Below are 57,671 nucleotides of genomic sequence, written 5' to 3' on the forward strand. Positions count from 1 at the left end.
TTAAGTTTGCTTGCCAAACACGTCATCTGCCATTTTTTTTTCCTTTGTTTTTCGATAACGACACCGCGAGCTCCGACATTTCCGCTCGACTAGTCGTCGGCAGAGTCTGATGTGTCTAAGAGACAGTCTCTTATTAGCACATCTTCCGCTTTAACCCACTAATGTCGAGTAATCGGGTAGCGATTTCTTCTACTGAAAGAGACGATGTATTTAAGTAGGGTATTGCTTCCCGCCTAAACATTCCTTCGACTTTATGCAGTTCCTTTTCACACTGCTCTAAGCTCGCATAATCGCTGTTGGCATAGCGTTCATTTCGTATGGCGACTAGGCGTTCAATATCAATGGTTAGCCCGTAGGTTTTAAAGCGATAAGGCTCTATGGCAGCAGGCAGTTTAAGGCTTGTCATATCTTCGGCGATGAAGGGATAGTTCACCGCTCTTATGCCAAATTGCATCGCAAGATACAGGCTTGTTGGGGTTTTTCCGCAGCGTGATACACCCAATAAAATCACATCGGCTTGGTCAAGATTATTCAGTGAAATCCCATCATCATGCGCGAGGGTGTATTCAATAGCTGCAATGCGATCTTGATAGCTAGCGGCATCCTTGTTAATACTATGTGAACGTTGTAACTGAGGCTCTGGTTCAAGCTGCAAATCGTGCTTTAAAGGCTCAACTAGCACATTCAAGACGTCGTAGAAATGAGCGTTACTTTGTTCAATAATAACCTTCACGTCAGGTATTACGATTGAATAGAAGACTAATGGCTTGATGCCTGTCTTTTCATAGGCTTGATTTACAAGTATTTTTACCTGTTCTGCACGTTCATTTGTTTCAATGAAAGGGTGCGTTGTTTGGTGTGTTTCTATTGGAAATTGCCCTAAAACGGCATGTCCAAGTGTCTCAGAAGTGATCGCTGTACCGTCAGAAACGTAAAACACATCACGAAAATTGGATTTGCGCTGCATAAAAAGTTGAATCCTTCAAATAATTCTGTAACGTTCACTGTATAAATACTTATAACAATAACTTTACAGGGTATAGACATCAGCCCGACCATTGTGACGCAGTATTTTTTTAACTGCCAATGCAATCGTTTCCGTTGAGATCTTGCCCACATTTAAGCTAAATCCAAAAGCAAGGAGATTCGTCGTGCAACAGAATGTAGTTTGGTACGATGCTTTATCAATGAATGACGTTGATAAAGTGGGTGGAAAAAATGCTTCGCTGGGTGAGATGGTAGCCAATCTTGCAAATGCAGGTGTGAAAGTTCCAAATGGATATGCGACAACCTCGCATGCTTTTAATCAATTTCTGGAAGCTGGCGGATTAAACAAGCGTATTTATCAACTATTAGACGAACTTGATGTTGATGATGTAAATGCGTTAAAAGTTGCGGGTGAAACCATTCGCAACTGGGTATTGGAAGCTGAATTACCCGCTGACTTAGAGCAGGATATTCGAGTATGTTATGCAGAACTCGGTAACGGTGACGACATGTTGTCTGTTGCTGTTCGTTCATCAGCAACCGCTGAAGATTTACCTGATGCTTCGTTTGCTGGCCAGCAAGAAACATTTCTAAATGTGCGAGGAATTGATGCCGTTATTGAAGCAACAAAGCATGTATTCGCTTCGTTGTTTAATGACCGTGCTATTTCATACCGTGTTCACCAAGGGTTTGATCATGAAGGTGTTGCATTGTCTGCTGGTATTCAGCGTATGGTGCGTTCAGACAAAGCTTCTTCGGGGGTAATGTTTACCCTTGATACCGAGTCTGGCTTTGATCAGGTGGTGTTTATTACATCATCATGGGGCTTAGGTGAAATGGTTGTGCAGGGAGCTGTTAATCCAGATGAATTCTACGTTCATAAGCCAACACTTGAAGCAGGTAATCATGCCGTTGTGCGTCGTACCATTGGTTCTAAACAAATCAAAATGGTTTACGCCGAGGGTAAAGAGCTAGGTACACAAGTTGATGTGATTGATACCACCGAAGAAGAACGTCAGCAATTTTCGTTAACCGATGATGAAATTGCGTCGTTAGCAAAACAAGCATTGATTATCGAAAAGCATTACGGTCGCCCGATGGATATCGAATGGGCCAAAGATGGTATTACTGGTGAATTACTGATTGTTCAGGCACGCCCTGAAACAGTACGTTCTCGCGATGACCAACAAGTGATGGAACGCTTCCATCTTAATGCTCAAGCATCGGCAATCATTGAAGGCCGTGCTATCGGCCAACGTATTGGTGTTGGTGCTGTTCGTGTTGTTGCTGATTTAAGTGAGATGGATCAGGTTCAACCGGGTGATGTACTAGTTGCAGACATGACAGACCCAGATTGGGAGCCTGTGATGAAAAAAGCATCTGCTATTGTCACTAATCGAGGTGGACGTACATGTCACGCGGCAATCATTGCACGTGAGTTAGGGATACCTGCGGTTGTGGGCTGTGGTAATGCAACCTCAATTTTAAGCACCGGTCAGCATGTCACTGTATCTTGTGCGCAAGGTGAGACGGGCTTTGTGTATGAAGGTGAACTTGATTTTGAAATTCGTCGTTCATCAGTGACTGATCTCCCAGATCTTCCTCTTAAAGTCATGATGAATGTGGGCAACCCAGATCGTGCATTCGATTTTGCATGTATTCCGAATGAAGGGGTGGGGTTAGCTCGACTAGAGTTCATTATTAACAAGATGATTGGCATTCACCCGAAAGCCTTACTTAACTACGATGAACAATCTGACGAGCTTAAAGCTGAAATCGATAAGCGTATTGTGGGTTATGAAAACCCTGTTGAGTTCTACATCGAGAAATTAACAGAAGGGATTTCAACGCTTGCTGCTGCATTTTGGCCAAAACGCGTTATTGTGCGTATGTCCGATTTTAAGTCGAATGAATACCGCAATTTAGTGGGTGGTATTAACTATGAGCCGACAGAAGAAAACCCAATGTTAGGGTTCCGTGGTGCTTCTCGTTATATTTCACCACAGTTCCAAGATTGTTTTGCACTTGAATGTGAAGCAATGAAGCGCGTTCGTGAAAAGATGGGCTTAAAAAATGTTGAAATCATGATCCCATTTGTACGTACGGTAAGTGAAGCGGCATCGGTTATCGATTTGCTGGCTAAATTTGACCTGCGTCGTGGCGAAAACGGTCTGAAAGTCATTATGATGTGTGAATTGCCGTCAAATGCAATTCTAGCGGATGATTTCTTGAAGTATTTTGATGGCTTCTCGATTGGCTCAAACGATATGACTCAGTTAACGCTTGGTCTTGACCGAGATTCTGGTGAAATTGCGCATATGTTTGATGAGCGTAATCCTGCAGTAAAAGCGATGTTATCTATGGCAATTAAAGCCGCCAATAAAGCCGGTAAATATGTTGGCATTTGTGGTCAAGGACCATCAGATCACGATGATCTCGCAGATTGGTTGATGGAGCAGGGCATTGACTCCGTTTCATTAAACCCAGATACGGTACTTGAAACATGGGTACATTTGGGTAAAAAGTAAGTTGAACTAGAATGCCTATTTAAAGCCTGCATTAGCAGGCTTTTTTTATGCCAGTTTGGGATGATGCCAATCTAGAATAGTATTATTACCCATTTTTCGCTGACAATTTTGCGCGGATAAACTCTGAATGGTCGAGGTAAATTAACTCAGCAACTTGACGGATCACGGCTTCTTCCATGGGTTCGATAATGCCATCGGCATAGGCAACTTGCCACATTGCTTCAATAAGCTGAAAGCGCTCTTCTGGCATAAGCTCACGCAGTTTTGTTGTAAATTCATACAAAGAGACTGATTTTTCACTTTTTACCATTGCTTCGGCGAGTAAATCTATAGCTCTTGCTTCATCTATATCAAGTAGCTTTATGAGTAACTGTACTTTAGCGGCCTCTTCTCTAGGATCAATTTGGTGATCAGCATTTGCAACTTCACACAATAAAGAGGCCATCGCTAAATTCATTGTCGGGGTATCAATAGCACCGCCATCGCTGCCTTCATGCATGACTTGGCGAAATAAAGTGCGTAATTGTTTGAACATAATGTGCCTCTTACTCTACGTATTGATTTGACGCTTTATTATTAATTATGGTTTGTTTAGCAATAAATCAAGGTTTCAATAGAAATGAATCCACTAGAATCGTCTTGCTCATAAAAGTTATGACAACACTCATCGCACACTGTTCCATTAAAATACAATTCTATTAATAATGTTTATACTCAATTCACCTTAGCGTGCTCGTTTCAACGAGTATTTATTGGGTTCTAGGCAAGGCGCTTATTTTACTAATACCGAAAGCGTTGCCTAAATTCTCTGGGGGTAAGAGAGCTCCATTTTTTAAAACGAGTACTGAAATTGGCAGGGTTTTGATACCCACTTGATTCACTAATATGTTGTATCGGCCATTCGGTAGCACTTAATAGACGAGCAGCATATTCCATCCGTAATCGTGTTAAATGCGCAATAGGACTATGGCAATAATATTGCTGGCACAAGCGGTGAAAGTGAGGCTCAGAACAAGGGTGCAATGCTGCTAGTTCAGCCACGCTCCACTGGCGATGAAGTTGTTCTTTAGCGCGATCAAACACTTTTTCTAATCGTTGTAGCGAGATAGGCATAGATGTTGGCAAACGATTTGTTACTAATAAGCGTATTTGTTCAACTAGATTATCTCCTAGCTGATTACCAACAGGATAGGGTAAGGACATAGATTGATGTAAGCAGTCGATAGTTTTACGTAACATATCTGCACATTGCGTTTTACTGTATGTAACTTCGTTGGGCATTGTTTTCTCCCACTCGCCATTATCACTTAGCATTACCCATGCAATATCCCATGTGTTTTCACTTTCTGTGTTTAACGTTTCGTTATCAGCATCTTTTTCTTTTTGGGTTATTCCAAATCCATTCGCAGAACCAGGTGGAACATGAATAACGCTACCGCTTTCCAGTGTCCATTTTCGCACGGGTGTTTCTAGCCAACCTTCACCGCAACAAGTAAATAGCAACATATGCATATTGGGGTTACGACGGTATACCGTAAAACTCTGGCGTGCGTAGTTTACGCCGCATTGCACGATTTGGTGTTTCTCTAAAGCCATAAGCTGACCTTGATCGATCGTTGTCGTACGGCATTGATCCGATATTTCATAGTACTCAGGCCAACTCATGCTTTCTCCTTTTTGTTTTTATCTTGTTTTGATATTCATTAATAATCGTATAAAAATATCATTTGATAGTTTGGCAAAGGTTGTTGAGAAGGTAGCATAAGTCGTTATTTACCTTTAGGCGTATGATCCACCTCACATAAGCAAACATTACAAGGGGGCAAAATGCAAAATTGGAAAGCGGCAGCAGATAAAGAATTTTGGCAAAAGACATGGCGATTGGCGATACCGGTTTCGATGCAGTCGATGCTTTTTGCCATCTTGGGTTTGGTCGATGTCATGATGGTTTCAACTCTGGGTGAATCACAGGTTGCAGCTGTTGGTGTCGGTAATCGAATATTCTTCTTTAATTTACTGATAATTGTAGGTGTGAGCGGCGCTGTAGGCGTATTAGCTGCGCAATACTTTGGTGCTGGTAGAATGGACGGTGTTCGTCGTACATTATTGCAATCTTGGGCTTGTGCTATTGTTTTAACAATACCTTTTGCAATTTTGTTTCGTTTGGCGCCTGAAAGTATCGTTAGTGTTATTACGAATGATCCAACGTTTGTTGAGCATGCCACAACGTATTTGTTTGTGTGTGGTTGGAGCATCATCTTTACCGCCATTGTTGTGCCTTTAGAATCTGCATTACGTTCGATAGGTGTCGCTAAAATGCCTACTGTCGTTGGGCTGATTGCGGTACTCATTAATGCCGCGCTAAACGCACTATTGATATTCGGTTTATACGGGTTTCCTGAGATGGGTGTTGCAGGTGCTGCATTAGGTACAACAATATCACGTGGCATCCAAACGGTTATTTTATTGGCTGTCACATATTGGAAATATAATGAGATTTTGCCAAAAGTATCAGATGCTGAAGCTGCAGTAACGGTAAAGGCGCGTAAAAAGTATCTTTCTGTTGCACTGCCGATGGTGATCCATGATGGTGGTTGGGCAATGGGATTACTGGTTTATAACTACATTATCGGGCAGCTTGGCGTGACTGAACTGGCAATCATCAGTTTATTATCACCGATAGAAGGGGTGCTAATATCAGGGTTTATTGGTTTTGCTGTAGCGGCATCAACCATACTTGGCCATGAGCTAGGGGCTGAAAATTACCAACGTGCGTGGCATCAATCATGGTGGTTCATTGGTTTAAGTGCGACGTTAGCGATGATTGTTGGCGCGACAGTATTAATGTTTCATGACAGCATTGGTGATTTATTCGCAAAAGCGGGTACGGCTAATTTGGATATGGCCGTGAATGTCACGTTAGTGCTAGCACTTGGTTTATGCTTAAAGGTGTTCAACATGGTCGGTATTGGTGGCGTGTTACGCAGTGGCGGCGATATTCGCTACAGCATTTTTATTGATTTGTTTGCACAATGGGCTATTGGTATTCCTCTTGCGATTATCACAGGTATTGTACTGGGATGGCCGCTGCATTGGGTGATGCTGGCTATTTTGACGGAAGAGGTGGTTAAAGTGTTCTTGACCACGCACCGTATTAAAGGACGTCGGTGGTTAACGAATTTGATCAATGACAATGACGACGCACCGATTAATGAAAAAGAGTGCCTTACGGCCTAGTTAACTTTGCCGTAAAAAATCAATGTGAAACATTAAAAGCAGAATTTAGTTCCACAGTGTGCATATGGAGCACTGTGGCATTGAATTTTGCTTTTTTCTGTTTGTATTTTGATACATATTTTGATGTTAATCACAGTTCAGAATCAGTTCGAAATATGTGGTAGAATCACGCCCGTTTTTATAAATATACCCAAGCTACCTCAAGATGCAGGATTCAGAGTGATCTCAGCGTATTTAATTCAAGGAAAATGTGTGTAGGAATGGCATTCCCTTTCAAGCACATTTGACACAGTAGTAGATGCGCTGAATCACTCCCGAAGGGCGAGTTTTGTTGGGCTCTATGCGGTGTTACTTATTTTCAACGTAGAATGACTAGGTCTATAAATAAGTGCCTTGCCTAGAGTCCAACAAATTCTCGCTGAAACGAGCATCATGAGGTAACTTGGGTATATACCCAAACGCCTTCAACGCTAGCGTAAATCAGCGGTTTGAGGTGGTTTGGATATACTTTATTATTTTAAATAGAAAGTTAGGAATTCCTTTGAGTCTGTCTAATACTCCTCAATCAGACGTTTTGAATAATGAAAAAACGCTGAAAGCCGCCATTAAAGATTGCATGATTCGCGATCGTTTTCGTTTGCACAAACGTGTGCAAGGTGCGGCAAGAATTAAGAATGAAAAAGCAAAACACGTTGTATTTGATGAAATTGCGCTAGATATTGCGAAATCAATGCAAACGGTTGAGCTGCGTAGAACGAATCGTCCTACGATCAAATACCCAGAATTACTGCCTGTTAGCCAAAGAAAAGATGACATTGCAGAAGCAATAAAACACAACCAAGTCGTGATTGTTGCGGGTGAAACAGGGTCGGGTAAAACCACGCAGTTACCAAAAATCTGTATGGAATTAGGCCGTGGTACCCACGGTATGATTGGTCATACTCAGCCTCGTCGTCTTGCTGCGCGTACTGTTGCAACGCGTATTGCTGAAGAGATGGAGTGCGAATTAGGTTCGTACGTTGGTTATAAAGTTCGATTTAATGACCAAGTCTCTGATCGCAGCCAAGTCAAATTGATGACAGACGGTATTTTACTGGCTGAAATTCAAAACGATCGTTTTTTAAGCCAATACGACACCATAATTATCGATGAAGCGCACGAGCGTAGTCTTAACATTGATTTCATTATGGGTTATTTGCGCGAGCTATTGCCCAAGCGCCCCGATCTAAAAGTTGTGATTACATCGGCAACAATTGATCCTGAGCGCTTCTCTAAGCACTTCAATAATGCGCCAATCATTGAAGTGTCTGGTCGTACTTATCCTGTCGAAACCCGTTACCGCCCTGTGTCTGAAGACGGTGATGATGGCGATCGTGATCAGCTACAAGCTATTTTCGATGCAGTCGATGAGCTATGCGATGAAGGCCCAGGTGATATCCTGATCTTCATGAACGGTGAACGTGAAATTCGTGATACGGCAGATGCCCTAGAAAAGCGTAATTTGCGTAATACCGAAATATTGCCTCTGTACGCGCGTTTATCTGCTAATGAACAGAATCGTGTATTCCAATCACACGGTGGTCGCCGCGTTGTTTTGTCTACTAACGTAGCGGAAACATCGTTAACAGTACCTGGCATTAAATATGTTATCGACCCTGGTACTGCACGTATTAGCCGATACAGCTACCGCACTAAAGTACAGCGTTTACCGATTGAAGCGATTTCACAAGCAAGTGCTAATCAGCGTAAAGGCCGATGTGGTCGTGTTCAAGAAGGTATCTGTGTTCGCTTGTATTCAGAAGACGATTTCTTATCTCGTCCTGAATTTACCGATCCTGAAATTCTACGTACCAACTTAGCGTCAGTTATTTTGCAAATGACGGCAATTGGCTTGGGTGATATTCACGCCTTCCCGTTTGTAGAAGCGCCAGATAACCGCAACATTCAAGATGGTTTACGTCTACTTGAAGAGTTAGGTGCTATTAATCTTAAAGCGACTGATCCCCGTAAGCGTCTATCGCCAATGGGTCGTCAGCTAGCAAGGTTACCGCTTGATCCTCGCCTTGCGCGTATGGTGTTAGAAGCCCCTAAACTGGGTTCATTGCGCGAAGTGATGGTTATTGCATGTGCATTGTCGATTCAAGACCCACGAGAAAGGCCGTCAGAGAAAAAACAAGCTTCTGACGAAAAGCATAATCGTTTTGCGGATAAAGATTCTGATTTCATCGCATTTGTTAATTTATGGAATTACGTTCAAGAGCAGCAAAAAGAGCTGTCTGGTAATCAATTCCGAAAACAATGTAAGAAAGACTATCTGAACTATTTGCGCATTCGTGAATGGCAAGATATTTACTACCAAGTGAGTCAGGTAGTAAAAGAGCTCGATTTGAAAATCAATAGCCAAGAAGCAAGTTACGACAGCATTCACCAGTCATTATTGGCCGGTATGCTTTCTCATATTGGTATTAAAGATCAGGAAAAGAACGAATATCAAGGTGCACGTAATGCGCGCTTTAATATCTTTCCTGGGTCTGGCATTTTTAAGAAACAGCCTAAGTGGGTGATGGTTGCCGAACTGGTTGAAACATCCAAGCTGTGGGGGCGTATTGCCGCTAAAATTCAGCCTGAGTGGGTTGAACCCTTAGCACAGCATTTGTTGAAGCGTAGCTATAGCGAACCGCATTGGGAAAAGAAACAAGCCGCTGTTTTTGCCTTTGAAAAAATCATGATGTACGGCATTCCGATTGTTGCTAAGCGTAAAGTGAATTACGGCAATATTGATGCGCAAGTATCGCGTGAAATTTTCATTCGCTCGGCGTTAGTTGAAGGTGATTGGGAAACAAAGCATAAGTTTTATCACCAAAACCGTCGACTATTACGCGAAGTGGAAGAGCTAGAACATAAGTCTCGTCGTCGTGATATTTTGATCGATGATGACGAATTATTTGAATTCTACGATCAACGTGTTGAGCACACTGTGGTATCGGGGCGCTTCTTCGATAGCTGGTGGAAGAAAGCATCAAAAGAAGACAGTAACCTGCTTAACTTTGAACGTGAAATGTTGTTCAGAGGCGATGCGAGCCATATTACTGATTTGGACTACCCGAACTTTTGGCATCAAGGTAACCTAAAGCTGAAATTAAGCTACCAGTTTGAACCGGGTGAAGATTGTGACGGTGTAACGGTGCATGTGCCGCTACCAATATTGAACCAAGTAGAACCCGATAACTTTGATTGGCAGATACCGGGTCTTCGTCATGAATTGGTTGTGTCTTTGATTAAATCACTGCCAAAGCCGATTCGTCGTAACTTTGTTCCAGCACCTAATTATGCAGATGCTTTTCTTTCACGTGCAGAAGCGATGTCAATGCCATTGTTGGATGCGTTAGAGAAGGAATTAAAGCGTATAACTGGCGTAACAATCTTGCGTGAAGACTGGAAAGCCGAGCAAGTTCCAGATCATTTGAAGATTACGTACCGTGTGGTTGACCACAAGAACCGCAAGCTGAAAGAAAGCAAAGATCTGTACAGTTTAAAAGATGGCCTGAAAGAGCAAGTTCAAGAAACATTGTCGCAAGTTGCTGATGATGATATTGAACAAGAAGGCTTAAAAACATGGAGCTTTGGCGCATTACCTGAATGCTATCAGCAAAAACGGGGTGGCTTTGAGGTTAAAGCGTTCCCTGCATTGGTGGATAACAAAGATTCTGTGGGTATCAAGTTATTTGAAACAGAAGAAGAACAGCGAATGGCAATGACTCAAGGTCAGCGTCGTTTGGTTCTGTTAAATGTGCCTTCACCTATTAAATACCTGCACTCGAACTTGCCAAATAAATCGAAACTGGGTTTATATTTCAACCCATACGGTCGGGTGATGGATCTTATCGACGACTGTATTGCCTGCGGTGTTGATAAGCTTATTCAGCAGAAGGGCGGGTTGATTTGGGAACCAGAGCAATTTGCACAAACTAAAGAATACGTTCGTGCAGAACTCGGCGATACAGTTGTTGATGTTGCTCAGCAAGTAGAAGCTATTTTGACAACGGCGTTTAGCATTAACAAGCGCTTAAAAGGTCGTGTTGACTTATCAATGGCATTTGCACTGTCTGATATTAAGGCACAGATTGAAGGCTTGATCTTTAAAGGCTTTGCAACAGAATGTGGATGGCAGAGATTACCCGATATTCTACGATACATGAAAGCGATTGAACGTCGAATGGAAAAGCTTCCTATCGACCCTAATAAAGATCGTGTTCAAATCTTGAAAATTGATTCAGTAATGAGCGATTACAAAGAGTTACTGAATAAAATTCCGAAAGGGCAAGCCGTACCAGAAAAAGTGAAAGAGATCCGTTGGATGGTCGAAGAACTTCGCGTGAGTTTCTTTGCTCAACAACTGGGTACGCCTTACCCTGTTTCAGATAAGCGTGTACGCAATGCGATTAACGACTGTTAATCAATAATGATGAGCCTTTCCGCATTTAGGACGGAAAGGTTTCCTTATTCAGGAACCCTATATTCTTGAATGATTATATAAAAAAATGAAAACCTGCTGTCTGTGTTTTTTGTAAAATTGGTCGAGTTAAGCGTTGTTCAATGCCATCATAATAATGATCTGGGTCAACAAAAGCCGATTTTGTAGCTATGAAAACGGGATGCAGGTAGAATTGCCCTGAAAAATTATAATCTAACAATTTAAGTGAGCTTTGTCGTAATGAGTAGAAAAATTGAATTATTGGCACCGGGTGGTGATGTAGAAGCAATTAAAGCCGCGATTGTTGCTGGTGCTAATGCCGTCTACTGTGGCTTAGATATGTTTAATGCCCGTAACCGAGCGTCCAATCTTTCATTTGATGAATTAAGTGGCGTTTTACGACTTGCTCATCAATACGGTTGCGAGGTTTTTCTAACTCTTAACGTTGTTATCTTAGAGCACGAAATTCCAAGTTTAGTAAAGCTGCTGAATAAGCTGGTTAATAGCGGTATTGATGGCATCATTGTTCAAGATCTAGGTATATTTAACCTAGTGAAGAAACACTTTCCTAGTCTTGATGTTCACGCTTCAACGCAGTTAACTACTCATAACGAAGGTCAAATTTTATTCTTAAGTAAAGTTGGCGCAACACGCGCTAACTTATCGCGCGAATTGAACCTTGGCGAAGTAAAATCGTTAACCGCACTAGCACATGAACACGATATATTAACCGAAGTCTTTGTACACGGTTCATTGTGTATTGCCTTCTCTGGCCAATGTTACTCAAGCTCTGTGAGCGTAGGTAACTCGGGTAACCGTGGTCGTTGTAGCCAAGCATGTCGTGATGAATACGAAATTACAGCTGCTGGTAATAAATTCCCTCTTAACCTAAAAGATAACTCAGCGTATTTTGATTTACCTGAATTGGTTGATGCTGGTGTCGATTCGTTAAAGGTTGAAGGCCGTATAAAGGGTGCACATTACGTGTACACCGTTGTTGATACGTGGCGCAAGCATATCAATAATTTTGTAGAAACAGGCTTAATTCTAGAAGATGACTCAAATCTTCATAAGGTCTTTAACCGTGATTTCACTAACTCATTCTTAAAAGGTAATCTGACAAAAGACATGTTTATCGATAACCCACGTGATAACAGCGTGAATTATGCTATCGATAAAAACAACGCTATTTCTGTTGTTCAGATTGAAGATGTTAAGAAAGATTTATACGAATCTAAAAATGCCATTGGTGCAACGTTAGAAGATAAGATCAAGTTCCTTGATATTTCAAAACCGACATTAACAATCGACTTTACTGCCAAGCTAAACGAACCGTTAACGATTAGTGTTGCAACGGGCAATAAGACGTTTGTGGTTAAATCTGATTCATCATTGCGCGTAGCAGATCAGATTTCAATGTCTTCAGAAACTATCGAAAAGCGTTTTAGAAGCTTTAATAATGCCGATTTCAACCTAGAGCGTTTAGGTTTTGAAAATTTTGATGAAAACTTAACGATTCCATTTAAAGAGCTTACTGCACTAAAAAATGAAGTCGCGTTTTTATTGAATGATTCTGTCGAAGTGATTAAGCATGTAGAGGTTGCTGCTTTACCACAACATCCAAAAGTAGAAGAAAAACCAACATTGTCGATTTTGATCGCTAATGAGAAAGATCTTCACCTTTGTGATGAAACCGATGCTGATATTTACTTCAAACTACCAGAAAGCTTTAAAAAGAACTGTAAGAAATACATCAATATCTTCTTAAATAATCCACGTTTGATTCCTTGGTTCCCTGCGGTATTAATTGGTAAAGATTACTTAGAAGCGGTGAAAGTGCTAGAAGAAGTGAAGCCAAAGCGTATTGTGAGTAACAATACCGGTATCGCTTATAAAGCGTTTGAACTGAATATTGATTGGGTCGCGGGTCCATTCTTAAACACCACTAACTCTCATGCTCTCGTTACCATGAAAGAGGAACTTAACTGTTCTGGTGCATTCATTTCGAATGAAATTAACCGTGGCCAGATCCGACACATTAAGCGCCCTGAAAACTTTAAGTTATTCTATAGTATTTATCATCCGATTTTGATGATGACGAGCCGTCAGTGTTTCTTCCAACAGACTGTAGGTTGTAACAAACCAGCAATTGAAGATGGCTGTATGCTTCGATGTGAAAAAGCGACCACGATTACGAATGTTAAGGGGATCTCTTTTGCGGTTGATAAGCAAAAAGGTGGCTACCCAAGCATTTATAACGACGAGCAATTTTTAAATATCGATGTAGTAAGTGATCTTTCAGGCTTATTCGACGAATTCTTTATTGATTTAACAAACATCGGTTCAGGCTCTAAAGAAGAATTGGATAAATCGCAGTTAGTTAAGCATTTTGAAAATATTCTGAACGGTGTTGAAGAATCAAAAGTTGAACTAGCCAACATGGTAACAGTATCGACTAATGCTCAGTATGCACAGGGTTTATAATCTAGCGTGACCTGACTGTGAAGTAACGATACAGGCAAGTTCAATACAGTAATAGGGTGGTTGAGTGAATTCTCAGCCATCCTTTTTTATACGCGCCATACCGTCCTTCATCAGCAACTATTAAACAGATTTTGCAATCAGCACCTAAAATAAGGAATAGGTTTTCAATAACCATGCTACTACCAAGTGTAATGCGTGCATGTATTTACCTACTGACAGAGGAGAAGGATCATGCAACATCGATTGTTAGGTGTAATTTTAGCTGTATTAATTAGTTTAGTGTGTACGGGAAGTTTACTAGCCGCAGGTGACATGACAAAGCAAGAGCCTATTGAACTGAAAGTTTCATTAGGTAATGACAAGAATGCCATGCGTTTTTTCCCTGATAAACTTGAATTTGAAACCGGTAAACTCTACAAACTCATTTTGCATAATGAAGGGAAAGAGAAGCACTACTTTAGTTCCGAAGGCTTGGCTCAGGCTGTATTTACACGTAAAACGCAAGTAGTGAGTGCTGACGGTAAAGTAATTGCAGAGATAAAAGGAACCGTACGAGAGATTGAAGTTTATCCCGGTGGTACTGCTGAATGGTGGTTTGTACCTGTAAAAGCGACAGACATTAAAGACCTTAAATGTACTATTAAAGGGCATACCGAGGCGGGAATGACAGGATCAATCTCGATCAAATAGACAATCAGTATTGATGAAAGAAAGGTAAAATTATGATTAAGGTCTTTATTAAACATAAAGTAGAGAATGCATCGATATGGAGAACTGCCTTTGATGATTTTTTAATACAAAGACAATCTGCAGGCGAATTATCATATAGTGTTGGACATGCCCCAAACGAGCTGAACACTATATGTTTAATATTTGAATGGGATACTGTTTATAATGCTAGTACGTTTTTAAAATCTCAGGAATTAAAAAAGGCAATGCAGGCAGCAACGGTAATAGAAGAACCGGAAATATTTATTTTTGAGGTAACTTCAGAAGGAAAAACGAATACGTAATACATATTTAAAATATTCAAAAGGGTATTTAAGGTTAAGAATTTACGTATTATTGATTATTAATGGTAGATTTTAACAAGGAAAAACCCGAACCGAAGTCCGGGCTAAAGTCCACTCAGACTTTTATTATGCTAGCACTTCTATTTGACCTTTAATGATCTCAGAGTGTGTGCCAAATACTGCTTGATAGTTATCACCTTTTTCGAATACGCCAGCCGCACCGAGTGCTTTTAAGCGTGGAATATCAACTTTTGAACTATCGAATACTGTTACACGTAAGCGTGTAATACAAGCTTCTAAGTCTTTGATGTTCTCTTTACCGCCGAATGCTGCTGCAATGTCTTGTGCTAAGCCATCTTTAGATGTATTAACAGCAACACTCATTTCTTCTTTGTCTTCACGTCCTGGTGTTTTCAAATCTAACGCTTTGATCAGAGTAACAAAAACTAAGAAGTAAATAATAGCGTAGACAACACCGATAACAGGTAGTAACCAACCATTTGTTGATTGACCGAAAAGTAGCGTGAAGTCGAATAAACCGTGGCTGAAAGTTGTACCGTGCTTAATACCAAGCAGAATCATTACAACAAATGCAGAACCCGCTAGTAGTGCGTGTGCAACATAAAGAACAGGTGCAACAAACAAGAAAGCAAATTCAATTGGTTCAGTAATACCTGTTAGGAATGATGTTAGTGCTGCAGAGCCAAGGATTGACGCTACCATTACTTTATTTTCTTTTTTAGCTGTTACATACATTGCAAGACAAGCGGCTGGTAAGCCAAACATTTTAAACATGTAACCGCCCGCTAGGTTACCAGCAGTAGGGTCTCCAGCAAGGTAACGAGGAATTTCACCTTTAACTACTTCACCTGCAGCCGTTGTAAATTCACCTACTTCGTAGAAGAAAGGAGCGTTCCAAATATGGTGTAAACCGAAAGGAATTAAAGAACGTTCAACGATACCATAGATACCAAATGCTACTTCTGGTGATTGGTAAGCAGCCCATTCAGAGAATGCTGCGATACCTGCGCCAATTGGTTGCCATATTAATGCTAAAGCTCCTGCAACAACACATGCAGCTAAAGACGTCACAATGGGAACAAAGCGTTTACCACCGAAGAAACCAAGATAGGTAGGTAGTTTAATATCATGGTATTTATTAAAGAGTTGCGCAGCAACTAAGCCCATAATAACACCGCCAAATACGCCCGTATCAGTGCCTTCAGCGACAACACCCAATACGCGTGTCATGGTTAAATAACCTAATGCTGCTGCAAGTGCCGCCACACCATCATTTTTAGTAAACCCAAGTGCAACACCAATGGCAAATAACAATGCCATGTTAGCAAATACACCTAGACCTGCTTCTGTCATTATTTGTGCGACAATATCAGGTAAGAATTTTGCAACTTCAGAGTTACCGCCAATTCCAAGTAAGATACCCGCTGCTGGCATACAGGCTACTGGCAGCATGAGGCTGCGCCCCATTTTTTGCATTGTACTGAATATGTTCATTTTAACTCCATCCATTATGAACGTAATAATATATCTAGAAAACTAGATGTTAATTTTTTTTGCTTATTAAATATTAATTAGTTTTATTTCTCACGAAAAATAGCGTGAGTAATAATAGGTGCATTAATTGCAATAACCTTTGTTAATGTATTCTATTTATTGATTTTCATGGTTTGTCTTTTATTAAGCCTATTGGTTTTGAATGTTATTTATTTATTGTTATTTATTGTTTGCCTTCAATGGAGTCTATATTACGGAGGTTTTATATTAATTTACGAGTTGAACATCACATTGGAAGTAAGGAAGCGTAACGAAAGGTAACATCCATTGGTGTCAGTGTAACTGTTGTGTAACGTGCATACCGTTTATTACTTTCAGCGTTAGGTTTTGATAAGTTTATTATGAATAATCGTTACTTAGCCTTACATTCTATTTTGAACGTCATATAGCTTTAGTCATATCAAAAAGGTATTAGCCACCCCGACCTTTGCTTAAAAGGCAAAAGCCATTTGTTTGGAAGTATATAGGCAGTGTTAATGGCAATAATTATTATGTCGTCTAGCAAATAATAACAATGAAAGAGAGATAATCATGTATTCAAGTCAAATTAAAACCGCAACTGTGGCGGCATGCTTTTCTGTAACGGCACAAGAAATCATTGCACAGTTAATTGAGTCTGGTACTCAGGTGGTAGGTTATGGGCGAGTTGGGGATGAACAGCGTGCGAAGGGTTTAGAAAACAAATATAACGGTAAGCTCACTGTACTTCTTGGTGATTTAACTGATGAGGGAACGTGTCGTACATTCGTAGCTAAGTCACTTGATATTTTAGGAGGCTCAATTGATGCTCATTATCATTGCGCGGGTGTTTTTTTATGGAGCACATGGGAAGATGCAGAACCCAAAGATATTGAGCGGTTGTTCAGTGTGAACTTCACAACTGCTTGGATGCTAGGGCGTGAAATATTCTCTGCTATGAAGCGAAATGAAACGGGATCTATTATGTATGTCTCAGCTCGAGATACTATTCGTAACGTGTCTTATGGTTTTGGTCCTTATATGGCATCTAAACGTGCCCTTAATGGATTAGTGGAAAGTCAGGCAGCGGAAGGTGTTCAATATGGCATAAAGGTAAATGCTGTACTGCCTACGATCATTGATACTGAAGTAAATCGTAAAGGGATGCCTGATATCGACCATAATGAGTGGGTAAACCCATCTCAGTTCGCCAGCTTGATGATTGAATTGACTCAGCCAACAAAAACAAACCTGACAGGGGCGTTAATACCAGTACAAGGAAAAATGCTTTAGATATAAGCATAACTCTAATAATGGATAAGGTGTTCTTTGGTGATTGTAGAATTAAAACCAAAGAACACTTTAAAATGGCTGATTGAGCATAACCCACATTGCTGAGCCTTCTTCGCCAAAAGCCATTTCAAAACGGACAGGCACATTAGCGGCTAATGCACGTAAACTGAAGCCAACATCGTATTTCATATCACTGAGTAACGAATCAAGTTCGTACTGTTCAGCGACACGTCCCACTTCTATATAAAAAACTGTTTGAAACCAATCAATAGGAAATGGACTCCATTTGTTATCGCGTAAAGGGTTAAAATCTGGAATTACACGGTATTCGACGGTGCCATATAACGCTGCTTTATCATTAAACCGGTTACTATCGTAAGCACGCATTTTATTCCAACCTCCTAAACGAGCCCCTTCCCACATGGGAGTTTGATGTTTATCTAATACACCACCGCCTTCCTGTAAACTTTCTGATTGATCCCATGAAGGAGAGTAAGCACTCCAAACATTGAATGCGATTACATTTTGCCTTGTCCATGAAAAGTCATTAAGTTCTATATAATGCGCATAATCAAGTTCAATGGCATTCCAACTTTGCGTTGAATTCCCAATCCCTAAATCAACAGAAAATTGAGCATTAAAATGATAGCCTCTGGCTGGGTTCGCGGGGTAATCAGTATTATCATGCTCAAGGTAGAACCGAATACCATTCGTATTTATTACGGGTTCTTCCGCAAATTTATCAGCTGTCCATTTCGAGTAAAATAGCTCTGTCCCTAAAATTGTTTGCCCTGTTGAAAAAGGAGTACCACCACCGACATTATCTCTATTAACGGCAATACCGCGATCCAATTGGATAATTGGTAGGGCATTATCAGTACTTTCTCCCAAGGGAAGAACATAACGAAAATCAGCTTCAAACCAATTACTATATCCCTGAGTTTGTAAAGGGGAGGTGTTTTTAGGATCGTTTGATTCAAGATCGCGAATGGAATCATTACTGCCATCAAGATATAAACGCTGATTAGGGTAATAGGCGTAAGCACCAAGCATAGTGATGAATACGCGGTCTGTAAGTGGTGGTTTATAGCCACTTAGCGCAAACATTGCACCAGCAGTACGTTCTTCTTTATTATCACCGTCAACTTCACTTGTAACATCAAGCTCTTCCCCTACGAATACCGTTGCAACCATTGTCATTTGTGGCTGAATATACCCGTCAAATATCCCCACAGCTCCAGTTGTTAGACCCATACTGTCAGAACTGAATATATAGGGTAATACCACCCAGGAACTTTGCTTTTGATTGTGATTATGGGTTTTTTCTGTAATGTACTCGCTTGCGTTGGATTGCGATGTTGCAATGGTACTGAATACAAAAAACGTTAAAGAAATTTTTTTTAAGTTATATAAAGCGAAAGTATTTTCCATGATATCCATATCTATGCGGCGACTTAACGTTATTGAATAAGTATAGTACTGATAAAACAAAGATTAAGGCTGATGATAAAATGAAACAATCAATTATTCATATTGCGCTAGTAGTTAAAGATTACGATGAAGCAATAGATTTTTATGTTAATAAATTACAGTTTGAGCTGATCGAAGATACTTACCAGCCAGAACAAGATAAACGTTGGGTTGTTGTTTCTCCCCCTGGCTCTAATGGAGTGGCGTTACTATTAGCACGAGCATCAAAACCAGAACAGCATGACTTCATTGGCAATCAAGCGGGTGGGCGTGTTTTTTTATTCTTAAATACTGATGACTTTTGGCGAGATTATAACCGGATGGTCTCTGAAGGTATTACATTTGTGAGACCTCCCCAAGAGCAAGATTATGGAACCGTTGCTGTATTTGAAGATTTATATGGTAATCGCTGGGATCTGCTTCAAATGAATGATGAGCACACTATGTCTAGCAGGATGTAATACTTGTATATCTAACGCATGAATCTTAAATCAAGGATGGTGTCCAATGAAAGAAATTACACAGATTCTCGATTTTATCGTCGAGATCGAAAAGTTAAAGTCAGTTATTCGCAATACTCGCCCTGTAGGTTTAGATCGCTATGAAAATTCTGCCGAGCACAGTTGGCATGTGTGCCTTTCTGCTTTAATGCTCAAAGATTATGCTAATGAGCCCGTTGATATTAACCGCGTAATCAAGATGCTGCTTATCCATGATTTGGGTGAGATTGATGCTGGAGATACGATAATATATGCCAGTGAAACAGCTGAAAATAAGCAGAATGAAGAAGCTGGATTAAAGCGTATTTTTGATTTGTTACCTGATGGGATAGGTGAAGGATATTTGTCGCTCTGGCATGAGTTTGAAGCCGGTGAAACGGCGGAATCTAAATACGCTAAGGCTATTGATCGTGTTCCGCCGCTACTACATAACCTTCATGGTAATGGGCATAGTTGGGAAAAGCATAATATTCCCAAAGAGAAAGTTTTTTCATTAAATGGACGTAGAATTTCAGACGGAAGCCAACAACTTTGGGAGACCCTTGAAGTAAAACTACAGCAAGCTGTTATTGATGGTTTGTTAAAGTAAAGTCTATCGCTGGGTTGTTCATTTCTCTATGTGGATAAATGACAACGGTAATTGGCAAATGACATATCATCAGGCAACACCAATACGGATTCATTTTTAAAGAATAAACGATGATTTTGATGAAAGTTTCTTATGATTTTCAATCATAAAATTGTTTGAAATATTGACGTTGTAAGTGCGCGAACGTTCTGTCGCCATGTTTCTAATTGTTATGCGAAAAGATGGTGAATTAATCAGCGCTTATTACTTTCAGTACTTGCCTAAAATCTAGTTCATGCTATTTTCCACAATACGATTTATTTTTTGGAATATTGATCATGCCAAAGGCTAGTGAAATAAAGAAGTTTGCAGCTATCGAACATAACGGAAAAGTGTTTTTAGTTAAAGATATTAAGAAGCTAACACCGAGTGGTCGTGCTGGTGCAAGTCTTTATCGTATGCGCTTATACGATGTGGCAACTGGTTCGAAAACAGATGAAAGCTTCAAAGCTGATGAAATGATTAATCTGGCTGATTTCCGCCGTCATTCTGTTATGTTTTCATACATCGATGGTGATGAGTATGTCTTCATGGACAGCGAAGATTACACACCGTACAACTTTAATAAAGAAAGTATTGCTGAAGAGTTGCTTTTCATTACCGAAGAGACACAAGGCCTGCAAGTTCTAACTGTTGATGATTTGCCAGTAGCTATCGAGTTACCAGCAACGGTTGATATGGTTATTAGCGAGACAGATCCTTCAATTAAAGGTGCATCTGCAAGTGCTCGTACTAAGCCTGCAATTATGTCTACAGGTTTGTCTGTACAAGTGCCTGAGTACATTGCATCTGGCGAAAAGATTAAGATCAATACCGCAGAACAGAAGTTCATGAGCCGTGCTGATTCAAAGTAATCGAAGCTAAACTAATTTGAAAGTAGAGTGGCTATTCCGCATTTTACTTATTAATCAAAAGCACCGTATTGACGGTGCTTTTTTATAGCAATTTTTATATCCAAGTTACCTCAATATGCTCGTTTCAGCGAGAATTTGTTGGGCTCTTGGCTGGGTATATCAAGATGCAGAGTTGTTGTTACGAAACACCGATTTCGTTTTGTAACTGCGCAAGAAAACCCTTCATATATACCGTTCTTATCAGCGCTTCTTTTTGGGCCGCTTTCGTATTCATGGTGTCTTTGAGCTTAAAAAGCTTGTTATAAAAGTGGTCGACAGAAAAGTGTTTATCATCATACTGACGGTGGCCACAGAATGGGTCATCATTCGAATATAAGCTTGCGCCAAATGTAGTACCGACCTGTATGCATCGCGCAATGCCAATAGCCCCTAAAGCATCAATTCGGTCTGCATCTTGTACAACTGCAGCCTCAATAGTTTTGGTATCGATGTTGGCACTATAACTATGCGCCTCTATAGCATGCTCGATGTCAGCGTAAAAACGCTTAGGGTAGTTGATCGATTTTAAGTAAGTAACGGCTTGTTTTGCTGCAAATTTAGAGCCTAAATGCCTATCAGGGTGATTTTTGGGTAAGGATACACAATCGTGCAACCAAGCGGCAGGAATCACGATATCTAACGATGCTCCTTCTTGAATGGCAAACGCTTTTGCTGAGGCAACAACCCGCTCTATGTGGTTGATGTCATGTGCAGGATCCGTTGCCATTATACTTAATATTATATCTTTTAATTGTCGTTCTACTTGCAGCATAAATCAGTATACCTTTCTGATCATTTCGTTAGAAATATACCATTATTGTGATAAAGAATTTAAACAAGTCACTGAGTCTTGTCTAGACTAACATTAAGTGACAAGGAAGAGTTATGAAGTCGTGGTTAAACAAATGGATAGAAAGCGAATCAAGGAATAAAAACTATGATGAAAGCAAGGCTAATTTTTATCGCTGTATTGTCATTATCGGCCATAGGTTGCACAAGTGCTGATTATGATAATTATAAATTCTTTCCTGAGGAATATGTTAGTAATGTTAAATATGACAGTATTTATCATTATGGCTATAACCAAGGTTGTGAGAGTGCGTTAAAAGCAAAGAATGTAGAAGATACCGACTATCAAAAGGATGAAACATTTGATGGGGGACTAACTCGATTTAATGATGGTTGGGATGCAGGTAATGCGGCATGTAAAAATGGATTGAGGAATGTTATGTACACATTGAAAAATTCAAGCCCTGAAAGTTAATAGACTTACAAATAAATTGTTTTTTAATTATAACTTACCGACAACGGTTAAATATTTTAACGTCATCGAAAAGGTGGCGTTTTTTATGTTGATTATAAATTTTAATGCTATGTAACTATAACCATAGGTGACTAAATGAAAGAAATTTTATTATCATGGAAACTTATAGGTGTTGCGAGATAAAGTATATTTTAATCGCAGGTTTTAATTTGAAAACGTATGAAAAAATAGGCTCTAAAAAGAGCCTATTAAACGAGTTTATCAATACAGTTAATGTCGAAATTACCTAGCCAGATTATTTCTTGATCGTTTTCTTCTGATATCAAAACACCGTATTGTTATCATATTACGCTGCTTTTGACTCTGTCATAGCAGTAATTTGATACTCTTGAAAGTTGATAGGTACAGCCATATGTACTTCAGATAGAAGCAAAAAAGCACTACCGTTCATTTCTACAACAACTTGTAGATAACGTTCAATAGCATTTTTTAATATCTGAGTCGCTTTATTGCTCCTTTGAGCATCCAAAGGAGAATAGCTGTTATTACTTGCATAAATAAAAATGTTGAAAGGAGCTTTACTTTTTTCAAGTTGCTCGACAAAATTAGCGATGTTTTTCATAAAAATCCTTTTTATAAACCAATATAATAATATTGATAACTCTTATTATGGGAATATTAATTAAATTTTCAATTAGAATTGATCTACTTTGTGCGTTAATTGAGAGGTTGGAAGGTTTTTCAACTAATTTTTGCAGTACGAAATACGAAATCGAGGTGAAGTTGTAGGTCGTGGTATATTTACCACTGCTTTAATGTGAGCTTGATTATTATTTGTTAGAACAGATAAAGGCTTGCTATTAAACAGGTTTTATATGATGGTGAGTGAAGTGCATGATTTTTCGCTAATTTTTTCTAATAATATGAGATTTCTTTTTATCGCACACCTATGTATGCAACCATTAGCTTATTGGGGTGATGTTTAATTGTTATTTTAAAATAATTAAACTTATAAGAGTAAGTGTAACTATTTATTACTGAATAGATTAAGATTTGTTTTTAACTGAAAAATAAAAAGCCAACATTTGTCAGCTTTTCGTTTCGTTTCCAGTAATACTTACATAAATGTTTATAAAGATACGTTGAATGTTCTGTACGGTTTTATGGATAGCCCCTTTCCTTCTTATCTGAGTCTTTATGTATTGTCCAATGCTCATTGGAATCGTAGTTTTCATCACAGATATCAATCGAAAAGCCCATGTCGACTATCTCTTTCAATGTTAAGTTATCTGCTAACTTGGCGATTTCTCCAACTCTATTACGTAGTTCCATATCAATCCATCCTCTTTGAACAAGCTACAGCATCACCTTAACTATAGTGTGAGTTTGTGTAATTTTCTTCCTGATTGATGGCTATAAGTAGATGAATATAGCAATATGTTGAAAAAGCCTCTCGATTACATAGTGATTTGTTTGATTAGGTTGGGAGTTTTGGTCATTAATGCTGAGTATTCTTATGATTAATTTATTGTCCATAAAATCAATAACCTTGATTCCTATAAGCTCTTTAAACGGTTAAAATAGTTTTCTATGTTATCGGCTATGTAATGATGGGATCGACTTATGATTAAAAGCGCAACCAACCAGTCTCAAGGGATGTTGCTTTTTCAACTGACACTTAACCAATCTTTTGCGATTGGGACTTTGAAAGTTAAAGAAATTGTTCCTTATACTCCGCTAACCGTTATTCCGCATTCTCATTCTACCGTTTTGGGTGCTGCCACTTTGCGTGGTCAAACATTCCCTGTCATCGACATGGCTAAAGCTGTTGGCTATAGAGCGTTGGTTAATGAGGAAATAAAAGATTGTTATATTATCATTACCGATTGCCAACGAAAGCTCGTCGGTTTTATGGTACGTGGTATCAATAAAATTACAGAATGTAATTGGCATGAAATTGATGCTCCACCTGTATCGTTAGGCAATAATGTGTTTGTTACTGGTGTAACAACCGTTGAAGATAATCTTGTTCAACTTCTAGATGTTGAATTGTTGATGTCAAAGATTTTTCCTGAAGACCCAAGTAGTCTTAATCCTGTATTAACAGATATTGAACGTGAAATATTACGTCCACTTAAGATTTTATTAGTCGATGATTCATCTGTTGCTCGACGTCAGTTATCACAAGCATTAGACAGTATTAGTGTTCCTTACTTTATATCAACGAACGGGCAAGATGCGTTAAATATGATGAAAAATGCAGCGGATAATAATGATCCGTTTCAGATTCTAGTCAGCGATATTGAGATGCCAGGCCTTGATGGTTATGAACTTGCTTTTGACGTAAAGAATACGGAAAAACTGAAAAGTGTTTACATTATTTTGCATACTTCCTTATCTAGTGAGATTAGCGTTTCCCAAGCTCATCAAGTTGGTGCTGATGAAGCACTCACTAAATTTGAAGCTAACGAGCTTATCCATGCAATGTTGCGTGGTGCTGAACGCCATATTGTTGTCGCTTAATATAGAAATTAGCAGTAAGAGAGGGGGGGTGGGTCACTTTTGTTATTATTAAACTTTTACATTTTCGTGTAACTTTTTGATAATTAGATGTAACTTGTGTTTCATAGCGTGTATTTGAGGTTAAAAGAAGGCCTGTACAAAAAATAAGCTGTACAAAAAGCGAGCAGGTGGTATTATCTCGCTCAGTTCTTCAGAGAGTTATTACATGCAGCATCAAGTACAAGTTAAACTTACAGCTACAAAAACGTTATCGTTATGTACCTATATGTTTCCTTTTATTTAGCGTAACAGTGTATAATTCAACAGATTATCACGTCGCATCTGCGACATTTATATATTAAATAAGGGACACATATGTCTAACACAACTGGTATCGTCAAGTGGTTTAACGAAGAGAAAGGTTTCGGTTTCATCACTCAAGACAACGGCGGCGCTGACGTATTCGTACATTTCCGTGCAATCGCTTCAGAAGGCTTTAAAACGCTTGCTGAAGGTCAAAAAGTTTCTTTTGAAGTAGAGCAAGGCCAAAAAGGTCTTCAAGCTGCAAACGTTGTAGCTTTATAATTCTTTAATAAAAAAGAAATTGATGAAAGGTCGCCTAGGCGGCCTTTTTTGTGTCTGTAATAAATGTTGATATAAAAAAAGGAGCTTATTAGCTCCTTTTTAATGGGTGTTTTTTAGATAGAAATTATAATTGGGCGAATCATCGTTCCCAGTATGCTTCTTCAAGGCAATCTTCACGCTCAGGCAATCCACGCGATAGGCGAGGGGCGTGTTGAGTTAGTACTTCATAACTTACACGGTTAGAGTACTGACAGATCTGTGAAAAAGAAGAGTATGCTAAGAATTGAGCGGTGTGCTTACTTGAATTTGGCACATTAGCTTTGTGGTAGCAATTTGCAGACATATCGTGCAGTAGTGCAGATAAAGCAGCATCACCAGCACCATTGGTATTTTTTATTTCAACAGGCCCCCCAAGATATGGGGCTATGTGTGAATAAACACGGATAGGGTTTTTACAGCTTTCTTTGATCATTGGTCGGCTAAATTCATGCTTATTGAATTCAGCAATACGGCCAGGTAACAATGGAAGCGTTGACTCGCGCTTTAATTCATCGTCACAGTAACCTGCCATGTATAAGCCAACTGGTCCCGCAGTACAAAGAACCATATCAACCCAATCGAGTGCTTTATCTGCAGCGATTAAAGGGTCTTTTTCACCCGTTAATGCTTCAGCTTCTTCTTCGTTCATCGCAACGCAGGTGACGTGTTCTTTTAAGAACTCAATCCACCATTCTTCTTTACCTTCGATGACGTATTTAGTGCCCAATGTAAGCACAACAGGTACATCGTGCTTTTTCGCGTACTCAATTGCCTTAAGTGCAGCGCTTTTCATTGGGTCAGTTGGCTTACCACGAACCAAATATGAAGACAGCACAAGGGCTGATGCTTTTTCAAATGCGCACTCAGGTATGCTTTCTGGGCGAAGCTGATTCATTTGACCTTCGTTTATTGCGAAAGTACGTTCACCATCTTCACTTATCAGCGTATAACAACGACCTATAGGGCCATCGACAGGCTGTAAATAGTCTAAATCCATTCGACTAGATGTATTACATAAGTAACGGTAAGCGTACGAACCAATTTTAAGATCTTGGCTCATAACACCTAAAAGAATTGATTTATCATCAGCTAGCACAGAATAGTTGTGCAGTGTGTTACCAATGGTATCACCTGGGTATTCGTGGCTGATCAATTTCCGTTCTTTCAGTTCAAGGTAAAGCAATTCAGCTTTATCTTCATCAAGAACTAAAGAGTGACCTTTACTCAAAGCATGTCTTGCTAAGAAGTCATCATCAACGCGTGCTTCAATATCAACAATGGTTTGACCAACACCAACAGGGTGTGTACGTGCTAGTGGATTATCTTGTTGGATTTGAGCTACTAATGGATCACGGGCATTAACTGGGAAATAATGCTTGGATTTACGCTGACCAGGAAATTTCATGTGTAAAGGCTACGGGATTCATGGGATTTTGTTTAATGTTAACATAAAAGCGAGACATCTCTCTCATTTCATTGCAAAGTGATGATAAATTATGGCTTTATGCTTCTTTTTTAAACGTAAACAACCTACTTTCTGTTAATCGATATTAATGGATGAAATATTGACTGCTAAAAAACGATTATTACGAATAGTAAGTTTGGGCATACAGGGGGGAAGTAGCAAAAAGCCGTAACAAGTACGACTTCTTAAGGGCTGCGAAACCAATGAAAATGTATTGATATTCTATGATGAATTATTTGTCTAGCAGCTTATAATCTTGTTTAGTCGCTGAACCACCAACAGGACGATTGACTGAAATAGCGCGTCCTTTTTTCATTCCCTTTTCGTAATCGTCTGTAATTCCCTTCATTGCTTCTTGTAGCTGTTGTTTGAATGTTTCGCGATCTAGGTTTTCAAACTGCTTGTCGATGTAGTTTGACATACGCTGTTCATGATCATCGTCAGTATTTAAAACCGGTAACTTTTCAAGTGCACCTTCCAGCCACCCGGCTAAAAAAGATGCCACACGTCGAGCAACTTCTGCAGTACTTGTTCCTGTGCCCGCAAAGCTATTTCGGAATTGGCCTGTTTGTTGATTCATTTCGCGGTAAACAATATCAAACGCAAAAGCTGCAAAAATAGCTCGTTCAGCAACACCAATAAACTCTGCCTTCTTTAAACCTTTATGGTTGGTAAGTACACATTCAACACCGAAACGACGATTAATGCCTCGGATGATTTTAAGAATCTGAGTACTTACATCTGCAGGTAATAAGGTTTCAGATTTGGTTTTGCCCATTTTGATGAATTCGATATCATCTTGATCTAAGCCGTATTTCAGCATTAGACGGTGTGCCATTCGAATAGCTTGCGCTGCTTCGTTGATGTTCGCAGAGTTACCCAGCTCTAGGCATTTAGCTATTTTTTTCAGCGCCTTTCGCTTCTGTTCAGACATTCAATCACACTCTTATTCAAAACGGGCACATATTTTAACTTTTTCCGCGGTACATTTGCAAAAAATGAATGTCTTTTTTTTAAAATAATACGAGATATCTGAATAAGATCGCTCGGTGTTGTATGGAAAACAAACAGTAAATCAGTGAGGTAAAACAAACTTGGTCATTCATGTTGATTTAACCGAGGGGGGATCAGCATAATAGGCTAACGTTACGCACTTACTATTTGAATCTAAGCTGTTCGTATTGATTCTTAAATGCAGGATAATAAGCCACTATGATCGATGACTATCAGTCTATTGATGTTCCTTTTGAATTCCGTCATACCTGCTGGTTTTGCGGCGAACCGTATTATAAATTACATGCATTTATGGCATCGCCTAATTACGATAACCAAACATCACCCATCATGATTCCAGCTTGCAAAGAGTGTTTTACTTTTAGTAAATCTATAAAAGTGAGTAGCTTGGATTTACTGCGCGACAAAGTAAAAGATAAGCTTCATAAGCATTATGAAAAACACCTCCAAATTGGTGTTAATTGGACCAAACAAGAGCTTGAAGATTCAGGGATGGAAGGTCGAGCTTTTGAAGGCTTCCGTGATAAAGCTTGGATAATGTTTGAAATTGCAAAAGAGCGAGTCAATTACTCTGGTTGGGATCTTAGCGTTGATGGTATTCCTGTCGTAGGCTTAACAACAGCGTTTCAGTTTGAGTTTAATGGAATAGTATATACCAGCCTTGTTCAAGCCGTAGAGCAGTTATCTAAGGCTTATAATATCCCTCAACCATACCTTGAAGATGTTGTTGAGCTAGTGGGGCGTACTAAACTGGCTTATGCGATTCGTTTTTGTAAAACAACCTATGGCTATTCAGCCGCTGAACGTGAAACGAGTTTATTGAGTTTAAAAGCGCTACTTGCTGAACAACAAGTGCTTGATGAGCAAATGAACCTGCAACAAAAAACAGACAATGCATTACTGAATGTTCAACTTTCATCGATCAAGGAATTGATGTTGTACCGAACCATGATTTCACCACATGCTATTCTGTGGGCTTTACAGCGTGGTATTACGACATTAGTGGGGCTTTCTCAGCAAGAAGATGCCTTCTTTGAATTCTTTATGAAAGACTCTGAATTAACGGCGTTTACGTATTTTAATGGGCTGCAAATCTATTACGAAAAGCGTGAGACAGACCCTGCATGGGCAGAAAATGACGATCCAAATAGGTTGCTATTTGACCGTATTGAAAAGATGAATTGATAAAAAAGCCAGCTAGTTTTGATATGCTTTCTACTAGAAAGAACATTTCTAACTGGCTTTTTCAAAGAACATACCTTACTCAAGTATCGTGACTAAAATAGCTCTACATGCATTAGGCCGTGTTATTGATTATGCGTAGACCAGACCATCGTTTTACCATTTTCGTCAAATGCTAAGACTTCATACGGGTCTTTTTGATCGTCATATTCCATGCCTGGCGAACCCATCGGCATTCCAGCGACGGCGAGCCCAATCATACGTGCTGGCTTCTTATCTAAGAATCGTTTAACTTCATCGGCTGGTACATGACCTTCGAAAGTGTAGCCTTCGATTTCTGCAGTATGGCATGATGCGTATTCAGGGCGTAGACCCAGTTCAATTTTGATTGGTGTCAGATCTTCTTTGTATACAACATCAAGATCGAAGCCATTATTTTCCATATGTTTTACCCACTCTTTACAACAGCCACAGTAAGGTGATTGATAATTTGTCCCTTTAATGACTTGTGCAAAAGATGAAGTGCTAAGGGTAAGTAAAACAAGGGCTGATAGGTGTGAAAATTTCATGGTTAATCCTAATTTATCTAATTGATATCAAATGTAATATTGTTTGAGTTTTTGATGGAATTAAATAAATACAGGTGGGCGTAAGATGGGTTCATTACGTGAAAAAAGCTGACCTTGCGGTTCAATGAAATGATCAATGTGCGTACTTTCAGGGGTGAATAAAAAGCTAGGTAATATTGCGATGGGGCTAACTTGAGAGTGACAATCTGCATCACTACAGCATTGTGTAATGGTTGACGCTGCTTTATCCATACCTGAAGAATGTGAATCACACATGTCAGTTGAGGGTATAGATGATGAGCCCGCCGAAGACGTCATTTTATGCATTTGCATTGTAGGACAACACAGCATTGCTTCCATACAATTAGATGGCTGAACGACGTTTTTTGAGTATAGAGGACCTGCATTCGCTGTAGTTGAAAGAACAGTGAATAGCATGGTCATTAATACAAATTTTGAGACAAGCTTTCTAAGCATACTCATTTCTTCATTCGCCGTAATTACAAAGCGCTAAATTAAGGTGAAGGTTCACACTGATAGCGAAATGATTATATCTTGCTTATATTCTCAAACAATCCCTTTCCTTGATTATTCTGAAAGTATTATCGATTTTGATATAGTTTGCTGTCGTACTCTAAAGATTTTAAGCCAATGTTAATACTCAAACAGTTTAATTGCAGAATACAGAGTGATTTCAACGTGTTTATTTCAAGGGAAAGACGAATAGAAATGCTATTTCCTTTCAAGTTATTGATACTTCACATGTTGTAATTTAATACAGAAAAAAGCTGTTACATATTCATTCTTTATACAGAATAAGCCTTACTTTTCCCTGACATTAATGGCTGAATTGTACGTTTAAATATCAGTATAAATAAAAAAATGCGCTAGGAATTTGAGTATGCAATACACCGAACAAGACCGTAATATTTTACATGATACATGGATGAGCTATAAAGCAAAAATGCGTGTAACTCAAATTGAAATGGCAAAACGGTTAGGGGTAAGCCAGCTTGTATTTTCTGATATTTTGAGAGGTAAGTTACCTTTAGAGCATCAGTTCGTGACTCAGTTTTGTGATTTTATTGGTGTTGATCCCGCAATAACACTGCCATCTTTACGTAATAAAGTCGGGGCTTCTATGCCTAATTCAGTCACTGTGAAGAACACGTATATACTTGATGGTGATATAAAAAAGGTGTATTACACTGGAAACCAGCTTGTTGTTGAATATGAACACAGCGTAAGTGAAACTGCAGCATAAAATTTTCAGCGACATTATTTTGTAAGTGATACTTTTTGTTGAACAATTTAGAGCAATCTATGAAAGAGCCCCCAAGTAATTTTATTCGTATTAACGAACAAGACTGCTTGAGGGCTCTTTTAGTATTTGCTGTTTATAGGGTCAGCGGAACTTTATTTAGAGTCGGTACTATTCCATTCTGGTACAAGACAATATAAAAGCCCAGCACAGACAATTGAGGTTAACAAATCTAAAGGCCAATGCATGCCAATCCAAAGGCGACTTGTTCCCACACCTGTTGCCCATAGGGTGATTAGCAACGCAGGAATAATTTGTTTTCTTCTAAAGAGAAAACCACCCCAAAAGACAACACAAATTGCGGCAAAAATCGTGTGTCCAGAAGGCATTGAATAGTTCGTTTCACCTTGCCAATGACGAATGCGCCAGTCACTCACATTTTCTTTTGCCTGCTCAACAACTTGATCTTTTCCTGCATTATCTAATTGATAAAATTGCTCTACAGAATCAACTAAGCCAAGTTGTTGAAGTTCATAAGCATAAGGGCGGGGTACTTCAGTTATGTGCTTTAAGCCGGTTTTCGCCGCAAAGCTCAGCACAAGTAAAATACCAAATTGTATCCATAATTGAAGCATCTGTTTTTTAGGCAGCTTCATGAATAGGGGAATGGTACACAATAATGCTGTCGTTATTAAGAAATACGGACTACCGGCTGAATCCGTTAGTAAGGTATTAAGTAGCCCAATGCTGTTGTTAACATCACCCGTAAGTGGTGGATTTTGAAAAAGAACAATAACCGTGGTCATTAATACAGCAAACACAAGAAGTGCGCTTAGCCCCGAGATTTTTTTTGCGATAAAAGAAGATGCTAGCATTTGATTATATTTTTCGTTAAACAGACATGAATGGTATCAGAGGGTAGACCTCACAAAGTAAAAAAAGTGTCATATTTTGTAATTTAAAGTGAATATAAAAAACGATAGGCCTAAAAAATCATATGTTTACACTTGTTTTATATGAAATGACGATTTGTGGTAATCTCGATTTGTTACCACGCCGTTGTGGTTTAAAAAGAAAGAGATGAAAAATCATGAAAATAGCGGTTATAGGCTTAGGTGATATTGCGGTTAAAGCATATTTACCAGTACTAACGCAACGAGATGGCATTGAGTTAGTTTTTTGTACCCGTAATGAACAGCGATTAAAAGAGTTAGTAAATACGCATCGAATTACTAAATATTGTACAGATTATAAGATGTTGATTTCACATCAATCGACTGATGGCAAACGTGGTATTGATGCTGTCATGATTCATAGTGCAACATCATCGCATTATGAAATTGCTCAGTTCTTTTTATCTCATGGTATCCCTGTATTTGTCGACAAACCTTTGTCTGATTCTTATCAAGAATGTGAAGCGCTATATGAAATGGCAGAGCAACAGAAACAGCCACTATTTATGGGTTTCAATAGACGTTACATACCGCTTTATAATGCCTATCTTGATGGTGTACAACGGAATGATTCGAAACAACCTTCCTCGTTGTTACCTAAGCCGTCATTAATGTCTTTACGCTGGGAAAAAAATCGTCATAACTTACCCGGAGATATCCGTACATTTGTTTTTGATGATTTTATTCACCCACTAGACAGCATTAATGTAGCAACGAATGTGACAGAAGACGACTTACATTTAGTGACTCAATTTGATGCGAATCAGTTGGCACGTTTAGATGTTCAATGGCAAAAAAATCATACTATTTTCCATGCTTCAATGAATCGTACCTTTGGTGTGACGAAAGAGAAAATCAGTGCTAATTATCGTAATACCTCATACGAATTCGATTCATTTGTTTCTGGTACAAAGTGGGAAGGCGGTAATGAGCAGCGTATTTACCTACCTGATTGGACGCCAATGTTAACGTCGAAAGGCTTTACGGGCATGATCGAGCATTGGATCTCCGTCATTGAGCAAGGTAAACAAGATAGCTCTTTAGTTGATAGAAACTTAAGTACCCATTATTTGTGCGGTCATATTTGCCAGAAGATTGAAACGATGAAGCAGTAATTGTTCGAAAGAATTATTAATGGTTTGGCGGTTGATTGTTATAAGCGTCATTTAGAGATAAATGGCGTTGTCTTATGCATGTTCGTAAGTACCTCTTTAATTCTGAACATAAGCTTTCTATCAACCTTATTTTTATTTCTCATTTGGTGATGTTAATCGCATTTATGAGGTTAAATATTTTTGTTTATATTGCTAATGCACTAGAAGGAATGCTGAACATTTATAACTTTATCATTTACTTGGTTGATTATTAATCAATAGGATCTTGGTAAGTATTATATTAACATCTTCACCTTTTCGTGATTTTCTTAAATTACAGCTAGTTATCATTTTTTCTTCTTAAATTTCAGTCAATGATTAGTAAATTTTAAATAAGTTCAATGATGTGTTTTCATTCTGTTTAGAGTTATTTGAGTTTTTGAACAGTGTTCTTTATCCTGCCATAAACATTCACAGTTTATATGTTTACTTCAAAGAATATTAAAAATTAAATATAAAACTTGGTTTATATAAGACAGGATTCTTTACATGCTTGATTCTTTTAAAAGACGTTCAGGGATTTTTTACCCTATTTTTACAACGTTCATTATTTGCCTTTTCATTCTAACATTTTCTCGGGTCGGATTAAGCCTGTGGCAGCATGATCGCGTTAGTGATGCTACTGGCTGGTCTACTATTCTGCTCAGTGGTTTACGAATTGATATTTCGAGCCTCTGCTATTTACTGATATTGCCTGCATTGTTGACATGTATAATATTAACAAAGGGAACTGTAGGACGAATATGGTTGATTATTTTACGGCTATGGATTGTGGCGAGTTTATGGTTTGTTGTATATATGGAGCTCGCGACGCCATCGTTTATCATGGAATATGATGTTCGTCCTAATCGTTTGTTTGTGGAATACCTTGTTTATCCCAAAGAAGTTTTTGGTATGCTTTGGAGTGGTTATAAACTAGAGTTATTTATTGGCTTTGTTGTATCACTTCTTACTGTTGTCGGTGGTTGGAAACTGAGTAAACATCTTGTATCCAATCTCAGCTACCCTCGTTGGTACTGGCGTCCTGTTCTCGCTGTTTTCATTGTTGCTATTGGTGTGATAGGTGCGCGTTCTACATTTGGTCATAGGCCTTTAAACCCTGCAATGGTTGCTTTCTCCAGTGATCCATTAATGAATGATCTTACACTTAACTCTTCGTACTCCTTGTTATTTGCGGTTAAACAAATGAGCTCAGAAGATGATGCGTTTAAGTATTATGGAAGTATGGACTCTAAGAAAATTATTGGGCTGGTCCGTCAATCGACAGGTATACCTAACGATAAGTTCTTATCTGATTCAATGCCGACATTAACAACTCGTGAAGCAACCTATAAAGATAAGCCTAAAAACTTAGTTATCTTGTTACAAGAAAGCTTAGGCGCACGTTATGTGGGTGGGTTAGGGGGATTACCTCTTACACCCAATATCGATGCATTGATGCAAGAAGGGTGGAACTTTACGCGAATGTACGCAACGGGTACACGTTCTGTTAGAGGGATAGAAGCGGTAACAACGGGGTTTTCACCCACTCCTGCTCGTTCAGTTGTTAAACTAGGTAAAAGCCAGACTAATTTCTTCACTATTGCAGGTTTGCTGAAACAGAAAGGTTATCAGACCCAGTTTATCTATGGTGGTGAAAGTCACTTTGATAATATGAAGACCTTCTTTTTAGGTAATGGCTTTGTTGATATGCAAGATTTTCCGACATTTAATAACCCTAACTTTGTTGGTTCTTGGGGGGCATCAGATGAAGACTTATATACGAAAGCACATCAGCAATTCACTGAATTAGAAAAAAAGAAGAAACCATTTTTTAGTTTAGTATTTACATCATCAAATCATAGCCCTTTTGATTATCCCGATGGACGTATAACACCTTATAATTCCCCGAAACAAACCCGTGAGAATGCTGCGAAGTATTCGGATTATGCATTGGGTGAATTTATAAATAATGCGAAAGCATCAGATTACTGGAATGATACTATTTTTGTTGTTGTTGCCGATCATGATTCGCGGGCATATGGTAATCAACTTGTACCCATTGATCATTTCAGGATCCCTGCGGTCATTTTTGGTGGTGGTGTAGAACATAAGAAAGATAACCGTTTAACCAGTCAGATTGATTTACCGCCTACATTGTTGTCGATGATAGGTATAGACAATACAAGCCCGATGATTGGGCATGATATGACGAAGAATATTGACGAATCAAAACTTCGAGCAATGATGCAGTTTTATAAAAACTACGCTTGGATGGACAATAATAATAATGTTGTTATTTTTCAGCCAGAAAAAGAAGCTGCTGGCTTTCGTTATGATGAAAAAACAACGCAATTATTAAATAAAGAATTACCTGAGAATATGATTGAAATGGCAAGGGCGAATGCATTGTGGGGAAGCTTGGCTTATAAAAATGATTACTATCAATCCCAAACAACTCAGTAATCATTTGAAATAATGAGTTATGTTGTTAAAAACGCTTTCATTTATTTGAAGGCGTTTTTATGTGCAATAGACTGCGCAAAGCGTGACGCTTGCAGCATTGTTGCAGAATAACTCGGTACAAATCACGTTAAACGTCAATAATTCAGTATTATAGAGCACTTCTCATTTTGGTTGTTGGTAAGGCGTAGGGTTAAAGGGATGGGTAATTGTCGGTATAGTGTGTATTCGCATGATGGTGAAAGTATCTCGCTCATTGATAGCTATGATATTTGGGCTGATGTTGTATTAAATATCGCTGGGATTAATTTACACTCTGTAAAAGACCACATCTATATTGTTGATCATCATGCGCTTGAAGGTGATGATGATGTGTTTGTTGTTAAGCCTTCGCAAGGCATAAAAAGTACTGGACATCGACGCCAATGCTATCTTGATGATTTATTTTTAACACCTATTAATTCGTTAGAAATTGGGGAATTAACTGAGCTATTGCCTATTCCAGAAGCGAAACTTATTTTAGTGCCCTTAGCTGACTCGAAGCCTGTTTTAGATGAGTTGTTGCATAAAGATGGGAATGAGCAGATAAATGCACAATTGAGCGATATGGTGGCTATTCGTTATTCACCAATAACTCGCTTTTTAGACCCCAATAATGATGTTTGCTTGCAATTGTATATAGGAAGTAGCGTTGTTGCTATCGCAAGCTTTAGCCGTTACGTTGAAGATCACCGTTTCCCTTTTTCAAAGCATGAAATTAGCTATGAACTCGCCTTGCATACTGTATTTGTTAAACCAGAGTATCGAAATATTGGTTTAGCAACATCATTGAGTAAAGCAATTATTGCTATCGTAAAGCATGATATGAAAAGAATTCAAAAAGTGCTGAGTGTTGGTAACTTGAGGCTAAGCCCATGGTTTTCTGCCATTGCTTTAAGTGCTGGTGGAGAAGCGATTTGCGATCAAATAAGTGAAGCGTTTGTCGAGGCTAACGAAGATGTATTCGATGAGTTAGAGGAAAAAGGGCTCAAAGTTACTTACCAAGAGCCGATTATTTGTGTTGAAAGCCTCGTTTAGTCGTTATACCCAGTTCGCGCTTAAATAACGATATAGCCGGATTGGTATCGTAAGCCATTCTCACGGTCGTGAGCCAATAGAACAGGCCCATCTAAATCAACGATTTCAGCACGGGCTGCAATCGGCAATGCGGCTTCCATTGCAAGTGATGTTCCCAGCATACAGCCCATCATAACGGTGAACCCCATTTCAATTGCCTTAGATTCCAGTGCAAGGGCTTCAGTTAACCCACCTGTTTTATCTAGCTTGATATTGACCATTTCATAGCAACCTAACAGCAGTGCTAAATCTTGGCTAGTATGACAACTTTCATCTGCGCAGACTGGTACTGGGTGAGGAATACCTAACAGTTTGTTATCTTCACCTTTAGCGACAGGCTGCTCGATCATGGCAATATTTAATTCGGCGAGTTGGCTGAATATGGCGTTAAGGTCTAATTCTCCCCATGCCTCATTCGCATCTAAAATAATTTTAGTATCAGGTGCTATGACTTGAATCGCTGTGCGTATCGCTTTAACACGCTCAATGATTTGTTCACTGTCTAGCTTCACTTTGAGTAATTTTGCGCCTAACTCACAATACTCTCTAGCTTGTTCTGCCATGATCTCCGGCGTATCAATTGATACTGTCATTGCCGTGATAATATTCGATTGAATGTCAAAGCTCTGTGTCGGAAAGTCAATGCCTTTTTGCTGTTGTTCTAAGCGCCATAATGCACAATCAATGGCATTACGAGCAGCACCTGCTGATAACAACTGCGGCAGAGATTTATGCAGCTCGACGCTATATAAATCAGAGCTAGATAAATCTGAGTCATGTAGGCTGGAATGATGCTCAGCATGATTGGCGACGTGCTTTATTTGTTCGATAACGGATTCAACCGTTTCACCATACCGTGCGTAAGGCGTACATTCACCTTCTGCGATAATGCCGTTGTGCTCAATGATGACTTTTACCACATCAACATGGGTACGTGATCCACGGGAAATAGTAAATGAACGCGCGAGAGGGAATTGTTCGTGAATCGCTGTTATTTTCATTTTTTACTATCCATTTAAATTGAATGTAGTTTATCGACAATGCAAGAAACACCAAAGCGTACAGGGTCTGTTACTGGTAGGCCGTATTCAGATGACCATTGGTGGCATAGATCAAGCGCATCTTGTTCAGAGATTGCGGATGTGTTTAAACAAACTCCAATCCATTGCGCATTCGGATTTGTGAGTCTTGCAGCTTGAAGGTTAGCTTTTAAAACATCATGAATAGCTGGAATTGGCATATGAGGCAAATGACGAATATGTTGACGACCTACCTCATGGCACAAGACTAACGCATCAGCCTGGGCACCGTGTAATAATCCTAAGCTAACCCCTGCATATGAAGGATTAAATAATGATCCTTGTCCTTCTATGACATCCCATTCGTGATCACAGAAATCAGGGCTAATTCGTTCTACCGAGCCTGAAATGAAATCGGCAACCACAGCATCAATAGAGATACCCGAGCCCGTTATTAAGATCCCTGTTTGCCCTGTTGCACAAAATTTAGCTTTTATTCCTTGTTGATTCATTTCTTTTTCAAGGGCTAACGTGGTGTACATTTTTCCTACAGAACAATCGGTACCAACTGCCAATAAACGCTTTCCTTCCCGTGGCTTACCATTACCTACATCTAGGCTTTCATCATAATGGCGCACATCAAACAGTTGGCATTGATGCTTTTTAGCAAGTGAATTTAATGAAGGAAAATCCGTTAAACGTTGGTGCATACCAGATGCAATGTTAAAGCCTAATTCGAGTGCTTGTTCAAGGGTATTAACCCAAGAGGCAGGAATGTATCCCCCCGCATTCGCCGTGCCAATCATTAAGGTTTTAGCTCCAAGTTCTTTTGCTTCTTGTAATGACAGATCATCTAAGCCAAGTGAGACAGTTTCATCTGTAAGGCGAATTTGTCCGACACAAACATCAGGGCGCCATTGATGAATACCTTGCGCTGTTTTAGCTGAAAGTGGATCGGTAACGTCGCCTAGAAATAATAGGTATGGCTGAGGGATCTGCATTATACATCCTTGAATTAGTGAGTTGGCTCAGTAGAACCAAAGCATCGCCTTAGGCGAGGGATGTAACGACAGTAGTATGAACGCTTTAAATTGCCGAATACTTATATAGTAGAAGGGTATAACGTCGTGTTATAGGTGAGGAGTTAAGTTAACCTGAAGGGCACAATCTTATAGTGTTGTAGCGCGTTTATATTGGCTTGATGATGTTTGATCGTAACTGAGAAACAAATTGCTGAGCCGTTATATTCAATGGGCTGTGATCTGCAAATAAGATAGAAACAGAAAAAGAAATATCCGTTTCAAGTTTGAATTGTTTAAGTTTCCCTTCGTATAATGTCGCTGTCCACGGGTCGACAATCGCGATGCCTGCACCTTGCAATACAAGTTCTGCCGCTGCGCTATAGGTTCGTACTACAATTTGTGGCTGATAAGTAGGGTCAATGTGATGAATAGCATGATTAAGGGCGTAACCTAAAGGGTCTCGTGAATCTAGCCCGACAATCTTTGGTGACGCTGTCACACTATTAAGTAGCAGTTCTGACAGGCTAACGATGTTTGACTGTAAGGTTTCTAATGTCGGTGCATCATTAGGGTGGCAGACTAAAATCATATTAGTTGATAAAAGGTGCTCGCTGGTAATAGCTGGTGGTGTGTTCTTACCAAAGCAAATGGCTAAATCTAACTGGTTTTGAATTAAACTTTGGCATAGGCCATCACGGTTATCTGTGGCGAGCTCTATAGATAGGTTGGTATCTTGGCATACATCTGCAATCGTTGGTGTTAGTAATGAAGTGGCAAGAATCGGTGTTGCGCCAATGCGAAGGTGCTGACTGCCTTTTTTTATCTTATTAGTGAGCGAGTGTAAATTACCGAGTTGTTGATAGATTTTTTCAGTTTCGGGTTGTAACTGTCGAGCTTCTTCTGTTGCCACCAACCGCCCTTTAATACGTTGAAAAAGAGCAAAACCGAGCTGCTGTTCTGTGTGAGAAAGAATGCGTGTAACGTTAGGTTGTGAAACATGAAGCATGCGTGCCGCACCAGATACAGATCCTGACTTCATAATGGCGTAGAAAACTTCAATTTGTCGTAAATTCAACGTTGAGTCCTTTCTATATTCGATACAACCTGTATTTGGTATAACAATACTATCTGAATATTATTATGACAAATAAAGAAAAAGCCTGTAAAAACAGGCTGTAATATTCTTTATTTGCTCAAGTTTCGTAATGAAAGGTGCTATTAAGCAGCTACATTTAAAAATCTATCTTTACGATCGTTAAAACGGTTAACCAAATCATCAATATCATTTTGGCAATATGGCTTCAAGCCACTCATTACCATACGCTTACGGCCTGTACCAACCACTTCGCCATTTTCTTTGAAACAGAACATTAGGGTAACGCTACCACGTTTGCCTTCAACGGTAATTTCAGAATCCGTTAGCTCTACTGTTGGAGCAGAAAAATCAAGGCGTGTGAAATCAAGTTCCATACTTTCATAGATAACCAATGGGCGGGTAGGGTTAATCATGATTTGTTTTGATTCCATTAGCGGAACCATGATGTGCGGAAAGTTCATGCCAGAAAATTGCACATAGTTTTTTGTTACTTGGCCAATAAGCTCTTGGTCGGTTGTTGTTTCACCTTCACGGGTGATATGCAGGTATTCCTTACCTTTTTCATCAATTAATGACATGTCTGTATCAGACTTGGTATCAATATTTAGTGCTATGCCATCATTAATCATGCCTGCAAATTCAAAACGCATTTTTTGGCTTAAGCCCGTTTTTGAAAGTACCACAGAAAAAAGTAGGTCGCCTGGTACACAAAAACGTTTGTTATCTTCATCGTGGATAGGGTTGAAATCACCCGCAATTTTTTTTGCGAAGTGGCTTGCTTGCTCACGAGTAAAAGAGAATTCACCGTTTTGTTCTGAATAATACGAGTCTAAAAACATGCTTAACTTTTTAATACCTAAGTGATTAACTGTATCCCATTCTACATGAGAAAATAGTTTAAATGGTCTAGCCAGATGTTCTGTTTAGAAAACAAACAGTCCGTTATACCTAAGAGTATGACAGAAAGTGAAGTATATTTACGCGTTGATAATCATTCTTTGTTGTATCTATCAATAAAACTGAAGTTGAAGTGATTATTTAATTTTAAAAACAATAAGTTACGATATTTTTAAAGCTTGTGCCCTAGATAGATATTTGAAAAGTTTTTATGTTGAAAAATATCAACCAAGCTAGAAGGGAAAAATAGTAGGCTTGGAAGATCATCCAACTTTATCCATTCGTATCCAATTTGCGCGGGATCCATCTTATGGGGCTCGTGAGTAAAGATAGGGTTAATACCTTCTACGAATATTTCTACTTGGTGGAAATGATTGGGAAGGTAGCTTGTTGGTTGTCTATCTGATATTAAATCTCGTATACACAATACTTTCCCCATTTCAGCTTGTAAGCCGACTTCTTCTTTGATTTCTCGGTGAAAAGCATCTTCTAATGTTTCGCCATGCTCAACGCCACCACCTGGGGTTATATACCAAAAGCCGCGATCATCGTGATGTTTACACAACAGTATTTTATCATCTTTATAAAACACAGCGCGTATTGAAAGTCGTGGTGACATCAGTTTCCTGTTTATTTTCGGGTTAATATCGACCCAAATTTGAAATTAATGAGAATATAACCTTGGTTTATATAAGGATAAATGAGTTTTACAGTGCATCTACTAGCATAGTTATGTATTATTCGCGGCGCAAACATAATAAAAACAGGTCAATACCGAATTTTAGGCTAGGGTTGCTTTATCTGAGAACGATATAAAAATAGTGCAAATTATACTTCAAATGCATTTTTGTAGATTGAAGAGCAGCACACAACATCAACTTCTAACGTGTAGAAGACTCAGGAAAAATAAAGCAGCACGGAAGCTGCAAACAAAAAAAGCACCAGTATTCGAGGATACTTTCCTCGAATACTGAGTGCTAATAATGTACCAATGAATGTTGAGCTATGATGGTGTAGTCCAGCAACATTGAGTATGCGTTTGCAGCTTTTTAAATTCGACTTTTCAGCGGAATCACACGTACTGTGCCACCCACTTCAGCATTTGCCTGCTCGGGCAATACTTCCACTAAGCAATTTGCTTCACTCATCGAACGTAAAATACCAGAACCTTGCTGCCCGGTTGATTTAACCGTTAAGCGGCCATTAGCATCAAAGCTGAAAATACCTCGTGTATATTCAGTGCGGTCAGGACGAGAGCGGAAGCGTTCTGAAGCTATAGCATTCAATACTTCGGGCTGCCAGTTATTGATACCTTGAAGCTTGCGAATAGCGGGTTCAACGAACTGAAGGAAAACAACCATGACTGCAACAGGATTACCAGGCAGACCGAAGAAAGGGGTATCTGCTATTTGACCAAATGCAAGAGGGCGGCCTGGACGCATATTGATCCGCCAGAAATTAATGAGCCCAAGTTTGTCTAATACGGTCTTAATGTAGTCAGCATCGCCCACCGATACACCACCTGAAGATAAAATCAGATCCGCTTGCTCGCTGGCTTTTACTAATGTTGCTTCTAGCGATGCTTCACTGTCTTCAATAATACCTAGGTCGATAACTTCACAACCTGCTTGTGTTAGCATGGCGTGCAATGTATAGCGGTTGGAGTCGTAAATACAGTTTGTTTTTTGTGCTTCGCCTGGGTGTTGAACTTCATCACCAGTTGAGAAGATAGCAACACGAACAGGTGCGTTAATTTTAACACTATCGATACCTAAAGAGGCGAGCATACCTAATTCTGGCGCTTCAATTTTTGTGCCTGCAGCGACAGCTGTTTGTCCTAGCGCAAGATCTTCACCGGCTTGACGAACATTTTGACCAGCATATATTGCCGACATGTTCAGGTTAAAGGTGACGGTGTCACCAATTTGTTCTGCTTGCTCACGCATCACGACAGTATCGGCACATTCTGGCACAGGCGCACCTGTCATTATGCGAATAGCTTGGCCTTTCTCTAATGGGGTATCATAGCTATGACCAGCCATCACCTGCGCGACAACGTTATAGTTATCACGTTCTAAATCATCGCCACGAATAGCGTAACCATCCATTGCTGAGTTCGTGTGTTGCGGTACATTGACGGGAGATAAAATGTCGCGTGAGACAATTTGACCCAATGCGGCTTTTAGGTCGACTTTTTGTGTGCTCTGTAACGCCTCAATTTGGCTGAGAATGCGGTCTCGTCCTTCATCAACAGATAACATACCGCTCGGTGTTAAATCGCCACACAATAAGCCTTGTTTGTTTTCTTGCGTGTTGGCTTTGTATTCGTTGTTACCTTTAGCAAAAGCAACAACGAAATCAGTAAGCTTTTCAAGGTTGTTAATATCAAGTTTAGGCAGCGTTGTATCGGCATCAACATTAGCGGCAACTGCGATAATATTGCTGTCATCAGGGTGTAACCAAGGTTTGCCGACTTCTTCACGATGTAATTCAATTTTCGGGAAACTGAGCTTCTTAAAGCCTTCAACCAAAATAAGATCCAGTTGAGTTTGGTCTAATTGTGCAATCAGGTAGGGAAGAGACGCTTCTTCCTCCGGAGTCTCAGTCACCAGAGCGCGACGATAGCGCGATGAAATTAACATCTGGCTTGCACCTGCTTTACGTAAACGGTAGCTGTCTTTACCTTCTTGGTCGATATCAAAGTTATGGTGAGCATGTTTAATGACTGCAACACGAATACCGCGCTCAACCAATTTAGGCAGCATGGCTTCTAGAAGGGTTGTTTTGCCTGTTCCGCTATAAGCCGCGAAGCCTAACAATGGCAGAGAAGCGTTAAATTGACTCATAATGTCTGTCCAAATTGTTGTAGTTCTTCGGGCGTATTCAAATTAACAAAAGCGTTTGGCTGATCGCTAAAATCGACGGTGATCATGTTGCACTGGCGGTAAAGTAGAATGATTTTTCTATCGCCATTGGCGAGAAATGCTTCTAATTTTGGTAAGATGCGGCGGTGAAGTAGGGTGACTACGGGCTGAATGTGCTCGCCATCATGCGCTACTGCGATGTCTGTGTCTTCAGAGCAAGCATTGGTCATTCGTTCGACTAAGTCGTGAGGTAGTTGGGGGCAATCGCAAGGTACAAAACCAATCCACTCATCATTTAAGTGATGAATGGCAGCATGAATACCACCTAGAGGACCAGGGTAGTCTTGAATATTATCGCCAAACACAGAACCGTACTGTGCATAACGTTCTTGATTTCGGTTTGCGTTAATCGTTATCGATGACGTTTGTGGAGAGAGAGTACCGATAACGTGCTCGATCATTGCTTTGCCTGTTAATTCAACCAGGCCTTTATCGTTGCCGCCCATGCGGCTGGCTTGTCCACCCGCTAAAATTACCCAACTTGTTTGTTCAGCCGAAGGCATAATCGTCCTTATCTTTGTCTTTTGTGACGAGCTGTAAATCTGCTCGTTCTATTAGTTTTGTATTGCTGATAGTCCATTGGCGACGACAAAGTGCAGTGAGTGCATTTTGTTGGTGGCTTGTGATAACCAATGTTGAACCACGCTCCAGCAAATCTTTTGCCAGAATAACTTGTCGCTCGATTGATTCTTTATCAAGACTAGCACTGGATTCGTCCATCAAGAGTACACTGGGTTTTAACACCCATGCGCGTGCCATTGCAACGCGTTGTCTTTCACCGCCGGATAACACCGAAATGTGTTCATCAGCCAAGGTTTCTAACCCTACCATACGTAAGGCATTTATAGCTTCACTTCGTCGCGTTTGGCGGTCTTTAATGGCGAACTTTAAACCATAACAGACGTTTTCAAATACTGAACCGTCAAACATGTAAGGTGTTTGGTGCATATAAATAATGCCACCTTTGGTATTACCTTTAAAAAGACGGTAGAGCCAAGATTGATTTTGAAGATTCACTTTACCCGTTGTGGGCTTTTGTAACCCAGATAAAATTTTCAATAGTGTGGTTTTTCCTACACCATTGTCACCAGTCAGATAGATTGCATCGCTAGGACCAAGCGTGAGTTGAGGGACATGAAAAAGCAAGCGATCTTTAAATCGCATTGAAAGATCATGTGCTTGAATTGAAATTTGTGACATCACCTGTTCCTCAGCTTAATTGGTACGCAAGTGGGCTTTCCCACGAGCAACAGATAAAAAGAAGTTTAGACCTAATGCGAGAATCAGTAATACCATTCCTAAGGCAACGCCTTGGGCAAATGCACCTTTTGAGCTTTCAAGGGCAATCGCTGTGGGAATATTACGGGTTGAATTTAAAATGTTGCCTCCAACCATCATTGAACAACCGACTTCGGTAATGATGCGACTAAAGGCGGCGATAACTGCGGCAAGCAGTGGAAAGCGAGATTCCCACATCAAGCTCATTAATGCACGGGGTAAGCTAGCACCCAGAGTTAATGCTGTTTCCCATGCACGGCGGTCACTATTTTGAAAAGCAGCGTGCATCATAGAAACAAGAATGGGAAAACAGATCATCATTTGGCCGATGATCATTGCTTGCTGCGTAAACAGCATTTTCCAGTCCCCCATAGGACCAGAACGCGATAGCATCATATACAGTAATAAACCAATCACCACTGTAGGAATGGATTGGAATGTATTAAATAGAGACAAGATAAGCCAACGCCCAGGGAACTTCCCATAGGCGAGGGCAAAACCAATCACTAAAGCGGGTATCAGCACAATGCTAATAGCCAACAAAGAAACGGAAAATGAAACGCCAACAATGCCCCATAGTGCCATGTCGCCACTAAAGAGAAGTTGAACTGCTTGTTGGGTCGTTTGCCAAATATCCATTATATTTACGTTTTTTCCGTTTCAATGTGTTTAGTAAGAGGTAACACTTTTATTGAACAACAGCATTAGCAACGAATAGCTGCTCACCGTGGCGCTGGTAGCTATTGATCATAGCTTGCGCTTTAGGGTTAACTAACCAGTCACTGAATGCTTTAGCACCTTGGTAGTTGATGTCTGGGTAACGGCTTGGGTTAACCAGAATAACTTGGTAAGGGTTAAAGAGACGTTTGTCACCTTGTACTAAGATTTTTAGATCCAGTTTGTTCTCGTATGCTAACCAAGTACCACGATCGGTTAATGTGTAGGCTTGCAGTTCAGATGCCATGTTCAATGTTGGCCCCATACCTTGCCCTACTGCTTTGTAACCACCGAAGTTAGGCTCAATTTTTGCCTGTTCCCACAAACCCAATTCTTTTTTGTTTGTACCTGAATCATCACCACGTGAAATAAAAGTAGCATTGTAAGAAGCAATGTCTGTAATGGCTTTGACAACATCTTTATCAGCATTTATTTTGGCAGGATCCGCTTTTGGACCGACTAAAACAAAATCGTTATACATCAGTTTACGTGGAAGTACACCAAAACCATCATCCACAAATTTTGCTTCAGATTTAGGTGCGTGAGTCATTACTAAATCAACATCACCATTTTGTCCCATACGCAGTGATTTACCGGTACCTGCAGCTAAAACATCAACGGTATAACCGGTATCTTTTTTAAATTCAGGCAGTAGGTAATCTAACAAACCAGAGTGATAAGTACTGGTTGTTGTCGCAAGGCGGATTTTCATGTTTTCTTGTGAGTTGCTTTGTGAACTATCTTGAGCATAAACGCTTGCCGTTGAAGCAAGGGCTAGAGTCACAATCGACGTTTGAATAAATGTCATCGGTTTTACAGTCATAAGTCTTCCTGACGAAATAAGTTACATTATTTGTAATGTATAAAATTAATAATACGCATGCATTTAGGTGCTTGAAAAAAGCACTCATTACCAACTTACAAGCAAATCAGGTGCCAAGTTGTAATTCAATGAGATGATAATGCTTTTTAAGTGTTTAACTTAATGATTTAAAACAACAAATAATTAAGTAGTCAGGCCTCGTTCCATAAATGTATGAAACGGCTTTGACTTTGTTGACCTCGATGAGACAAAATGTCGCAACTATTAAATCATTGCTGTTGTTTATTTTATGTCTGAATTTGCTTCTTCTCTCTCTTGGGCTGCTGTATCTGTACTGGTTGTTGATGATGAACCGGGTATGCGTGCTATTTTAAAAAAAGCATTAAGTAAAAAATTTGCTCAGGTTGATACCGCTGGCAGTATTGAAGAAGCAGAAGAACTCCGTAAACGCTGTCATTTTGATTTATTAATTGTAGATATTAATTTACCCGGACGCTCAGGCATTGAGTGGCACGAGGCTTTGGACCCATCAACCCGCCGCAGTGATGTGATCTTCATGACAGGGTATGCCGATTTAGATACCGCGATTAAAGCGCTACGTGCAGGTGCCTCTGATTTTATTTTGAAGCCATTCAATTTAGAACAAATGATGCAATCAGTTAGCCGTTGTATTGAACGTCGCCTAGTAGAGCGACAGAATTTTGCTCTTCAGCGAGATGTTGAACGTACATTCCCCGTCGATATTATTGGTGACGCGGTAAAAACCCAACAGATGAAGAAATTGATCGCACAGGTTGCTCCCTCTATTGCAGCTGTTCTCGTCGAAGGTGAATCTGGTACGGGTAAGGAATTAGTGGCACGTGCATTACATCAATTAAGTAAACGAACGGGTCCTTTTGTACCGCTAAACTGTGGTGCGATAGCGCCTGATTTATTAGAAAGTGAGTTGTTTGGCCATGTTTCAGGGGCTTTTACTGGTGCCAAAAAAGGGCGAGAAGGCTTATTCCGTGTGGCGAATGGGGGAACGCTTTTCCTTGATGAAATTGGTGAAATGCCCCTTTCAATGCAATCGTCTTTATTACGCGCCTTAGAGCAAAAAGCGATTCGACCTGTAGGTGCAGAGCGTGAGGTGCAAGTTGATGTAAGGATCATCGCGGCAACCAACCGAAACCTGAAAGAGGAAGTGGACGAAGGGCGTTTCCGTCGTGATTTATATTACCGATTAAACGTATTGACGGTCGACTTACCCGCCTTGCGGGATAGAGTGGAAGACATTCCTTCTCTGACACATCATTTTACCCAACAACTAGCCAAAGATTTGGGTATGAAGACCATTAACTGGACGCATGAAGATATTAAAGCCATGCAAGCATATGACTGGCCAGGTAATATTCGAGAACTTCGTAATATGATGGAACGGTGTATTTTACTGGGTAAGCCACCAGCGGAATATTGGCGAGATCTTCAAGGTGATACTGATCCCTTGCCAAGATCTGTAAATGCGACGCCAGAGGTTATTGGTGATGAAATAATCAATAATGTAAGCAGTGATTGTCGATGCTCCTCAATTTATGACGCAGAAGGTGACCAATTTTGTTACCCAACCAATTGGACATTAAAAGAGGTTGAAAAGGCGCATATCATGCAGGTTGTTGATTCGCATGACGGAAATAAATCAGCCGCTGCTCGTCAGCTTGGTGTTGCACGTAAGACATTAGAACGTAAATATAAAGAATGGATTGACGAAGAAGTCTTATGAAATTAAAACACTTAGTAATGAAATGGGTGCGTCGTTTTAGAACGATGGTGCGCTATCGTTTATTGGTGCTTACATCTGTACCCATAATAATTACATTGCTTGCTTTGATTGCACTGACTATGTATTGGACTGTGACGTATACATGGCAAAATGCATTAATGAATGTAAGAGCCGATCTCGCTGTTGCACACCATAGTATGGAGTTACTACAAAAAGAACAACGAATGCGCCTAATGTCGTTGTCATCGTCTTATGATTTTCAGACATTATTGCGAACAGATGAAGCAAAGTTAAGTGATTGGGTAAGTACTCAAACGTCAAATTATGAGTTGGATTTTGTTGTACTGCATCCCGCTTCTGCATTGGGTGAATTTTCAAAAGTAAATCGTCGATTATTACTGAAGGGCAAAGAACAAACGTTCTTTCAAGTATTGGATGGGCAAGCATTAGAAAACCTTAACCCTAATCTTCCTGCAAATGCAGAAATACCGTTAATAAAAGAAAGTGAATTTGAGTCAAGAGGCTTAATTAGCCGAAGCCTCATTCCAATTTTTAATGAAAAAAATCAACTTCAATGGATTGTTGATGGCGGTATACTTTTAAATAACAGCACCTTACTTGTCGACCGTATCCGTGATTTGGTTTACGCCGCAGATACATTACCTTTGGGAAGTATTGGGACAGTTACGCTATTTATGGATGATCTTCGTGTTAGTACGAATGTTCCGCTTGATAGTGAAGCTCGTTTTGGGCGTGCGATTGGTACACGTGTATCTGATGAAGTTAAGCAACAAGTACTCATTGCGGGCGAGAATTGGGTAGGGCGAGCATTTGTTTACGATGACTGGTACGTTTCTTCTTACGAGCCACTGCATGACCATGATGGTAACGTGATAGGTATGCTGTATACGGGTTATCTTGAGTGGCCATTATTAAAAACATTTTTGACCAATATTATTGAGTTAGGTATTGGTATTGTCATTGTTCTATTACTCTCAGGTGTGATTGTTTATCGTGGATCGCGTGATTTATTCCGGCCAATAGAAAGAATTCATAACGTAGTCAAAGCGGTACAGATTGGACTTGATCGCCGTATTGGTTCCTTAGAACTGTTTAAAAATCACGAGTTACAGATTCTTGGCCAACAGTTTGATTCAATGCTCGATCAGCTTCACCAACGTAATGAAGACATTAAAAAAGCATCTCTTGAACTCGAAGATAAAGTGCAAATTAGAACTCGTAGCTTACATGAAAAAACAGAAGAGCTAGAACAACATATCAAATTGTTGAATCAGGCGAAAATTAAGCTGGTGGCAAGTGAAAAACTAGCAGCCCTCGGTGAGTTAACGGCGGGAATAGCGCATGAAATCAATAACCCTACAGCTGTTATTTTAGGCAACGTTGAGTTGTTACAATTGGAACTCGGTGATGATACCCTGCGCGTTAAAGAAGAATTAGATGCAATTCATGAGCAAATAGACCGGATCCGAAATATTACTCGAAGTCTTTTGCAGTACAGCCGTCAAGGTGGCGTACAAGATGAAATTACGTGGCATCATGTAAATCTCATTGTTGAAGAAAGCTTAACTTTAGTGCGTTCTGGTACCAAGTCTTATGATGTGAAGGTTGAAGCTCAGCTAGATGCCAAGTGTTGTATTGAAGCGAATCGACACCAACTCTTACAAGTATTAATTAATCTACAAATGAATGGCGTTCATGCAATGGACGACAAAGGCTTATTGAAAGTCAAAACAGAAGATTGGATTGATCAAAGTGGAGAAGTATTAGGGGCGGTGGTGCGTGTTACCGATCATGGCTGCGGTATCAGTAAAGAAAATCTTAAGAGAATTTTTAATCCATTTTTTACGACGCGTAGAAGTGGAACAGGGTTAGGTCTGTCTGTTAGCCAAGGTATTATTAGCGAAATTGGCGGTGAAATTGAAGTGCAATCTGAATTAGGTAAAGGGTCAACCTTCTCTATATATTTACGAGAGAAAGCGACATCGAATAATGATCTAATGTTAGATGTTGAAGCTAATTAATTAGAATATTACGATGAGAATGTCATGCTACAACCTGGTTAATTATTAAATTAAAGCAGAATCGTAAGCTGACATACTACATCGTTAGAATTTCATTTTTTACAGTGTAGGGATTAAAAGTGATGGATTACATCATGCTTAAGCCGATAACCATAAATACTGTTGCGATAAGTGAAATTCGAGAGATAAGACCTAGGTTAGTTGGAACAATCATTTCTTGATGCTGCATAGACACTCCTTAATGTTACAGTATTATGATGAAACGATTAAATTTCATCTTGAATTTATTATAGGGTAAAACATCGCCATATTGTTGCTTACAAAGCAAGGTTCATAAAAAATTCTTATTTCTGTTCGTAAAATGTACAACAAGTTTTTTACAATACAGTAATAACGCTATATCACAGCATGTTCCTGTTCTTTTTGGTTTTGTTTGTTTTTATATTTCAATGCCTTACTTTTTATTTGTAAGTTTTTATGGCGTTGACTGTTTTTTTAGAGCAACCGCTAGAATATGACTGTAATCAGCGAGTGAACTCTAGGGCATGTTGACGTTTTCAGAATTCACAGGCTAGAGTTTGAAAACGTCAACACGCCCTAGATTGTTCTAGATCTACTTTTCTTCAGTTAATACGACATGTCATTGTTTACCTCATACACTAATAGTAAGTGTAGGTACTGGAGGTAGCACGTATGGTTGATTTTACCGAACGAATGCGCTTGAAGGGTAAAGCAGAAGAAGATATATACTTTGCTGCGCTCAACAAAAAATTAATTGAAGCGCTACATGAAAAACAAGCCAAAGACTTAGATTTAGACCATAAATATTTCAAGTCAGAAGATTCAGTAAGCAAGTAAAACTGAATAATGGCTTATGATCCTCTGAGTATACTGTAATAAGCAGAGGATAGGTTTTTGCGTTTATAATAATCAACAGGTACTATTTTTTCTTCACAATCACACTTAGCAAAAACAATGTGACAACAGGGAAAATAGAAGCAAGCAACATCCAGCTCCAGCTTTGAGTAAATAAAACCATACCGGCACCTAGAGAGCCTGTAGCTTGAAACGCTGTTATTGAAAAGTCATTAATAGCTTGTACTTTAAATCGTTCATTAGCTTGATATGTTTTAGGCAATAATGTTGTGCCACTAATAAACAAGAAATTCCAGCCTACACCCAATAATACCAATGCCCACCAATAACTATGCACACTCTGACCTAGCAATCCTGTAACAATGCAGGTAATCATTGCGATACATCCAACATAGATCAGTCGGTAAATGCCAAGGTATTTAATCAATAGTGGGGTAATGAGTGATGGTAAATACATCGCCATAACATGACTTTGAATAACCCATTTTGCACTTTGAATATTATGACCATGGTGCTGCATTGCTAAGGGGGTTGCTGTCATCAAAAATGCCATCACAGCGTAAGCCGTTAAACCTGAACCAATAGCAAGCCACAGTAAAGGTTGCTTTAATATTGCAGATAAAGGACGAGCTATTCCATCAGCATCACTGCTTTCTTTTATAACGATGGGCTTCATTGCAATAAATAAAATCATTGCGCCAATACATTCGATAACGGCTAGTGCATTGTAAGCGTTGGCATATTCAGACATATGAAGTGGGATGAGTTGCCCTATGTTAAGTAACTCGGGCCCTACGATTGCAGCTGCTATGCCCCCAACCAGTACAATACTAATAACAGTAGGGTGCTGACTCGCATTGTCACAGCTTTCTATGGCAGCAAAACGGTATTGCCCCACATAAGACAATTGAGTGCCAAGAAGGAAAGTACATAAAGTAAACCCCCAAAAGGATTCCTGTTCGATTGCAAACCCCGCAGCAAAAGCGACGCAACTACTGATAACGGCGGCAGTAATAAACGCTTTTTTTCGACCAAAGGTATGTTGAATTTTAGCCGCTGGAAAAATATTTAAGGAAACACCAATGATGAGCGCAGTAACAGGAAGTGTGGAGAGTTCAGGGTTAGGATGTAAATTTGCCCCAACAAGACCACCAAGAAACACATTGAGTGCCCCAACAGATAATACAAAGGGTTGAACCAAAGCAAGTAGCCATGCGTTCCAAGGTAAAGATTTCATGTACAGCCGATAAGTGAAGAGCAAAGTGCTAAGGTACCGTTCACGTAACATTTATGCAACGTGATACCTGGTAAAAACACGTTTATCATGAACTATTTACCTTAGAGTGAGTCGTGAGCACTAAGTCAGTTATTTCACTGTAAGTAAATTATTCTTTTGTAAATGTGTCTGCCTATAATTAACTCAAATAAGATATATAGGTTTTACAATATGAAACTTTTTGTGCTTTTTATAGGGATGCTGCTTCAAGGTCTTGCTGTCTATATCGCTTTTTTTAGTGGTGTAGGTGGCAGTAATGTTTACATAGCGACTATTATCTCAATTATTTCACTTAGTACTCTAATGGCTATTAGAAGTTTAATTGCCCCTGCCTGTACATTCATGGGAATTATCATTGGTTTATCACTATCCCATAATCAGGCCGACTTAAGTGTGCTGGCTAAATTGGAACAAGCAGTGAACGTTGCTTTTGAAGGCGTAGATTTGAGTGTGAAAGGGCTGAATTACAGCGATGTTAATGGACAGAAATCAGTGAATGTTCTAGAAATTGTAGAGCCTTTAACTGAACAAAATAGTCTTGTTGCTGTAGTGAAAAAAGAAAATATACAGTAATAATATGTACCCAACCTTGAGGTGACTTGGGTGTGTTGCATATTTAATCAATGAGAGGAATTAACAACCGCTGTCCTGCAATTATAAATGAATTTGACATCTCATTGGCTTGCTTAATTCTTGATACAGTCGTGTTGTTGTTATGTGCTAATTCGCTTAACGACTCACCAACTCTTATTTTATGAATGAAATATTTGTGTCTAACATAAAGGCGGCTGTCGATATTGTTATAAAAAGTTTCAATATTATTTTTTGGTAATAATACAATGTTGTCTCTATTTTTAAGCGTGTAGCCTGCTGTATACCCAGGGTTTAGCGCATAAAGTTGTTTACTGGATATATCAGCATGTTTCGCTATTTTCTTTAAACGAACACGATTGTTCACGATAACTTCTGTCACTGCTGGTGAGGCTGGTATCATCGCAAAATCAAGTTGATACTGGTATTCCTGTTTATGTTTTACGATATCAGCCATCGCAAGCAACTTCGGTACATATAAGCGTGTTTCTTTCGGTAATTCTAAATACCAAAAATCAGTTGAGATGCCTTTTTTCTTATTACTTTTAATGGCATTTCTGACTCGAGCTTCACCCGTGTTATAAGCGGCTATTGCATGTAGCCAGTTACCGCTAAATCTATCGTGCAAGTATTCAAGAAGATCTAACGCTGCATGGGTTGATGCAATCACATCACGACGGCCATCGTAACCTTGCCAATACTCCAATCCAAAAGACTTCCCAGTAGGTGCTGTAATTTGCCAAAGCCCTGATGCACCTTTGTTTGAATGGGCAAACTGATCAAAAGAACTTTCAATAAAAGGAAGCAGCACGATTTCTGTCGGTAAACCACGTTTCTGTATTTCTTCATACATCAGGTATAGAAAAGGTTCAGCACGTTTAGACACCGTTTTAATGTGTAAGGGGTTATCGACAAACCAATTTCGGTAATATCGAATGCGCTTGTTATTAGGTACAGGCAGTGAAAAAGACTCTCCCATTACGTTCCACAAATCGGGTGCGGAATGAGGGGGAATTGTTGTTGTACTATTAAATGTCTGACTATTTAAATACTTAAGATTAAAAGGTTCATATATAGACTGGCTGTTTTGCTTACCAGTAGCAATAAAAAAACCTTCTTGCTGCTGATGAGATATAGGGCAGTTTTGGTTAAGTTCAACAGAGGTTATAGTAATAAGGTTGTCACTTTCTGTTAGAGCGCTATTTGTCGGCTCAATGTTTTGGAGCCCTTGGCAACCGGAAATAATAAGAGTAAAAAACAATATTAGAAGCCACTGCATATTAATACCATCTACGACTAATCAATGTGATACACCTTGTTAATGATATAAAAGTATCATTAAAACCAAGCATAAATATTTCATTGATAAAAATATAGCATGAATTATTTGTCTTGCTTATGAATGAATATGACAATAACCAAAGTCTTGGTGATGAGACAATATTCTTGTTATTAAGGGGAGAGATAACGGGTTGTAAAATGTGCGATCGATAATTATTTCGAAAAAATCAGCTATTATTTAGTCATGTATTTGATAGTACTGTTAATAGGAAATGGTATGGAGATAACTCGTTATCCAGTAGGAACCATTCTTAAAGTTCGTTGCTTATCATATTGGCACTATGGCATGGCTGATGGGAGAGGTGGGGTAATACACAATTCAAAAAAACGTAGGCAAGTACAGTTTGATACGTTATATGAGTTTTCAGAAGGTAGAACTATTTTGGTTAGTTCAATTACCAGTGATGAACCAGAGAAAGCATATTTATATGCTCAACAATACTTAGGTACTCCTTATAATTTATTCAATCGTAATTGCGAACAATTTGTTCGTCAATCGCATGGTTTGCCTGTTGAGTGCACTCAATTTCAACGGTTATTTGTACTATTATTTGCAGGGCTTCTTATTACGGGGACTGAAAATAGGTTAATTAAATTAGCGGGGGTTGGCTTGCTTGTTGGCGGTATCATCGCGCCCGCAGAAAAGCGACCTTATCGACGAGCGATAGCAGGGGCTCGTTTGACCGTAGGAGGAGCGATTGTGCTTTCTAAGGTATTGCGGCTCGTTTTTCGCCGTTAGTGTGTTTTTTTGTGGTTTAGTAATATTTTGGTCTATTCTTTTTCACTGTAGTAAGTCAAATTTGGACTATTCGATCTGTAGCACAGACATTGACTTGATATCCCGTTATGTTAAAAAGACGTAACAGAGTATTTGCACTAAAAAATGGAAAGAAAGTGACTATTTTAATCGAACGAGAGCATGACCTGCATATTGATGACGTTGCCGTCATGTCAGAACAAATCGCTGATGAGCTTGCTAATAAGTATGGAATCGAATGGTCTTGGCAAGATGACCGTTTGATTATTGATCATATGTCAGCCCGTGGTTTTCTTCATTCTCAGCATGGAAAAATCACCATTCAATTGAAATTAGGCTTTGCTGCTAGCCTTTTTGCTTCAAGTATTGAAAACAGTATTTCTAAACGTCTTGATCAGTTACTGATTACGCAATAATTACCTTTTAGTGTTGTTATTTACCGAGCTGTTATTTCATTAAAATAGCTCGGTTACCTTTACCCCTCTACTTATTACCTCTCTGCTTATTATTTATCTTTATTCTTCAAATATTTGATCTCGCCCACGATAAATTACTGTTTTAGTAAGAACATTCTAATTGAAATTCCTATTCTAGTTACAAGTAGTCAGGCAATACCCACTGACTGACAGTCGAATTAACAGTAATCCCGGAGGGCGCAACAATGAGCATCTTTAAACAGACTGCAGATGAATCAAGCAAAGAGAAAAAGCTTGTACGTGATGCCATGGTCTACAACATTTGGTTAGCAGGATTAGGTGCTTATGCGAAAAGTGCCGATGAAGTTAATCAACTGTCAGGCAAAGGCAAAAGCCTTTTTGATGAGTTAATTGAGCGTGGTCGTTCAGTTGAATCAAATACAAAAGAACGTGTACATACAGCACGTAGCCAAACATCAGTCGCTATTGAAGAACGTATGCATCAAATGGTGCAAGGTTTCATCGGTATTGATAATGAACGTTTAGATCGTGTTGATGACAAAATTGATCAACTAACAGCCAATATTGAAGCGCTATTAGTTCGTCAACAAGAAGGCAAATCTGCAGTTAAGAAAACTGTAGCGAAAGAGCCAGCAAAGAAAGTAGCTAAAACACCCGCAACCCGTGGAAAAAAACCAGGCGTTGCGCGTCGTAAATCAGCAGTGAGTGCTGTAGAAAAAAAAGAAACACTTTCAGAAAAAGCAGTAGTGGCAAATTCTGAAGTAAAGCAGGAAACCGTAGTAGCTAAAGCTGTTGTTGCTGATTCTATTGCGGATAAACCAAAAACTGACGCTAAGTCTGCCGTAGTGAAAACTGAACTGGCAAAAACTGAGTCATTAAATGAGAAACCAGAAGCAGTAACTACTGCTGGCAATCAATCTGTTGTTACAAAGCCAGTAGAAGTGAATTAATACGCGCTATATACCGATGAGCTTATGCATGAAATGGTGAGCTTCAAAGAAGACTTAGCGAGATTATCTTATACAGATCAGCGTTTATACGCAGGAGATTATTATGATTGATAAAACAGTAGCAAAAGCGGCGAAAAATGTCGTAGAAAGTGGCGAAGGTGTTGCACGCAATATTTGGCTTGCAGGTTTAGGTCTATATAGCCGCACACTTGAAGAAGCTCAACAAATTAACGATAAAACGAATACTGCGTTTGATGAACTTGTTGAACGCGGCAAAGAAGTTGAAGTTCAAGCGAAAGAGTGCATTGGTAAAAATGCAGAAAAAGCGACTGACGAAGTTGAAGCTGGTATGAATGATTTATTCTATCGCTTAAGTGGTGTTGATCGTGAAAAGCTAGACCGTATGGACGATAAAATCGACAAACTAACATCAGCAGTTGAAAAGCTAGCAGAAGTAGAATAGTTACAATTTACACAGGGTTACGAGGTTATAAGCCAGCCAAGCCAGACAATAATGTAGCCCTGATAGCATATATAGACTGAGTTATAAGAGATTTTTCTAACAACGTTAGTTATATGCTTTTTAAGGTTGCGCGTGTGCCATGCACGCGCACCTCTTTTTGTTTGTGAGTTTTTGTTTTAAATATTGTTGTCACGCCAACAATGGTGAGCTGGTTGTGACTATTCTATGTATTAGGACAGGGCAAAAGGACAGTAATAATCTATATTATTACGACGTATGTCACTTAACGTTTACTGCCATGCATTAAGCCGATAGGTTATAGATGAACTTTTATTTATAAGATTCATGACCTAAAGTACTAATAAAGAATGTAAAATTTAAGGGTGGTAGTTATGTACAGTTGGCGTACCAGAGCATTCAACAAAGTCTTATCACGCGTTATGCGCCAGCGCCTTGCGAGTTGTCACTCCACATTAGAAATGCGTGAACTTATTAAGAATATTGATAGCTATGGCGCACTTATTAGCATGCCTAAAGGAATGGAAGTTGCTCCTACCAAATTTGCTAGCATCAACTGTGATTGGGTCGATATGCCTAAAAGCAGTGGTAATAAAATAATTTTGTATTTTCATGGTGGCGGTTTTTGTTTCCATAGCCCCAATACCCATAATGCTTTCTTAGCCAGACTATCCAATGCAACCAAATCGCGCGGTTTAATGGTTAATTACAGCTTGGCACCAGAATCCCCATACCCGATAGCGGCTGATGAATGTTACGCTGTCTATAATGCGTTATTGTTACAAGGGTATTTAGCGCA

Annotated in this window: 52 protein-coding genes (1 of these 52 running past the window's edge); 27 read left to right on the plus strand and 25 right to left on the minus strand. The window is 39.4% G+C overall.

Features of this window, described 5'->3' with window-relative positions:
• Positions 1–133: 133 nt before the first annotated feature.
• On the minus strand, positions 134–967 hold the full coding sequence (gene ppsR, locus C9J48_RS22150) for a posphoenolpyruvate synthetase regulatory kinase/phosphorylase PpsR (RefSeq protein ID WP_006231764.1): 834 nt from the start codon (positions 965–967) through the stop codon (positions 134–136).
• 184 nt (positions 968–1,151) lie between these two features.
• On the opposite strand from ppsR, the gene ppsA reads away from it, so the two are divergent.
• Positions 1,152–3,515, plus strand: coding sequence for a phosphoenolpyruvate synthase (gene ppsA, locus C9J48_RS22155; RefSeq protein ID WP_006231765.1), 2,364 nt, complete (start codon positions 1,152–1,154; stop codon positions 3,513–3,515).
• A gap of 85 nt (positions 3,516–3,600) precedes the next feature.
• Here the strand turns inward: ppsA and C9J48_RS22160 are convergent, their stop codons facing one another.
• Together C9J48_RS22160 and C9J48_RS22165 are read right to left on the minus strand one after the other, a co-directional pair.
• Positions 3,601–4,050 carry a tellurite resistance TerB family protein gene (locus tag C9J48_RS22160; RefSeq protein WP_006231766.1) on the minus strand — a complete coding sequence of 150 codons (450 nt, stop codon included), beginning with the start codon at positions 4,048–4,050 and terminating at the stop codon, positions 3,601–3,603.
• A gap of 245 nt (positions 4,051–4,295) precedes the next feature.
• Positions 4,296–5,180 carry a helix-turn-helix domain-containing protein gene (locus C9J48_RS22165; RefSeq protein ID WP_006231767.1) on the minus strand — a complete coding sequence of 295 codons (885 nt, stop codon included), beginning with the start codon at positions 5,178–5,180 and terminating at the stop codon, positions 4,296–4,298.
• A 162-nt stretch (positions 5,181–5,342) separates the two neighbouring features.
• On the opposite strand from C9J48_RS22165, the gene C9J48_RS22170 reads away from it, so the two are divergent.
• The 5 genes from C9J48_RS22170 to C9J48_RS22190 all read left to right on the plus strand — a co-directional run bounded on the left by C9J48_RS22170 (position 5,343) and on the right by C9J48_RS22190 (position 14,723).
• Positions 5,343–6,752 (plus strand): MATE family efflux transporter, encoded by a 1,410-nt coding sequence (locus C9J48_RS22170; protein WP_006231768.1) that lies wholly within the window; start codon positions 5,343–5,345, stop codon positions 6,750–6,752.
• A gap of 574 nt (positions 6,753–7,326) precedes the next feature.
• The gene (gene hrpA, locus C9J48_RS22175; RefSeq protein ID WP_258191570.1) at positions 7,327–11,208 is read left to right on the plus strand and encodes an ATP-dependent RNA helicase HrpA; all 3,882 of its coding nucleotides are present in this window, start codon (positions 7,327–7,329) and stop codon (positions 11,206–11,208) included.
• Positions 11,209–11,466: 258 nt separating this feature from the next.
• Positions 11,467–13,710, plus strand: a complete 2,244-nt coding sequence (locus C9J48_RS22180) for a peptidase U32 family protein (protein WP_006231770.1) — start codon at positions 11,467–11,469, stop codon at positions 13,708–13,710.
• A gap of 231 nt (positions 13,711–13,941) precedes the next feature.
• Entirely contained in the window at positions 13,942–14,400 is a 459-nt protein-coding gene (locus C9J48_RS22185) for a cupredoxin domain-containing protein (RefSeq protein ID WP_107281252.1), read from the plus strand.
• Between the two features lie 32 nt (positions 14,401–14,432).
• Entirely contained in the window at positions 14,433–14,723 is a 291-nt protein-coding gene (locus C9J48_RS22190) for a hypothetical protein (protein WP_107281253.1), read from the plus strand.
• Positions 14,724–14,849: 126 nt separating this feature from the next.
• Here C9J48_RS22190 and ptsG read toward each other — a convergent pair whose 3' ends face one another.
• Entirely contained in the window at positions 14,850–16,238 is a 1,389-nt protein-coding gene (gene ptsG / locus C9J48_RS22195; protein ID WP_006231773.1) for a PTS glucose transporter subunit IIBC, read from the minus strand.
• Between the two features lie 591 nt (positions 16,239–16,829).
• Between ptsG and C9J48_RS22200 the strand changes: the two genes are divergently transcribed.
• The gene (locus tag C9J48_RS22200) at positions 16,830–17,549 is read left to right on the plus strand and encodes an SDR family NAD(P)-dependent oxidoreductase (RefSeq protein ID WP_006231774.1); all 720 of its coding nucleotides are present in this window, start codon (positions 16,830–16,832) and stop codon (positions 17,547–17,549) included.
• A gap of 69 nt (positions 17,550–17,618) precedes the next feature.
• Here the strand turns inward: C9J48_RS22200 and C9J48_RS22205 are convergent, their stop codons facing one another.
• Entirely contained in the window at positions 17,619–18,980 is a 1,362-nt protein-coding gene (locus C9J48_RS22205; protein ID WP_036803378.1) for a BamA/TamA family outer membrane protein, read from the minus strand.
• 80 nt (positions 18,981–19,060) lie between these two features.
• Here C9J48_RS22205 and C9J48_RS22210 point away from each other — a divergent pair, with 80 nt between their 5' ends.
• The 3 genes from C9J48_RS22210 to efpL all read left to right on the plus strand — a co-directional run bounded on the left by C9J48_RS22210 (position 19,061) and on the right by efpL (position 21,001).
• Positions 19,061–19,480, plus strand: coding sequence for a VOC family protein (locus C9J48_RS22210; RefSeq protein ID WP_006231778.1), 420 nt, complete (start codon positions 19,061–19,063; stop codon positions 19,478–19,480).
• A 46-nt stretch (positions 19,481–19,526) separates the two neighbouring features.
• Positions 19,527–20,108 carry an HD domain-containing protein gene (locus C9J48_RS22215; RefSeq protein WP_006231779.1) on the plus strand — a complete coding sequence of 194 codons (582 nt, stop codon included), beginning with the start codon at positions 19,527–19,529 and terminating at the stop codon, positions 20,106–20,108.
• Between the two features lie 317 nt (positions 20,109–20,425).
• Entirely contained in the window at positions 20,426–21,001 is a 576-nt protein-coding gene (gene efpL / locus C9J48_RS22220; RefSeq protein WP_006231780.1) for an elongation factor P-like protein EfpL, read from the plus strand.
• A 178-nt stretch (positions 21,002–21,179) separates the two neighbouring features.
• On the opposite strand, the gene C9J48_RS22225 is transcribed toward efpL, so the two are convergent.
• Positions 21,180–21,812 (minus strand): HD domain-containing protein, encoded by a 633-nt coding sequence (locus tag C9J48_RS22225; RefSeq protein ID WP_006231781.1) that lies wholly within the window; start codon positions 21,810–21,812, stop codon positions 21,180–21,182.
• A 165-nt stretch (positions 21,813–21,977) separates the two neighbouring features.
• Here C9J48_RS22225 and C9J48_RS22230 point away from each other — a divergent pair, with 165 nt between their 5' ends.
• Entirely contained in the window at positions 21,978–22,304 is a 327-nt protein-coding gene (locus C9J48_RS22230) for a hypothetical protein (protein WP_006231782.1), read from the plus strand.
• A 346-nt stretch (positions 22,305–22,650) separates the two neighbouring features.
• On the opposite strand, the gene C9J48_RS22235 is transcribed toward C9J48_RS22230, so the two are convergent.
• On the minus strand, positions 22,651–22,926 hold the full coding sequence (locus C9J48_RS22235) for a hypothetical protein (RefSeq protein WP_006231783.1): 276 nt from the start codon (positions 22,924–22,926) through the stop codon (positions 22,651–22,653).
• Positions 22,927–23,465: 539 nt separating this feature from the next.
• A complete protein-coding gene (locus C9J48_RS28005) occupies positions 23,466–23,636 on the minus strand; it encodes a hypothetical protein (RefSeq protein ID WP_006231784.1) in 171 nt (56 codons plus the stop codon).
• Positions 23,637–23,927: 291 nt separating this feature from the next.
• Between C9J48_RS28005 and C9J48_RS22240 the strand changes: the two genes are divergently transcribed.
• Both C9J48_RS22240 and cspE read left to right on the plus strand, forming a co-directional pair.
• Complete coding sequence (locus tag C9J48_RS22240; protein ID WP_006231785.1) at positions 23,928–24,827, plus strand: chemotaxis protein; 900 nt, start codon at positions 23,928–23,930, stop codon at positions 24,825–24,827.
• Positions 24,828–25,181: 354 nt separating this feature from the next.
• The gene (cspE, locus tag C9J48_RS22245; protein WP_006228553.1) at positions 25,182–25,391 is read left to right on the plus strand and encodes a transcription antiterminator/RNA stability regulator CspE; all 210 of its coding nucleotides are present in this window, start codon (positions 25,182–25,184) and stop codon (positions 25,389–25,391) included.
• 139 nt (positions 25,392–25,530) lie between these two features.
• On the opposite strand, the gene C9J48_RS22250 is transcribed toward cspE, so the two are convergent.
• Together C9J48_RS22250 and C9J48_RS22255 are read right to left on the minus strand one after the other, a co-directional pair.
• Entirely contained in the window at positions 25,531–26,835 is a 1,305-nt protein-coding gene (locus tag C9J48_RS22250; RefSeq protein WP_006231786.1) for an inosine/guanosine kinase, read from the minus strand.
• Between the two features lie 292 nt (positions 26,836–27,127).
• Entirely contained in the window at positions 27,128–27,829 is a 702-nt protein-coding gene (locus C9J48_RS22255) for a DUF2786 domain-containing protein (protein ID WP_006231787.1), read from the minus strand.
• Positions 27,830–28,107: 278 nt separating this feature from the next.
• Here C9J48_RS22255 and C9J48_RS22260 point away from each other — a divergent pair, with 278 nt between their 5' ends.
• Positions 28,108–29,094, plus strand: coding sequence for a hypothetical protein (locus C9J48_RS22260; protein WP_006231788.1), 987 nt, complete (start codon positions 28,108–28,110; stop codon positions 29,092–29,094).
• A gap of 122 nt (positions 29,095–29,216) precedes the next feature.
• On the opposite strand, the gene C9J48_RS22265 is transcribed toward C9J48_RS22260, so the two are convergent.
• Together C9J48_RS22265 and C9J48_RS22270 are read right to left on the minus strand one after the other, a co-directional pair.
• Positions 29,217–29,660, minus strand: coding sequence for a DUF411 domain-containing protein (locus C9J48_RS22265; RefSeq protein WP_006231789.1), 444 nt, complete (start codon positions 29,658–29,660; stop codon positions 29,217–29,219).
• Between the two features lie 60 nt (positions 29,661–29,720).
• Entirely contained in the window at positions 29,721–30,137 is a 417-nt protein-coding gene (locus C9J48_RS22270; RefSeq protein ID WP_006231790.1) for a hypothetical protein, read from the minus strand.
• 424 nt (positions 30,138–30,561) lie between these two features.
• Between C9J48_RS22270 and C9J48_RS22275 the strand changes: the two genes are divergently transcribed.
• Complete coding sequence (locus C9J48_RS22275) at positions 30,562–30,924, plus strand: helix-turn-helix domain-containing protein (protein ID WP_006231791.1); 363 nt, start codon at positions 30,562–30,564, stop codon at positions 30,922–30,924.
• Between the two features lie 152 nt (positions 30,925–31,076).
• On the opposite strand, the gene C9J48_RS22280 is transcribed toward C9J48_RS22275, so the two are convergent.
• Positions 31,077–31,796 (minus strand): phosphatase PAP2 family protein, encoded by a 720-nt coding sequence (locus C9J48_RS22280; protein WP_006231792.1) that lies wholly within the window; start codon positions 31,794–31,796, stop codon positions 31,077–31,079.
• 215 nt (positions 31,797–32,011) lie between these two features.
• Between C9J48_RS22280 and C9J48_RS22285 the strand changes: the two genes are divergently transcribed.
• The 3 genes from C9J48_RS22285 to C9J48_RS22300 all read left to right on the plus strand — a co-directional run bounded on the left by C9J48_RS22285 (position 32,012) and on the right by C9J48_RS22300 (position 36,547).
• A complete protein-coding gene (locus tag C9J48_RS22285) occupies positions 32,012–32,989 on the plus strand; it encodes a Gfo/Idh/MocA family protein (protein WP_006231793.1) in 978 nt (325 codons plus the stop codon).
• A gap of 528 nt (positions 32,990–33,517) precedes the next feature.
• A complete protein-coding gene (locus tag C9J48_RS22295) occupies positions 33,518–35,473 on the plus strand; it encodes an LTA synthase family protein (RefSeq protein WP_006231795.1) in 1,956 nt (651 codons plus the stop codon).
• Between the two features lie 198 nt (positions 35,474–35,671).
• Complete coding sequence (locus tag C9J48_RS22300) at positions 35,672–36,547, plus strand: GNAT family N-acetyltransferase (protein ID WP_006231796.1); 876 nt, start codon at positions 35,672–35,674, stop codon at positions 36,545–36,547.
• Between the two features lie 20 nt (positions 36,548–36,567).
• Here the strand turns inward: C9J48_RS22300 and dgcA are convergent, their stop codons facing one another.
• From dgcA to C9J48_RS22350, 10 genes are all read right to left on the minus strand, one after another.
• Complete coding sequence (gene dgcA, locus C9J48_RS22305; protein ID WP_006231797.1) at positions 36,568–37,587, minus strand: N-acetyl-D-Glu racemase DgcA; 1,020 nt, start codon at positions 37,585–37,587, stop codon at positions 36,568–36,570.
• Positions 37,588–37,601: 14 nt separating this feature from the next.
• Positions 37,602–38,606 carry an N-acetyltransferase DgcN gene (dgcN, locus tag C9J48_RS22310; RefSeq protein ID WP_006231798.1) on the minus strand — a complete coding sequence of 335 codons (1,005 nt, stop codon included), beginning with the start codon at positions 38,604–38,606 and terminating at the stop codon, positions 37,602–37,604.
• 187 nt (positions 38,607–38,793) lie between these two features.
• Positions 38,794–39,702 carry a LysR family transcriptional regulator gene (locus C9J48_RS22315; protein ID WP_006231799.1) on the minus strand — a complete coding sequence of 303 codons (909 nt, stop codon included), beginning with the start codon at positions 39,700–39,702 and terminating at the stop codon, positions 38,794–38,796.
• Between the two features lie 143 nt (positions 39,703–39,845).
• Positions 39,846–40,562, minus strand: a complete 717-nt coding sequence (locus C9J48_RS22320) for a DUF3581 domain-containing protein (protein ID WP_006231800.1) — start codon at positions 40,560–40,562, stop codon at positions 39,846–39,848.
• Between the two features lie 230 nt (positions 40,563–40,792).
• Complete coding sequence (locus C9J48_RS22325; protein WP_006231801.1) at positions 40,793–41,239, minus strand: NUDIX domain-containing protein; 447 nt, start codon at positions 41,237–41,239, stop codon at positions 40,793–40,795.
• Positions 41,240–41,669: 430 nt separating this feature from the next.
• Positions 41,670–43,466 carry a bifunctional molybdopterin-guanine dinucleotide biosynthesis adaptor protein MobB/molybdopterin molybdotransferase MoeA gene (locus C9J48_RS22330; RefSeq protein ID WP_006231802.1) on the minus strand — a complete coding sequence of 599 codons (1,797 nt, stop codon included), beginning with the start codon at positions 43,464–43,466 and terminating at the stop codon, positions 41,670–41,672.
• Positions 43,463–44,047, minus strand: coding sequence for a molybdenum cofactor guanylyltransferase MobA (gene mobA, locus C9J48_RS22335; RefSeq protein ID WP_006231803.1), 585 nt, complete (start codon positions 44,045–44,047; stop codon positions 43,463–43,465). Before mobA ends, C9J48_RS22330 begins: the two co-directional genes overlap by 4 nt.
• Complete coding sequence (locus C9J48_RS22340; RefSeq protein WP_006231804.1) at positions 44,034–44,744, minus strand: ABC transporter ATP-binding protein; 711 nt, start codon at positions 44,742–44,744, stop codon at positions 44,034–44,036. Before C9J48_RS22340 ends, mobA begins: the two co-directional genes overlap by 14 nt.
• Before the next feature lie 15 nt (positions 44,745–44,759).
• Complete coding sequence (locus C9J48_RS22345) at positions 44,760–45,461, minus strand: ABC transporter permease (RefSeq protein ID WP_006231805.1); 702 nt, start codon at positions 45,459–45,461, stop codon at positions 44,760–44,762.
• 49 nt (positions 45,462–45,510) lie between these two features.
• Positions 45,511–46,362 carry an ABC transporter substrate-binding protein gene (locus C9J48_RS22350; protein ID WP_006231806.1) on the minus strand — a complete coding sequence of 284 codons (852 nt, stop codon included), beginning with the start codon at positions 46,360–46,362 and terminating at the stop codon, positions 45,511–45,513.
• A 289-nt stretch (positions 46,363–46,651) separates the two neighbouring features.
• Here C9J48_RS22350 and C9J48_RS22355 point away from each other — a divergent pair, with 289 nt between their 5' ends.
• From C9J48_RS22355 to C9J48_RS28010, 3 genes are all read left to right on the plus strand, one after another.
• Positions 46,652–48,121, plus strand: coding sequence for a sigma-54-dependent transcriptional regulator (locus C9J48_RS22355; RefSeq protein ID WP_006231807.1), 1,470 nt, complete (start codon positions 46,652–46,654; stop codon positions 48,119–48,121).
• Positions 48,118–50,163: a sensor histidine kinase gene (locus C9J48_RS22360; RefSeq protein WP_006231808.1), complete on the plus strand. Its 2,046-nt coding sequence runs from the start codon at positions 48,118–48,120 to the stop codon at positions 50,161–50,163. The genes C9J48_RS22355 and C9J48_RS22360 overlap by 4 nt, the downstream gene beginning before the upstream one ends.
• Positions 50,164–50,856: 693 nt before the next feature.
• A complete protein-coding gene (locus C9J48_RS28010) occupies positions 50,857–51,021 on the plus strand; it encodes a hypothetical protein (RefSeq protein WP_006231811.1) in 165 nt (54 codons plus the stop codon).
• Positions 51,022–51,103: 82 nt separating this feature from the next.
• Here the strand turns inward: C9J48_RS28010 and C9J48_RS22365 are convergent, their stop codons facing one another.
• Positions 51,104–52,276, minus strand: a complete 1,173-nt coding sequence (locus tag C9J48_RS22365; RefSeq protein WP_006231812.1) for an MFS transporter — start codon at positions 52,274–52,276, stop codon at positions 51,104–51,106.
• A 210-nt stretch (positions 52,277–52,486) separates the two neighbouring features.
• On the opposite strand from C9J48_RS22365, the gene C9J48_RS22370 reads away from it, so the two are divergent.
• The gene (locus tag C9J48_RS22370; RefSeq protein ID WP_006231813.1) at positions 52,487–52,888 is read left to right on the plus strand and encodes a hypothetical protein; all 402 of its coding nucleotides are present in this window, start codon (positions 52,487–52,489) and stop codon (positions 52,886–52,888) included.
• Between the two features lie 43 nt (positions 52,889–52,931).
• On the opposite strand, the gene C9J48_RS22375 is transcribed toward C9J48_RS22370, so the two are convergent.
• The gene (locus tag C9J48_RS22375; protein ID WP_006231814.1) at positions 52,932–54,185 is read right to left on the minus strand and encodes a transglycosylase SLT domain-containing protein; all 1,254 of its coding nucleotides are present in this window, start codon (positions 54,183–54,185) and stop codon (positions 52,932–52,934) included.
• Between the two features lie 279 nt (positions 54,186–54,464).
• On the opposite strand from C9J48_RS22375, the gene C9J48_RS22380 reads away from it, so the two are divergent.
• The 5 genes from C9J48_RS22380 to C9J48_RS22400 all read left to right on the plus strand — a co-directional run.
• A complete protein-coding gene (locus C9J48_RS22380) occupies positions 54,465–54,986 on the plus strand; it encodes a lecithin retinol acyltransferase family protein (RefSeq protein ID WP_006231815.1) in 522 nt (173 codons plus the stop codon).
• A 155-nt stretch (positions 54,987–55,141) separates the two neighbouring features.
• Positions 55,142–55,420 (plus strand): polyhydroxyalkanoic acid system family protein, encoded by a 279-nt coding sequence (locus C9J48_RS22385; protein WP_006231816.1) that lies wholly within the window; start codon positions 55,142–55,144, stop codon positions 55,418–55,420.
• A 245-nt stretch (positions 55,421–55,665) separates the two neighbouring features.
• A complete protein-coding gene (locus C9J48_RS22390) occupies positions 55,666–56,391 on the plus strand; it encodes a phasin-related domain-containing protein (protein ID WP_006231817.1) in 726 nt (241 codons plus the stop codon).
• Between the two features lie 103 nt (positions 56,392–56,494).
• The gene (locus tag C9J48_RS22395; protein ID WP_006231818.1) at positions 56,495–56,854 is read left to right on the plus strand and encodes a phasin family protein; all 360 of its coding nucleotides are present in this window, start codon (positions 56,495–56,497) and stop codon (positions 56,852–56,854) included.
• Positions 56,855–57,246: 392 nt separating this feature from the next.
• Positions 57,247–57,671 carry the 5' portion of an alpha/beta hydrolase gene (locus C9J48_RS22400; RefSeq protein ID WP_006231819.1) on the plus strand. Its footprint extends 511 nt past the window's final position, so only the first 425 of its 936 coding nucleotides appear in the window; it begins with the start codon at positions 57,247–57,249; its stop codon lies beyond the right edge, outside the window.

It is taken from the genome of Photobacterium profundum, assembly GCF_003026285.1.
GTDB lineage: Bacteria > Pseudomonadota > Gammaproteobacteria > Enterobacterales > Vibrionaceae > Photobacterium > Photobacterium profundum.

Bases quoted from the DNA above. Each gene is read 5' to 3' on its own strand.
- C9J48_RS22360 (WP_006231808.1), top strand. From the start codon at position 48,118: ATGAAATTAAAACACTTAGTAATGAAATGGGTGCGTCGTTTTAGAACG.
- C9J48_RS22320 (WP_006231800.1), bottom strand. From the start codon at position 40,562: ATGTTTTTAGACTCGTATTATTCAGAACAAAACGGTGAATTCTCTTTT.
- C9J48_RS22185 (WP_107281252.1), top strand. From the start codon at position 13,942: ATGCAACATCGATTGTTAGGTGTAATTTTAGCTGTATTAATTAGTTTA.
- cspE (WP_006228553.1), top strand. From the start codon at position 25,182: ATGTCTAACACAACTGGTATCGTCAAGTGGTTTAACGAAGAGAAAGGT.
- efpL (WP_006231780.1), top strand. From the start codon at position 20,426: ATGCCAAAGGCTAGTGAAATAAAGAAGTTTGCAGCTATCGAACATAAC.
- C9J48_RS22205 (WP_036803378.1), bottom strand. From the start codon at position 18,980: ATGGAAAATACTTTCGCTTTATATAACTTAAAAAAAATTTCTTTAACG.
- ppsR (WP_006231764.1), bottom strand. From the start codon at position 967: ATGCAGCGCAAATCCAATTTTCGTGATGTGTTTTACGTTTCTGACGGT.
- C9J48_RS22255 (WP_006231787.1), bottom strand. From the start codon at position 27,829: ATGTCTGAACAGAAGCGAAAGGCGCTGAAAAAAATAGCTAAATGCCTA.
- C9J48_RS22235 (WP_006231783.1), bottom strand. From the start codon at position 22,926: ATGAAAAACATCGCTAATTTTGTCGAGCAACTTGAAAAAAGTAAAGCT.
- C9J48_RS22345 (WP_006231805.1), bottom strand. From the start codon at position 45,461: ATGGATATTTGGCAAACGACCCAACAAGCAGTTCAACTTCTCTTTAGT.
- mobA (WP_006231803.1), bottom strand. From the start codon at position 44,047: ATGCCTTCGGCTGAACAAACAAGTTGGGTAATTTTAGCGGGTGGACAA.
- C9J48_RS22365 (WP_006231812.1), bottom strand. From the start codon at position 52,276: ATGAAATCTTTACCTTGGAACGCATGGCTACTTGCTTTGGTTCAACCC.
- C9J48_RS28010 (WP_006231811.1), top strand. From the start codon at position 50,857: ATGGTTGATTTTACCGAACGAATGCGCTTGAAGGGTAAAGCAGAAGAA.
- C9J48_RS22340 (WP_006231804.1), bottom strand. From the start codon at position 44,744: ATGTCACAAATTTCAATTCAAGCACATGATCTTTCAATGCGATTTAAA.
- ptsG (WP_006231773.1), bottom strand. From the start codon at position 16,238: ATGAACATATTCAGTACAATGCAAAAAATGGGGCGCAGCCTCATGCTG.
- C9J48_RS22265 (WP_006231789.1), bottom strand. From the start codon at position 29,660: ATGAAATTTTCACACCTATCAGCCCTTGTTTTACTTACCCTTAGCACT.
- C9J48_RS22325 (WP_006231801.1), bottom strand. From the start codon at position 41,239: ATGTCACCACGACTTTCAATACGCGCTGTGTTTTATAAAGATGATAAA.
- C9J48_RS22230 (WP_006231782.1), top strand. From the start codon at position 21,978: ATGATGAAAGCAAGGCTAATTTTTATCGCTGTATTGTCATTATCGGCC.
- C9J48_RS22355 (WP_006231807.1), top strand. From the start codon at position 46,652: ATGTCTGAATTTGCTTCTTCTCTCTCTTGGGCTGCTGTATCTGTACTG.
- C9J48_RS22160 (WP_006231766.1), bottom strand. From the start codon at position 4,050: ATGTTCAAACAATTACGCACTTTATTTCGCCAAGTCATGCATGAAGGC.
- C9J48_RS22270 (WP_006231790.1), bottom strand. From the start codon at position 30,137: ATGCTTAGAAAGCTTGTCTCAAAATTTGTATTAATGACCATGCTATTC.
- C9J48_RS28005 (WP_006231784.1), bottom strand. From the start codon at position 23,636: ATGGAACTACGTAATAGAGTTGGAGAAATCGCCAAGTTAGCAGATAAC.
- C9J48_RS22300 (WP_006231796.1), top strand. From the start codon at position 35,672: ATGGGTAATTGTCGGTATAGTGTGTATTCGCATGATGGTGAAAGTATC.
- dgcN (WP_006231798.1), bottom strand. From the start codon at position 38,606: ATGCAGATCCCTCAGCCATACCTATTATTTCTAGGCGACGTTACCGAT.
- C9J48_RS22215 (WP_006231779.1), top strand. From the start codon at position 19,527: ATGAAAGAAATTACACAGATTCTCGATTTTATCGTCGAGATCGAAAAG.
- C9J48_RS22295 (WP_006231795.1), top strand. From the start codon at position 33,518: ATGCTTGATTCTTTTAAAAGACGTTCAGGGATTTTTTACCCTATTTTT.
- C9J48_RS22170 (WP_006231768.1), top strand. From the start codon at position 5,343: ATGCAAAATTGGAAAGCGGCAGCAGATAAAGAATTTTGGCAAAAGACA.
- C9J48_RS22165 (WP_006231767.1), bottom strand. From the start codon at position 5,180: ATGAGTTGGCCTGAGTACTATGAAATATCGGATCAATGCCGTACGACA.
- C9J48_RS22330 (WP_006231802.1), bottom strand. From the start codon at position 43,466: ATGAGTCAATTTAACGCTTCTCTGCCATTGTTAGGCTTCGCGGCTTAT.
- C9J48_RS22180 (WP_006231770.1), top strand. From the start codon at position 11,467: ATGAGTAGAAAAATTGAATTATTGGCACCGGGTGGTGATGTAGAAGCA.
- C9J48_RS22250 (WP_006231786.1), bottom strand. From the start codon at position 26,835: ATGAAATTTCCTGGTCAGCGTAAATCCAAGCATTATTTCCCAGTTAAT.
- C9J48_RS22240 (WP_006231785.1), top strand. From the start codon at position 23,928: ATGATTAAAAGCGCAACCAACCAGTCTCAAGGGATGTTGCTTTTTCAA.
- C9J48_RS22225 (WP_006231781.1), bottom strand. From the start codon at position 21,812: ATGCTGCAAGTAGAACGACAATTAAAAGATATAATATTAAGTATAATG.
- C9J48_RS22350 (WP_006231806.1), bottom strand. From the start codon at position 46,362: ATGACTGTAAAACCGATGACATTTATTCAAACGTCGATTGTGACTCTA.
- C9J48_RS22210 (WP_006231778.1), top strand. From the start codon at position 19,061: ATGAAACAATCAATTATTCATATTGCGCTAGTAGTTAAAGATTACGAT.
- C9J48_RS22370 (WP_006231813.1), top strand. From the start codon at position 52,487: ATGAAACTTTTTGTGCTTTTTATAGGGATGCTGCTTCAAGGTCTTGCT.
- C9J48_RS22395 (WP_006231818.1), top strand. From the start codon at position 56,495: ATGATTGATAAAACAGTAGCAAAAGCGGCGAAAAATGTCGTAGAAAGT.
- C9J48_RS22380 (WP_006231815.1), top strand. From the start codon at position 54,465: ATGGAGATAACTCGTTATCCAGTAGGAACCATTCTTAAAGTTCGTTGC.
- C9J48_RS22190 (WP_107281253.1), top strand. From the start codon at position 14,433: ATGATTAAGGTCTTTATTAAACATAAAGTAGAGAATGCATCGATATGG.
- C9J48_RS22280 (WP_006231792.1), bottom strand. From the start codon at position 31,796: ATGCTAGCATCTTCTTTTATCGCAAAAAAAATCTCGGGGCTAAGCGCA.
- C9J48_RS22285 (WP_006231793.1), top strand. From the start codon at position 32,012: ATGAAAATAGCGGTTATAGGCTTAGGTGATATTGCGGTTAAAGCATAT.
- C9J48_RS22275 (WP_006231791.1), top strand. From the start codon at position 30,562: ATGCAATACACCGAACAAGACCGTAATATTTTACATGATACATGGATG.
- C9J48_RS22200 (WP_006231774.1), top strand. From the start codon at position 16,830: ATGTATTCAAGTCAAATTAAAACCGCAACTGTGGCGGCATGCTTTTCT.
- C9J48_RS22390 (WP_006231817.1), top strand. From the start codon at position 55,666: ATGAGCATCTTTAAACAGACTGCAGATGAATCAAGCAAAGAGAAAAAG.
- C9J48_RS22375 (WP_006231814.1), bottom strand. From the start codon at position 54,185: ATGCAGTGGCTTCTAATATTGTTTTTTACTCTTATTATTTCCGGTTGC.
- dgcA (WP_006231797.1), bottom strand. From the start codon at position 37,587: ATGAAAATAACAGCGATTCACGAACAATTCCCTCTCGCGCGTTCATTT.
- C9J48_RS22260 (WP_006231788.1), top strand. From the start codon at position 28,108: ATGATCGATGACTATCAGTCTATTGATGTTCCTTTTGAATTCCGTCAT.